The organism is Brevundimonas sp. Root1423 (assembly GCF_001426805.1).
Window position 1 is genome coordinate 52,753 of sequence record NZ_LMFL01000010.1, and the last position, 55,344, is coordinate 108,096.

53 protein-coding genes, 2 tRNA genes and 3 pseudogenes (1 of these 58 only partly in view) are annotated in these 55,344 nt (G+C 70.1%); 22 read left to right on the top strand and 36 right to left on the bottom strand.

Features of this window, described 5'->3' with window-relative positions:
• The 3 genes from ASD25_RS06625 to gpmA all read right to left on the bottom strand — a co-directional run.
• Positions 1-300, bottom strand: the 5' portion of a protein-coding gene (locus tag ASD25_RS06625; protein ID WP_055826988.1) for a pentapeptide repeat-containing protein. Its footprint begins 984 nt before the window's first position; the window shows 300 of its 1,284 coding nt (coding positions 1-300); its start codon is at positions 298-300; its stop codon lies beyond the left edge, outside the window.
• A 98-nt stretch (positions 301-398) separates the two neighbouring features.
• A complete protein-coding gene (locus ASD25_RS06630; RefSeq protein ID WP_055826984.1) occupies positions 399-1,037 on the bottom strand; it encodes a bifunctional diaminohydroxyphosphoribosylaminopyrimidine deaminase/5-amino-6-(5-phosphoribosylamino)uracil reductase RibD in 639 nt (212 codons plus the stop codon).
• Positions 1,034-1,750 (bottom strand): 2,3-diphosphoglycerate-dependent phosphoglycerate mutase, encoded by a 717-nt coding sequence (gpmA, locus tag ASD25_RS06635; RefSeq protein ID WP_055826981.1) that lies wholly within the window; start codon positions 1,748-1,750, stop codon positions 1,034-1,036. Before gpmA ends, ASD25_RS06630 begins: the two co-directional genes overlap by 4 nt.
• Positions 1,751-2,006: 256 nt before the next feature.
• On the opposite strand from gpmA, the gene ASD25_RS06640 reads away from it, so the two are divergent.
• Positions 2,007-3,506 carry a phosphomannomutase/phosphoglucomutase gene (locus ASD25_RS06640; protein WP_055826978.1) on the top strand — a complete coding sequence of 500 codons (1,500 nt, stop codon included), beginning with the start codon at positions 2,007-2,009 and terminating at the stop codon, positions 3,504-3,506.
• A 174-nt stretch (positions 3,507-3,680) separates the two neighbouring features.
• On the opposite strand, the gene ASD25_RS06645 is transcribed toward ASD25_RS06640, so the two are convergent.
• The 3 genes and pseudogenes from ASD25_RS06645 to ASD25_RS06650 form a co-directional block, all read right to left on the bottom strand.
• Positions 3,681-4,235: an ActR/PrrA/RegA family redox response regulator transcription factor gene (locus tag ASD25_RS06645; RefSeq protein ID WP_056615617.1), complete on the bottom strand. Its 555-nt coding sequence runs from the start codon at positions 4,233-4,235 to the stop codon at positions 3,681-3,683.
• 53 nt (positions 4,236-4,288) lie between these two features.
• Positions 4,289-4,614, bottom strand: a pseudogene (locus ASD25_RS29220) (response regulator transcription factor); the annotation flags it as partial.
• Between the two features lie 16 nt (positions 4,615-4,630).
• Positions 4,631-6,127: an ActS/PrrB/RegB family redox-sensitive histidine kinase gene (locus ASD25_RS06650; protein WP_235562638.1), complete on the bottom strand. Its 1,497-nt coding sequence runs from the start codon at positions 6,125-6,127 to the stop codon at positions 4,631-4,633.
• Between the two features lie 54 nt (positions 6,128-6,181).
• Here ASD25_RS06650 and ASD25_RS06655 point away from each other — a divergent pair, with 54 nt between their 5' ends.
• From ASD25_RS06655 to ASD25_RS06665, 3 genes are all read left to right on the top strand, one after another.
• Positions 6,182-6,802, top strand: a complete 621-nt coding sequence (locus tag ASD25_RS06655; protein ID WP_055829592.1) for an SCO family protein — start codon at positions 6,182-6,184, stop codon at positions 6,800-6,802.
• 300 nt (positions 6,803-7,102) lie between these two features.
• A complete protein-coding gene (locus tag ASD25_RS06660; protein WP_055826972.1) occupies positions 7,103-8,383 on the top strand; it encodes a polyhydroxyalkanoate depolymerase in 1,281 nt (426 codons plus the stop codon).
• Complete coding sequence (locus ASD25_RS06665) at positions 8,349-9,074, top strand: M48 family metallopeptidase (protein ID WP_055826969.1); 726 nt, start codon at positions 8,349-8,351, stop codon at positions 9,072-9,074. The genes ASD25_RS06660 and ASD25_RS06665 overlap by 35 nt, the downstream gene beginning before the upstream one ends.
• A gap of 153 nt (positions 9,075-9,227) precedes the next feature.
• On the opposite strand, the gene ASD25_RS06670 is transcribed toward ASD25_RS06665, so the two are convergent.
• Together ASD25_RS06670 and ASD25_RS06675 are read right to left on the bottom strand one after the other, a co-directional pair.
• Positions 9,228-11,315, bottom strand: a complete 2,088-nt coding sequence (locus ASD25_RS06670; RefSeq protein WP_055826967.1) for a transglycosylase domain-containing protein — start codon at positions 11,313-11,315, stop codon at positions 9,228-9,230.
• A gap of 44 nt (positions 11,316-11,359) precedes the next feature.
• A complete protein-coding gene (locus ASD25_RS06675; protein WP_235561687.1) occupies positions 11,360-12,406 on the bottom strand; it encodes an alpha/beta fold hydrolase in 1,047 nt (348 codons plus the stop codon).
• Between the two features lie 117 nt (positions 12,407-12,523).
• Between ASD25_RS06675 and ASD25_RS06680 the strand changes: the two genes are divergently transcribed.
• On the top strand, positions 12,524-13,645 hold the full coding sequence (locus ASD25_RS06680) for an aromatic ring-hydroxylating dioxygenase subunit alpha (RefSeq protein WP_055826964.1): 1,122 nt from the start codon (positions 12,524-12,526) through the stop codon (positions 13,643-13,645).
• Between the two features lie 51 nt (positions 13,646-13,696).
• Here ASD25_RS06680 and ASD25_RS06685 read toward each other — a convergent pair whose 3' ends face one another.
• Positions 13,697-14,356: a TetR/AcrR family transcriptional regulator gene (locus ASD25_RS06685; RefSeq protein WP_055826961.1), complete on the bottom strand. Its 660-nt coding sequence runs from the start codon at positions 14,354-14,356 to the stop codon at positions 13,697-13,699.
• A 216-nt stretch (positions 14,357-14,572) separates the two neighbouring features.
• Entirely contained in the window at positions 14,573-16,408 is a 1,836-nt protein-coding gene (locus ASD25_RS06690; protein ID WP_055826958.1) for a cation:proton antiporter, read from the bottom strand.
• Positions 16,409-16,833: 425 nt separating this feature from the next.
• Between ASD25_RS06690 and ASD25_RS06695 the strand changes: the two genes are divergently transcribed.
• Both ASD25_RS06695 and ASD25_RS31725 read left to right on the top strand, forming a co-directional pair.
• Positions 16,834-18,250, top strand: a 1,417-nt coding sequence (locus ASD25_RS06695; protein ID WP_369816555.1) for a M13 family metallopeptidase, incomplete at its 3' end; no start/stop codon positions are given.
• 1 nt (position 18,251) lies between these two features.
• Positions 18,252-18,757: pseudogene (locus ASD25_RS31725) on the top strand (M13-type metalloendopeptidase); the annotation flags it as partial.
• A 646-nt stretch (positions 18,758-19,403) separates the two neighbouring features.
• Here ASD25_RS31725 and hisS read toward each other — a convergent pair.
• The 6 genes and pseudogenes from hisS to ASD25_RS06720 form a co-directional block, all read right to left on the bottom strand.
• Positions 19,404-20,702, bottom strand: a 1,299-nt coding sequence (gene hisS / locus ASD25_RS06700; protein WP_235562639.1) for a histidine--tRNA ligase, incomplete at its 5' end; no start/stop codon positions are given.
• A 1-nt stretch (position 20,703) separates the two neighbouring features.
• Positions 20,704-20,990 (bottom strand): annotated as a pseudogene (locus ASD25_RS31730) (ATP phosphoribosyltransferase regulatory subunit); the annotation flags it as partial.
• A 51-nt stretch (positions 20,991-21,041) separates the two neighbouring features.
• Complete coding sequence (locus ASD25_RS06705) at positions 21,042-22,307, bottom strand: DUF418 domain-containing protein (protein WP_055826950.1); 1,266 nt, start codon at positions 22,305-22,307, stop codon at positions 21,042-21,044.
• Between the two features lie 67 nt (positions 22,308-22,374).
• Positions 22,375-22,944 carry a hypothetical protein gene (locus ASD25_RS06710; protein ID WP_055826947.1) on the bottom strand — a complete coding sequence of 190 codons (570 nt, stop codon included), beginning with the start codon at positions 22,942-22,944 and terminating at the stop codon, positions 22,375-22,377.
• A complete protein-coding gene (locus ASD25_RS06715) occupies positions 22,941-23,819 on the bottom strand; it encodes a 3-hydroxybutyryl-CoA dehydrogenase (RefSeq protein ID WP_055826943.1) in 879 nt (292 codons plus the stop codon). The genes ASD25_RS06710 and ASD25_RS06715 overlap by 4 nt, the downstream gene beginning before the upstream one ends.
• Positions 23,820-23,944: 125 nt before the next feature.
• Positions 23,945-24,250: a YggT family protein gene (locus ASD25_RS06720; protein ID WP_055826941.1), complete on the bottom strand. Its 306-nt coding sequence runs from the start codon at positions 24,248-24,250 to the stop codon at positions 23,945-23,947.
• Between the two features lie 153 nt (positions 24,251-24,403).
• Between ASD25_RS06720 and ASD25_RS06725 the strand changes: the two genes are divergently transcribed.
• Positions 24,404-24,479: transfer RNA gene (locus tag ASD25_RS06725), tRNA-Ala, on the top strand.
• A gap of 18 nt (positions 24,480-24,497) precedes the next feature.
• A complete protein-coding gene (locus tag ASD25_RS06730; protein ID WP_055826938.1) occupies positions 24,498-25,469 on the top strand; it encodes a rhodanese-related sulfurtransferase in 972 nt (323 codons plus the stop codon).
• Between the two features lies 1 nt (position 25,470).
• On the opposite strand, the gene ASD25_RS06735 is transcribed toward ASD25_RS06730, so the two are convergent.
• The 5 genes from ASD25_RS06735 to ASD25_RS06755 form a co-directional block, all read right to left on the bottom strand.
• Entirely contained in the window at positions 25,471-25,749 is a 279-nt protein-coding gene (locus ASD25_RS06735; RefSeq protein WP_055826935.1) for an HPr family phosphocarrier protein, read from the bottom strand.
• 5 nt (positions 25,750-25,754) lie between these two features.
• Complete coding sequence (locus ASD25_RS06740) at positions 25,755-26,159, bottom strand: PTS sugar transporter subunit IIA (RefSeq protein ID WP_055826931.1); 405 nt, start codon at positions 26,157-26,159, stop codon at positions 25,755-25,757.
• Positions 26,160-26,245: 86 nt separating this feature from the next.
• Complete coding sequence (locus tag ASD25_RS06745; protein ID WP_055826929.1) at positions 26,246-26,674, bottom strand: HPr kinase/phosphorylase; 429 nt, start codon at positions 26,672-26,674, stop codon at positions 26,246-26,248.
• Positions 26,671-28,305: a stimulus-sensing domain-containing protein gene (locus ASD25_RS06750; protein ID WP_055826926.1), complete on the bottom strand. Its 1,635-nt coding sequence runs from the start codon at positions 28,303-28,305 to the stop codon at positions 26,671-26,673. The genes ASD25_RS06745 and ASD25_RS06750 overlap by 4 nt, the downstream gene beginning before the upstream one ends.
• Positions 28,274-28,978, bottom strand: a complete 705-nt coding sequence (locus ASD25_RS06755) for a response regulator transcription factor (protein ID WP_055826923.1) — start codon at positions 28,976-28,978, stop codon at positions 28,274-28,276. Before ASD25_RS06755 ends, ASD25_RS06750 begins: the two co-directional genes overlap by 32 nt.
• A gap of 207 nt (positions 28,979-29,185) precedes the next feature.
• On the opposite strand from ASD25_RS06755, the gene ASD25_RS06760 reads away from it, so the two are divergent.
• Positions 29,186-30,904 carry a hypothetical protein gene (locus ASD25_RS06760; RefSeq protein WP_055826920.1) on the top strand — a complete coding sequence of 573 codons (1,719 nt, stop codon included), beginning with the start codon at positions 29,186-29,188 and terminating at the stop codon, positions 30,902-30,904.
• A gap of 3 nt (positions 30,905-30,907) precedes the next feature.
• Here the strand turns inward: ASD25_RS06760 and ASD25_RS06765 are convergent, their stop codons facing one another.
• The 4 genes from ASD25_RS06765 to ASD25_RS06780 all read right to left on the bottom strand — a co-directional run bounded on the left by ASD25_RS06765 (position 30,908) and on the right by ASD25_RS06780 (position 34,303).
• A complete protein-coding gene (locus ASD25_RS06765) occupies positions 30,908-31,237 on the bottom strand; it encodes a zf-TFIIB domain-containing protein (protein WP_055829590.1) in 330 nt (109 codons plus the stop codon).
• An 82-nt stretch (positions 31,238-31,319) separates the two neighbouring features.
• A complete protein-coding gene (locus tag ASD25_RS06770) occupies positions 31,320-33,182 on the bottom strand; it encodes a DUF885 family protein (protein WP_055826916.1) in 1,863 nt (620 codons plus the stop codon).
• A 66-nt stretch (positions 33,183-33,248) separates the two neighbouring features.
• Positions 33,249-33,866 (bottom strand): DUF6655 family protein, encoded by a 618-nt coding sequence (locus ASD25_RS06775; protein WP_055826913.1) that lies wholly within the window; start codon positions 33,864-33,866, stop codon positions 33,249-33,251.
• On the bottom strand, positions 33,863-34,303 hold the full coding sequence (locus ASD25_RS06780) for a VOC family protein (RefSeq protein WP_055826910.1): 441 nt from the start codon (positions 34,301-34,303) through the stop codon (positions 33,863-33,865). The genes ASD25_RS06775 and ASD25_RS06780 overlap by 4 nt, the downstream gene beginning before the upstream one ends.
• A 146-nt stretch (positions 34,304-34,449) precedes the next feature.
• Between ASD25_RS06780 and ASD25_RS06785 the strand changes: the two genes are divergently transcribed.
• From ASD25_RS06785 to ASD25_RS06800, 4 genes are all read left to right on the top strand, one after another.
• Positions 34,450-35,025: a YqaA family protein gene (locus ASD25_RS06785; RefSeq protein ID WP_055826907.1), complete on the top strand. Its 576-nt coding sequence runs from the start codon at positions 34,450-34,452 to the stop codon at positions 35,023-35,025.
• Between the two features lie 52 nt (positions 35,026-35,077).
• Positions 35,078-35,611, top strand: a complete 534-nt coding sequence (locus tag ASD25_RS06790; RefSeq protein ID WP_055826903.1) for a disulfide bond formation protein B — start codon at positions 35,078-35,080, stop codon at positions 35,609-35,611.
• Entirely contained in the window at positions 35,589-36,197 is a 609-nt protein-coding gene (locus ASD25_RS06795; RefSeq protein WP_055826901.1) for a demethoxyubiquinone hydroxylase family protein, read from the top strand. Before ASD25_RS06790 ends, ASD25_RS06795 begins: the two co-directional genes overlap by 23 nt.
• A 68-nt stretch (positions 36,198-36,265) precedes the next feature.
• Positions 36,266-36,571, top strand: a complete 306-nt coding sequence (locus tag ASD25_RS06800; protein WP_055826898.1) for a hypothetical protein — start codon at positions 36,266-36,268, stop codon at positions 36,569-36,571.
• On the opposite strand, the gene ASD25_RS06805 is transcribed toward ASD25_RS06800, so the two are convergent.
• The 3 genes from ASD25_RS06805 to ppa all read right to left on the bottom strand — a co-directional run bounded on the left by ASD25_RS06805 (position 36,568) and on the right by ppa (position 40,365).
• Complete coding sequence (locus ASD25_RS06805; RefSeq protein ID WP_055826895.1) at positions 36,568-37,542, bottom strand: esterase-like activity of phytase family protein; 975 nt, start codon at positions 37,540-37,542, stop codon at positions 36,568-36,570. The genes ASD25_RS06800 and ASD25_RS06805 overlap by 4 nt on opposite strands.
• Complete coding sequence (locus ASD25_RS06810) at positions 37,539-39,485, bottom strand: cobalt chelatase (protein WP_056615634.1); 1,947 nt, start codon at positions 39,483-39,485, stop codon at positions 37,539-37,541. Before ASD25_RS06810 ends, ASD25_RS06805 begins: the two co-directional genes overlap by 4 nt.
• 322 nt (positions 39,486-39,807) lie before the next feature.
• Positions 39,808-40,365, bottom strand: coding sequence for an inorganic diphosphatase (gene ppa, locus ASD25_RS06815; protein ID WP_055826892.1), 558 nt, complete (start codon positions 40,363-40,365; stop codon positions 39,808-39,810).
• A gap of 171 nt (positions 40,366-40,536) precedes the next feature.
• Here ppa and ASD25_RS06820 point away from each other — a divergent pair, with 171 nt between their 5' ends.
• Together ASD25_RS06820 and ASD25_RS30220 are read left to right on the top strand one after the other, a co-directional pair.
• The gene (locus ASD25_RS06820; protein WP_055826889.1) at positions 40,537-41,220 is read left to right on the top strand and encodes a DUF599 domain-containing protein; all 684 of its coding nucleotides are present in this window, start codon (positions 40,537-40,539) and stop codon (positions 41,218-41,220) included.
• 303 nt (positions 41,221-41,523) lie between these two features.
• Positions 41,524-41,685: a hypothetical protein gene (locus ASD25_RS30220; RefSeq protein WP_156376871.1), complete on the top strand. Its 162-nt coding sequence runs from the start codon at positions 41,524-41,526 to the stop codon at positions 41,683-41,685.
• 5 nt (positions 41,686-41,690) lie between these two features.
• Here the strand turns inward: ASD25_RS30220 and ASD25_RS06825 are convergent, their stop codons facing one another.
• Positions 41,691-42,551 (bottom strand): N-formylglutamate amidohydrolase, encoded by an 861-nt coding sequence (locus ASD25_RS06825; protein WP_055826883.1) that lies wholly within the window; start codon positions 42,549-42,551, stop codon positions 41,691-41,693.
• 126 nt (positions 42,552-42,677) lie between these two features.
• Between ASD25_RS06825 and cpdR the strand changes: the two genes are divergently transcribed.
• From cpdR to ASD25_RS06845, 4 genes are all read left to right on the top strand, one after another.
• Positions 42,678-43,037, top strand: a complete 360-nt coding sequence (cpdR, locus tag ASD25_RS06830) for a cell cycle two-component system response regulator CpdR (RefSeq protein ID WP_055826880.1) — start codon at positions 42,678-42,680, stop codon at positions 43,035-43,037.
• 123 nt (positions 43,038-43,160) lie between these two features.
• Positions 43,161-43,235: transfer RNA gene (locus ASD25_RS06835), tRNA-Val, on the top strand.
• A gap of 87 nt (positions 43,236-43,322) precedes the next feature.
• Positions 43,323-43,565: a hypothetical protein gene (locus ASD25_RS06840; protein WP_055826875.1), complete on the top strand. Its 243-nt coding sequence runs from the start codon at positions 43,323-43,325 to the stop codon at positions 43,563-43,565.
• 42 nt (positions 43,566-43,607) lie between these two features.
• On the top strand, positions 43,608-44,036 hold the full coding sequence (locus ASD25_RS06845; protein WP_055826872.1) for a hypothetical protein: 429 nt from the start codon (positions 43,608-43,610) through the stop codon (positions 44,034-44,036).
• On the opposite strand, the gene ASD25_RS06850 is transcribed toward ASD25_RS06845, so the two are convergent.
• Positions 44,033-44,734 (bottom strand): glutathione S-transferase N-terminal domain-containing protein, encoded by a 702-nt coding sequence (locus ASD25_RS06850; protein WP_055826869.1) that lies wholly within the window; start codon positions 44,732-44,734, stop codon positions 44,033-44,035. The genes ASD25_RS06845 and ASD25_RS06850 overlap by 4 nt on opposite strands.
• 127 nt (positions 44,735-44,861) lie before the next feature.
• On the opposite strand from ASD25_RS06850, the gene ASD25_RS06855 reads away from it, so the two are divergent.
• Positions 44,862-46,262 (top strand): methylmalonyl-CoA mutase family protein, encoded by a 1,401-nt coding sequence (locus ASD25_RS06855; RefSeq protein ID WP_055826866.1) that lies wholly within the window; start codon positions 44,862-44,864, stop codon positions 46,260-46,262.
• On the top strand, positions 46,259-48,400 hold the full coding sequence (scpA, locus tag ASD25_RS06860; RefSeq protein ID WP_055826863.1) for a methylmalonyl-CoA mutase: 2,142 nt from the start codon (positions 46,259-46,261) through the stop codon (positions 48,398-48,400). Before ASD25_RS06855 ends, scpA begins: the two co-directional genes overlap by 4 nt.
• A 3-nt stretch (positions 48,401-48,403) precedes the next feature.
• Here scpA and ASD25_RS06865 read toward each other — a convergent pair whose 3' ends face one another.
• The 6 genes from ASD25_RS06865 to ASD25_RS06890 all read right to left on the bottom strand — a co-directional run bounded on the left by ASD25_RS06865 (position 48,404) and on the right by ASD25_RS06890 (position 55,280).
• Positions 48,404-48,826, bottom strand: a complete 423-nt coding sequence (locus ASD25_RS06865; protein ID WP_055826860.1) for a DUF6491 family protein — start codon at positions 48,824-48,826, stop codon at positions 48,404-48,406.
• 30 nt (positions 48,827-48,856) lie between these two features.
• On the bottom strand, positions 48,857-50,671 hold the full coding sequence (gene mnmD, locus ASD25_RS06870; RefSeq protein WP_055826856.1) for a tRNA (5-methylaminomethyl-2-thiouridine)(34)-methyltransferase MnmD: 1,815 nt from the start codon (positions 50,669-50,671) through the stop codon (positions 48,857-48,859).
• 96 nt (positions 50,672-50,767) lie between these two features.
• Entirely contained in the window at positions 50,768-51,142 is a 375-nt protein-coding gene (locus ASD25_RS06875) for a hypothetical protein (RefSeq protein WP_055826853.1), read from the bottom strand.
• 515 nt (positions 51,143-51,657) lie between these two features.
• On the bottom strand, positions 51,658-51,939 hold the full coding sequence (locus ASD25_RS32800) for a hypothetical protein (protein ID WP_055826847.1): 282 nt from the start codon (positions 51,937-51,939) through the stop codon (positions 51,658-51,660).
• A 136-nt stretch (positions 51,940-52,075) separates the two neighbouring features.
• The gene (locus ASD25_RS06885; RefSeq protein WP_055826845.1) at positions 52,076-52,918 is read right to left on the bottom strand and encodes an HAD family hydrolase; all 843 of its coding nucleotides are present in this window, start codon (positions 52,916-52,918) and stop codon (positions 52,076-52,078) included.
• Between the two features lie 37 nt (positions 52,919-52,955).
• Positions 52,956-55,280, bottom strand: a complete 2,325-nt coding sequence (locus ASD25_RS06890) for a PAS domain-containing sensor histidine kinase (protein WP_055826842.1) — start codon at positions 55,278-55,280, stop codon at positions 52,956-52,958.
• Positions 55,281-55,344: the final 64 nt, after the last annotated feature.

Here is a 55,344-nt window from a genome sequence, read left to right on the forward strand (position 1 = left end):
GGCCCGACGCATGCTCGCGTCGATCAGGATGCAATCCTGCATGTCGGCGCCGAAGAAGGTGGCGTTGTCGAGCTTGGCCCCCGTCAGGTCGGTCCCGTGCAGCGAGGCGGCCGCGAAATCGGCGTCGGCCAGATTGCGTCCGGCGAGGCTGAGGCCGGACAGGTCCAGCCAGGCGAAGACGGCGCGGGCACCGCCGGGCTTGGCCTGCCACAGGCGGTCGTGCCGGGCGCAGATGGCGTCCAGTTCGGTCTGGTCGAGGCGCCTTCTGGCGCTGGAGGAGGCGGTGGGGGCGGGCGACATAAGTCCCGTTCTGGCACGTCGGCGCTTAAGGAAGGCTGAAATGGTTACCGGCGGACCCTCGGGCCCGCCTTACGCGAAACTCCAGGCCCCGGCGGCGATCAGGCCGTCAGCAGTCCCTGGGTCTGAAGCGCCTCGGCCAGTTCGCCCGGCCCGACCCAGATCCGGGTGTAGCCGGCCTCGCCGAGGCGCTGAAGTTCGGTGGTCAGATCGGCCTTGGCCGAGGCGGCGAAGCGGGCGTCGAAACCCGCGCCGTCCTCGCTGATCCGGACCATGGGCCGTCCGGTCTCGACCCGGTGCAGATAGCCCTCGTAGAGAACCGCCGCCTCCTGGGCCAGCAGCCCCGTCTCGACCTCGAGCCCCGCCTTCTTCAGCCGTTCGACGCCCCGGCCCGCGGCGAAGGGCGAAGGGTCGACGGCGGCCACGACGACGCGGCTGACGCCGGCGTCCATCAGGAAGTGGGAACAGGATTTGCGGCCCGACGAGCGGGCGCCGCACGGCTCCATGGTGACGTAGGCGGTGGCGCCACGCGCCTTGTCGGCGGCGGCGGGCGCGGCCTGCTCCTCGGCGTGAGGACGGCCGCCGGGCGCGGTGGCAGCCTCGGAGACCACCTCGCCGTCCCTGACGATGACGCAGCCGACGGCCGGGTTGGGCCAGGTCTGACCCATGCGCGCCTTGGCCAGCTCGATGGCCCGGCCCATGAAGCGGATGTCGTCCGAGGCCTGCCGGGCGGAGGTCATGCGGGGAGTCCCGGCAGGTCCGTCGCCCGTTCCGCGTCGAGATAGCGGGCGGCGACCGGCTTCAGGTCGGCGTCGAGGTCGATCTCGAGCGGATTGCCGGTCGGGATCTCGACGCCGACGATCCGGTCGTCCGGCACGGCGAACAGGTGTTTGACGATCGCCCGCAGCGAATTGCCGTGGGCGGCGATCAGCACGTCGTCGCCGGCCCTCAGGCGCGGGGCGATGGCGGCGTCCCAATAGGGCAGGACGCGGTCGAGCGTCGTCTTCAGGCTTTCCGTATCGGGAATGGTCTGGCCGGCGTAGCGGGGGTCGGCGCTGAAATCCCATTCGCCGCCCGGAGCCAGCGGCGGAGGCGGAATGTCGTAGCTGCGGCGCCAGATCTTCACCTGGGCGTCGCCGTGCAGGGCGGCGGTCTCGGCCTTGTCGAGGCCCGTCAGGCCGCCGTAGTGGCGCTCGTTCAGGCGCCAGTCCTCGACCACGGGAATGTCCTTGAGCCCGGCGGACTCCATCGCCAGGGCCCCGGTGCGTTTGGCGCGGGTCAACACCGAGGTGAAGATGACGGCGGGATGGAAGCCGGCGTCCCGGATCAGCTCTCCGCCGCGCCGGGCCTGGGCCTCGCCCTCGGCGGTCAGGTCGACGTCGACCCAGCCGGTGAAGCGGTTTTCGAGGTTCCACTGGCTCTGGCCATGGCGCAGCAGGATCAGGCGGGGCATTCACGTCTCCGAACAGTCCTTCGGGGGTAGGACCGGCGGCGGCGTGGGTCAAGCCGATGTGACAGCGCCATGACCGCAGGGGGCGTCCGGCAAAGACCGCCGATACGGGGCCTGCATGACCGGCATTTCGTAAACGGCCATCCGCGCCGCCAGCGCCCTTGCAGCCAAGGACCCGGGCCCGCGTTGTTGTGGCCCCGTTGTTGTGACGTGGGGGCCGACTGCTATACCGGGCGCCGCTTCCGGACAGGACCCGACCATGATCAAGCCCCGCCAGGACCTTCGCCCCAACACGGCCGAATACGAGACCGTGCCGCTGGTGAAGCCGACGGGCTTCCGCGAGTACGACGCCCGCTGGATCCTGGAGAAGGAGATCAACCTCCTGGGCATCCAGGCCCTGGGCCTCGGCCTGGCCACCTATGTCCACGAGATCGGCCAGACGCCGCGCATCGTGGTGGGCCACGACTACCGCTCCTATTCCCTTTCGGTGAAACAGGCGCTGATCCTGGGCCTGCTGGAAGGCGGGATGGAGGTGCTGGACATCGGCCTGGCCCTGTCGCCGACCGCCTATTTCGCCCAGTTCGAGCTCGACGCCCCCTGCGTCGCCATGGTCACGGCCAGCCACAACGAGAACGGCTGGACCGGGGTCAAGATGGGGGCCCAGCCGCCGCTGACTTTCGGCCCCGACGAGATCGGCCGGCTCAAGGACATCGTCCTGAACGGCGAGGGCGTGGGCCGGCCGGGCGGGTCGCTGACCCGGATCGAGGGCTTCCGCGAGGCCTATCTGGCCGACATCGTCTCCAAGGTGAAGCTGACGCGTCCGATCAAGGTCGTGGCCGCCTGCGGCAACGGCACGGCCGGAGCCTTCGCGCCCGAGGCCCTGCGCCGCATGGGCGCCGAGGTGATCGAGATGGACACCGAGCTGGACTACACCTTCCCCAGATACAATCCGAACCCCGAAGACCACGCCATGCTGATGCAGATGGCGGCCAGGGTGCGCGAGACGGGGGCGGACCTGGCCCTCGGCTTCGACGGCGACGGCGACCGCTGCGGCGTGGTCGACGACACGGGCGAGGAGATCTACGCCGACAAGATCGGCCTGATGCTGGGCCGCGACCTGTCGGCCCTGCACCCCGACGCCACCTTCGTCGTCGATGTGAAATCGACCGGCCTGTACAAGACCGACGAGGTGCTGAAGGCCAATGGGGCGACCACCGTCTACTGGAAGACCGGCCACAGCTACATCAAGCGCAAGACGGCCGAACTGGGCGCCCTGGCCGGGTTCGAGAAGTCGGGGCATTTCTTCTTCAACGCGCCGCTGGGCCACGGCTATGACGACGGCATCGTCGCGGCGGGCGCGGTTCTGGCCATGCTGGACCGCAATCCGGGCAAGAAGCTCAGCGAGCTGAAGGCCGCCCTTCCCGACGCCTGGACGTCGCTGACGATGAGCCCGCATTGCGACGACGAGCTGAAGTACGAGGTGCTGGAGCGGATCGTGGCCGAGTATCAGGCCCTGGCCGATGCTGGCGGGTCTATCCTGGGCCGCAGGATCGTCGAGGCCATCACCGTCAACGGCGTGCGGGTGCACCTCGAGGACGGCTCATGGGTGCTGGTCCGCGCCTCGTCGAACAAGCCCGAGCTGGTGGTGGTGGTCGAGAGCATGCGCTCGGCCGACGACATGCGGGCCCTGTTCCACGAAGAGGTGAAGCCGAGGCTGGCCAAATACGCCGAGGTCGGGGCGTACAACCAAGAGATCTGAGCCACCTCTCCTCCCCATGAAATGGGGAGGTGGATCGTCGGCGAAGCCGGCGAGACGGAGGGGGTGGCTCGGTGATGAAGGATTGGCAGACGACTGGTTAACACCGGCGTCGCCCCCTCCGTCACGGCGCGAAGGCGCGCCGCGCCACCTCCCCGCTGCGTGGGGAGGAGAGCCTTACCGCGGCGCCCGCTTGGCCAGGATGCGTTGCAGCGTGCGGCGGTGCATGCCCAGACGCCGCGCCGTCTCCGAGACGTTGTGGTCGCACAGTTCGTAGACCCGCTGGATATGCTCCCAGCGCACACGGTCAGCGCTCATGGGGTTGTCGGGCGGCTCCGGGGCCTCGCCGGTGGAGAGCAGGGCCTTGACCACGTCGTCGGCGTCGGCGGGTTTCTGCAGATAGTCGACSGCSCCGGCCTTGACCGCCGCCACGGCGGTGGCGATGGCGCCGTAGCCGGTCAGCATGACGATGCGGGCGTCCTCGCGCCGGTCGCGGATGGCCTCGACGATCTTGAGGCCGTTGCCGTCCTCGAGCCGCATGTCCAGCACGGCGAAGGCGGGGACCGAGGTCTTCAGCGCCTCATTGGCCTCGGCCAGCGACGCGGCGAGGGTGACCTCGAAGCCGCGGCTCTCCAGCGCGCGGCCCAGACGGGTGCGCAGGGCGTTGTCGTCGTCGAGAACCAGCAGGGTCTTGTCGGCGAGGGCGGCGATACGGTCTTCGGCTTCGGACATCTTGCGTCTCCTGCAGGGATGGCGGGGACAATGAAGCGGGCGCTTTGGCAGGNAGCATGACGATGCGGGCGTCCTCGCGCCGGTCGCGGATGGCCTCGACGATCTTGAGGCCGTTGCCGTCCTCGAGCCGCATGTCCAGCACGGCGAAGGCCGGGACCGAGGTCTTCAGGGCTTCATTGGCCTCGGCCAGCGAGGCGGCGAGGGTGACGACGAAGCCGCGGCTTTCCAGCGCGCGGCCCAGCCGGGTGCGCAGGGCGTTGTCGTCGTCCAGCACCAGCAGGGTCTTGTCGGCGAGGGCGGCGATCCGGTCTTCGGCGTCGGGCATCTGGGGTCTCCGGTGGCTCAGGTCATTAACAGTACGGTTGCGGTCAAGGTTCATCTGCGGGGGTGCGACATCACGACGGGATCTCGAGCGCCGGACGCGGCCAGCGGACAGCCACGCGGGCGCCCCTGGGCTGGCCCTTGCCGCCGTCGCCCGCCCCGACGAACACCTTGCCCCCGGTGCGCTCCAGCAGGGTGCGGGCGATGAAGAAGCCCAGGCCCATGCCGCCCTGGCTGGGAGCGATGGCCTCGGGCTCGGGAGCGGCCGCGCCCTTCCTCGCCTTGCGGCCCGGGGTGGCGGCGGCGACCGAGGCGGCGATCTGGGCCGCCAGGGCCCGGCGCGCCTTGCCCTGGGGCCGGCTGGTCACATAGGGCTCGCCCAGACGCGGCAGGATGTCGGCGGGGAAGCCGGGGCCGTCGTCGACCACCTCGATCTCGATGAAGCCGGCGTCGACGATGGCGCGGACCCGGACCCGTGAGCCCGCGAAGTCGGCGGCGTTCTCGACCAGGGTCGACAGGCCGTGGATCACCTCGGGCAGGCGGCGCACGCGCGGCGCGGGCTCGCCCGAGGCGGTGCGGACATCGACCTGGAAATCCAGATCGAAGCCGCGGTGGGGCTCGATCACCTCTTCCAGCAGGGCCTTCAGGCCCACCTCGGCGAAGGCGGAGTCGCCGTCTTCGGGCTGCTGGGACAGGCGTTTCAGGATGTCGCGGCAGCGTTCGGCCTGTTGCAGGATCAGGGCGGCGTCCTCGGCGGCGGAGCCGCCCTTGGCCGAGGCGCGCAACAGTTCGCGGGCCACGACCTGGATGGTGGCCAGCGGCGTGCCCAGCTCATGCGCCGCCGCGGCGGCCAACCCGCCCAGCGCCGCGAGACGTTGCTCGCGCTGCAGCACGTCCTGGGTGGTGGCGAGGGCCAGCTCCAGCTTCTCGGCGTCGGCGGCGACGCGCCACGCATAGGCCGAGGTGAAGATGACGCCGGTGAACAGGGCCAGGCCGATGCCGAAGCGATAGAGGGGCGGCAGGTTCAACTCGGTGCCCGCCTGCCACGGCAGGGGCATGGAGAAGAAGAACAGGGTGGTGGTCGCGACCAGCACCAGCAGGCCCATGAAGGCCGCCTGACGCCCGGGCAGGGAGGCGGCGGCGACGGTCACCGGCGCGACCAGCAGCAGGCAGAAGGGGTTCTGCAGCCCCCCGGTCAGGGCCAGAAGGACGGACAGCTGCAGGATGTCGAAACCCAGGTGCGCCGCGGTCATCCGCCCGTCGGGCAGGGAGCCGTCGGTGCGCTTGAGCCGGGCTGTGGCGTTCAGATTCATCGCCACGCTGGCGGCGATCACGGCCAGACAGCCCCACAGCGGCAGGTCGAAATGGAAATACAGGGTGGCGATGGCGACGGTCGCGGTCTGGCCGGCGATGGCCATCCAGCGCAGGATGACCAGGGTGCGCAGGGACAGGCCGCGGCTGCGGCGCGGCAGGTTGCGCCAGCCCGGGAAACGGTCCGGCTCGTCCGTCGCGAACCGCGACGGGGCCCGCGGCGCGGACTGCGGCAAGGGAGGGTCTTGGGAGAGGCTCACGCGTCTTCTATAGACCGGTCGCGCGCGGGCGTGCGCGTTTTCGAGAGGGCCATGATGCCACGCCGTTCCATCCTTCTGTTCGCCGGCGCCTGCATCGCCATCGCCGTCGCCCTGGCCGTGACGACGATCGTGGTGGTCAACCGGCGCGACGGGGCGGTCCCGTCCATGGAGACCTCGACCGGCCAGCCGTCGGTCGGCGGGCCGTTCCAGCTGGTCGACCAGGACGGGCGGACGGTCGACCAGACGATGCTGGACGGGAAATGGTCGCTGGTCTTCTTCGGCTTTACCTATTGCCCCGATTTCTGCCCGACGACCCTGACGGCGCTGGAGGCGACGAAGCGGCAGCTGGGCGACAGGGCGAAGGACGTGCAGATCGTCTTCATCACCGTCGATCCCGAACGCGACACCCCGCAGGCCCTGAAGGACTATCTGTCCTCCGACGGCTTCCCGCAGGGGGTCATCGGCCTGACGGGCACGCCGGACCAGGTGAAGGCGGCCGCGGACGTCTATCGCGCCTATTATCAGAAGGTCGGAGAGGGCGAGGGCTACACCATGAACCACTCGCTGACCGTCTATCTGATGGGGCCGGACGGAAGGTTCCGCAGCGCCCTCGCCCACGACCTGGGACCGCAGCGCTCCGCGCAGGTGATCGAACGGGCCATGGCGCGCGGGTAGGACACGTCTCCCTCCCCTTCATGGGGATGTCGGCGCGAAGCGACGACAGGNCCGCAGCGCTCCGCGCAGGTGATCGAACGGGCCATGGCGCGCGGGTAGGACACGTCTCCCTCCCCTTCATGGGGATGTCGGCGCGAAGCGACGACAGGGTGGGGTGTGGCTGGAGTTCCCCACCCGGCCGCTCCGCGGCCACCCTCCCCATGAAGGGGAGGGAGAACTGTATTCGCCTATAATCTTTTTGCAGTGCGGTGCGTTCTATGGTGCTCTGCCACGTACGGCGGGGGCCGCTTCAAGGATTCCATGCTCTATTCGCTTCACGAGCTCGCCTATCACTCGGCGACGCCGTTCCGGTTCGGGGCCCAGATGGCCCGCCAGTTCTGGAGTTCTCCGTTCAATCCGGCCGCGGACACCGCGCTGGGCCGCACGGCCTTCGCCTCGGCCGAGCTGTTCGAGAGCGTGACGCGCCGCTACGGCAAGCCCGCCTGGGGTCTGGAGACCATCACGGTCGCGGGCAAGGACGTGCGGACCACCGAACAGGTCGTCTGGTCCTCGCCGTGGTGCAGACTGGTGCGGTTCGCGCGGCACATCGGCGATGTGAAGCGGGCCGGCAAGCCGGCCACGGCGCCGGCGGTGCTGATCGTGGCGCCGCTGTCGGGCCACTACGCCACCCTGTTGCGCGGCACGGTCGAGGGCTTCCTGCAGGACCACGACGTCTATGTCACCGACTGGGTCAACGCCCGTCAGGTGCCGATGCTGGAGGGGCGGTTCGACTTCTTCGACTATATCGACCACGTCCGGACCATGCTGGGCGTGATCGGCCCGCGCGCCCACGTCGTCGGCGTCTGCCAGCCGGGCCCGCCGGTGCTGGCCGCCTGCGCCCTGATGGCCGAGGACGAGGACCCCAATCGTCCGGCCTCCATGACCTTCATGGGCTCGCCGATCGATGCGCGCCTGTCGCCGACGGTGACCAACGAACTGGCCGAGGAAAAGCCCTTCGCCTGGTTCAAATCGAACATGATCCACACGACGCCCTGGCCCTATCCGGGGTTCGGACGGCGGGTCTATCCGGGCTTTGTCCAGCTCTACAGCTTCATGTCGATGAACGAGGACCGCCACCGCGACGCCCACCACGAGTATTTCCAGCACCTCGTCAACGGCGACGGGGACGGGGTCGAGAAGCACGAGGAATTCTACAACGAATACCTGTCGGTGCTGGACCTGACCGAGGAGTTCTATCTCCAGACCATCGACATCGTCTTCCAGCAGCATCTGCTGCCGCGCGGCCTGCTGGAGCATCGCGGGCGCAAGGTCGATCTGACGAAGATCACGGACATCGGCCTGATGACGGTCGAGGGCGCCCGGGACGACATCTCGGGCGTGGGCCAGACCCAGGCGGCGCATACGATCTGCACCCGCCTGCCGGACGACATGCGCAAGCTGTACGTCCATCCCGAGGTCGGCCACTACGGCGTGTTCAACGGCCGCCGGTTCCGCGACGACATCTATCCGGCGGTGCGCGACTTCATCGCCAGACACGAGGCCATCAGTGCAGTACCGGAACGGCCAGCGGCTGCCGCCTGAGAGCCCTGAGCGGCTCGGCGTCGCCGCGCGGCTGTCGGTCAATCCGCGCGCCCGGCGCCTGTCGATCCGCATCGACGCGCGCGCGGGCGAGGCGGTGCTGATCGCCCCGTCCGAACGCAAGCTGGCCGACGTCGTCGCCTTCGCCCGCACCAAGGCGTCGTGGATGCGCGAGCGTCTGGCCGAGCGGGTTCACGGGACGCCGCTGGAGCCGGGGGCGGTCATCGACCTGTTCGGCCAGCCGGTCCGGCTGGTCGCCACGGGCGGCGCCGGCGCGGCGCGGCTCACCGAGGACGGGGACGGCCCGCTGATCGCCTCGGGCGGCGAGGGCGAGGCCTTCGCCCGGCGGGTCGAGAATCTGTTCAAACGGGTGGCGCGGGACACGCTGCAGACCCGCACCGACGTGCATCTGCGGACCCTCGGCCAGCGCCCGGTCAGGATGTCGATCGCCGATCCGAAATCGCGCTGGGGCTCGTGCAGCCCGCACAACCGCAGCATCCGCTACAGCTGGCGGGTGGTCATGGCCCCGCCAGCGGTGATCGACTATCTGGCCGCCCATGAGGTGGCGCATCTGGTCCACGCCGACCACAGCCCGGCCTACTGGTCGGTGGTGCAGCGGCTGGTCGGGGACCACCGGCCGTTCAGGAAGTGGCTGCGCGACAACGGACCGGCGCTGCACGCGGTGGGGCGCTGACGTCTCCTCCCCATGAGCGGAGCGAGTGGGGAGGAGACCCATACGCCAGAGGAACAGCAGTCGGCCCCTGTCCAGCATGTGTCGCTTGTCACCCGTGTCGCGGGCCGCGATGTCCCGGTTATCCAGCCCGGATTGTCCCGGTCGGAAAACCACTCAGAAGAACAGCGGGTCGGCCTTTTTCTCCGGCTGGGTCGGTTCGGGCTCCCGCTGGGGCTGGGGCGCGGTGGGGCGGACGACGGGCGGGCCCGGTTCCGGACGACGCGGCTCGAGCGTCGGCTGGTCCTCGGGCGGGACGGCTTCGTCGGCCGGAGGACTGTCGCCGAACAGGTCGCCGATCTCGCCCAGAAGATTTTCGACGGGACTGGCGGGGGGCTGCCAGCCCTCGGGCATGGCCGGGCCGTTGGGGATGGCCGGGGCGTTGAGGCGCGGCAGAGCCGCCTCCATGAAGCCCCGCCAGATCGCCGCCGGGGACGAGCCGCCCGTGACCCCGCGCATGGCGGTGTTGTCGTCCTTGCCGACCCAGACGGCGGTGACGAAGCCGCCGGTGTAGCCGACGAACCAGGCGTCCTTGTAGTCCGAGGTGGTGCCCGTCTTGCCCGCCACGTCGCGGCCCGCGATCGCCGCCGAGCGGCCCGTGCCCGAGGTCATCACGCCGCGCAGCATCTGGTTCTGGTAATAGAGGAAGGGGTTGGAGATGGCCTGCACCGCGCCGTCGGCCCGGGCCGAGCGCTGGTAGATCACGCGCCCCTGCGGCGTGCGGATGCGGCTGATGCCATAGGCGCGGACGCGCTTGCCGCCGTTGGCGAAGGCGTCGAAGGCCTGGGCCATTTCGAGCGGCGAGACCTCGACGGCGCCCAGGGCCATGGCGGGCTCGAGCCCGATGCGGCTGGTGATGCCGAGGCGGCGGGCGGTGCGGGCGACGTTGTCGCGGCCGATCTGGTCGGCGAGACCGGCGGCGACGGTGTTGGTCGACTGGGCCACGGCGTTGGCCAGGCTCATCTCGCCGGCATAGGCCCCCGAATAGTTGCGCGGCGACCAGTTGCCGATGCGGATCGGGGCGTCATTGACCCGCGTCTCCGGCGTGTAGCCGCTTTCCAGCGCGGTCAGATAGACGAAGGGCTTGAAGGCCGAGCCGGCCTGACGGCGGGCGTCGACGGCGCGGTTGAACTGGCTGTCGGCGTAGGAGGCGCCGCCGATCATGGCCCGGACCCGGCCCTCGCCGTCCAGCGCGACCAGGGCCGCCTGCTGCACGCCCTTGGACCGGTCGCGGCGCAGGATGCGGTTCACGGACCGCTCGGCCTGGGTCTGCAGCGTCAGATCCATGGTGGTCTCGACGACCATGTCCTCGGTCGGTTCGCCGACCAGCTCACGGATCTGCTTGTCCAGCCAGTCAATGAAATACTGGGCATGCTGGCTCGACAGGGTGCGCGACACGCGCACGGGCGAGGCGGCGGCCTCGGCGCGTTGTTCCGGGGTGATGACCCCGGCGTCGACCATTTCGTTCAGGACCACGGTGGCGCGGGTTCCGGCCCGCTCGCTCTCGGACACCGGCGAATACCGCGACGGGGCCTTCAGCAGGCCGGCCAGCAGGGCGGCTTCGCCGACGGTCAGCTGTCTGGCGCTCTTGTCGAAATAGCGCTGCGACGCGGCCTCGATGCCATAGGCGCCGGCGCCGAAATAGACGCGATTCAGATAGAGGGCGAGGATCTCGTCCTTGGAGAATTTCATCTCCAGCCAGACGGCCAGCATCAGCTCCTGGACCTTGCGCTTCATGTTCTGGTCAGGAGACAGGAACAGGTTCTTGGCCAGCTGCTGGGTCAGGGTCGACCCGCCCTGGACCACCCGCCCGGCGCGCATGTTCGCCGCCATGGCGCGGGTCATGCCGACGGGATCGAAGCCGGGGTGGTGATAGAAGCGCCGGTCCTCGATAGCGATGAAGGCGGCCGGGACATAGTCCGGCAGGGCGTCGAGATCGGCCGGCGGGGCCTGCTGGGTCCCGCGCGTGGCGATCAGGGCGCCGTTGCGGTCCAGATAGGTGATCGAGGGCTGGCGATCGACATTGTACAGGGTCGAGGTGTCGGGCAGGTCGCGAGCGAAGACCGCGAAGAAGACCACCATGAATATGGCGCCCCAGACGGCGAGGACCGCGGCCCAATAGACCAGCCTCTGCACCGGGGTGCGCGGGGGCCGGGGACCGGCGGCGTTGCCGCCGCGTCCGAAGCTGAAGCCGGAACCCGCCATGAAAACCTCATCTGACCTTGATCGGTCCTAGCCGATCAGGCCGTCTACGGAAACGCCCCCGTACCGATCACACGACCGTGAGGGACGTTTCCGCCGAAACCATGACGCTTCGGGCCCCAATCTAAAAACGCGTTCACCTCGGCGGCGAACCGGGCGGGCTGGTCCAGCATGATGAAGTGGGCGCTGTCGTCGATCCGCTTCAGCTCGGCCGCGGGCAGGGTCGCGAACGAGGCGCGGTAAATGCCGTCCACCATCTCCTCGGTCATGCGCGGGTCGTTGAACTTGACGTACAACACCGTGACAGGGGCCGTGATGCGCGGCAGTTCCGGGCGCAGGTCGGTGACGATCAACTCCCGGAAGGCCGCCGCCGAGACGGCCCGGTCGCTGGTCGCCGCGGCTTCCAGCGGACCGGCGCGCAGCGACTCGGTGTTGATCATGCTGGTGACAGAGGCGGCGGCTTGCTGGCGGTAACCCTCCTCGGGTCCGTTGGCCATGGCGGCGTAGATCTGGTCCGCCGTCGGGGTGACGCTTTCGGCGGTCGCGCCCGGCGCGCCGAACATGGCCCCCATGAAGGGCACCATGTCGACCACCATCAGCTTGCCGACGCTGTCGGGATGGCGGGCGGCCAGCATCATGCCGATGGTCCCGCCCATGGAGTGGCCGATCACCGCCGGCTTGTTCAGCCGCTGCTCGGCGATGTAGCGGGCCAGGTCCTCGGCCACCGGGGCCGAGACGGGGCCCGTGGCGTTGTCCTCGGCCGGTGCGCCGGCGAAGCCCTGGACGTGGATGCGGTGGACGCGATAGCGGCCCTTCAGTTCGTCTGTCAGGCCGTCCCAGACCTCGGGCGAGGACGACAGTCCGGGGATCAGGATGACGTCGCCGACCGGATGCTCGGGCCCGTCGACGCGGACGTGGAAACGACCGGACTCGAAGTCGGCGTGGGCGTGACCATGGGCGTGGGCGGGGGCCGCCGCGGGGGCCTGGCCTTGCGGAAGATGCTGATGCTCCTGCGCAAGAGCGGGCGCGGCGGCAAGGGCGAGCGCGCCGGCGAGGGAGGCGGAAAGCGCCGCGACGGCGGTCATGGTCTTCATGGTCGGATTCCCCGGATGGGCGGGCGATGCGCCCGTCTCTGTCCCTAGTCGCCGCAGAGGGCGCGATCGGATGCGGCCGGTCAAGACTTCGCGCATCCGGCCCGCTAAACTCACCTCATGAGCCCAGCCGACAGCGCCCCCGTTTCCGCCAATTCGCCCGAGGCCAAGGCCCCGCCGACCGCGTTCGGCAAGGGCTTCGTGCTGGACGCCTGGTATTTCGCCGCCCTGTCGCGCGACGTGGCCGCCGCCTCGCTGAAACGTCACGAACTGCTGGGCGAGCCGGTCCTGATCGGCCGGACGCGGGCGGGTCAGGTCTATGCGATGCGCGACATCTGCCCCCACCGCGCCGCGCCGCTGTCAGCCGGACGGCTGGTCGAGAAGCCGGGCGAGGGCGAGACGATCGAGTGCTGCTATCACGGCTGGCGGTTCCGGCCGGACGGGGTCTGCGCCGCCATTCCGTCGCTGGTCGAGGACCAGGCCTATGAAACCGACCGCATCCGGGTGCGCAGCTATCCGGTGCGCGAAAGCCAGGGGATGGTGTTCGTCTGGATCGCGTCGGACCCGCGCAATCCGGCCGAGCCGGACCATGAGCCCCCGATCTTCCCCGGCGTCGTCGGCGGCGAGGCGAAACTCGTCGAATCGATGGATTTCGACGCCCATATCGACCACGCGGTCGTCGGCCTGATGGATCCCGCCCACGGCCCCTATGTGCATCAGCAGTGGTGGTGGCGGTCCGAGCATTCGATGCACGAGAAGGCCAAGGCCTTCGAACCGCGCGACCAGGGCTTCGCCATGGTGCGGCACGCGCCGTCGTCGAACAGCCGGGCGTACAAGATCCTCGGCGGCGCCCCCGCGACCGAGATCACCTTCCGCCTGCCCGGCTATCGCTGGGAGCATATCCAGGTGGGGCCGAAGCAGGTGCTGGCCCTGACCTGCCTGACGCCCCGGACCCAGACCCGGACGACGATCACCCAGATCTTCTGGTCGGACCACTGGGTGTTCGCGCTCGCCAAGCCCTTCCTGCGCATGGGGGTGGTCGCCTTCCTGAAACAGGACGGCGGCATGGTGAACCTGCAGAACGAGGGCCTGCGCCATGACCCGGCGCTGATCTGGATCGACGACGCCGACAAACAGGCGAAATGGTACCAGCAGCTGAAGCGCGAGTGGATCAAGAGCCGCGCCGAGGGCCGACCGTTCGCCAACCCGGTCAAGCCGACGGTGTTGAGGTGGAAAAGCTGAAGGCCGCGACGGGGGTCGCGGCCTTCGAAACGCTCTGCGTTGCGGTACAGCCTACTGACGGCTGAGCGCGCCGGCGAGGATGACGTCGGTCTGTTTGCCGATCTGGTCCGTCAGCTGCTGGATGGTCCAGCCGTCGTAGGCGGCGCGACGGTAGTTCGAAAGCCAGGCGCCGTAGATCATCTCGCCCAGCAGACGCACGTCGGCGTCCTGGCGCAGTTCGCGGTCGCCGACCCCGGCCTGCAGGGTGTCGGTGACGACCGAGATCAGCGGCTTGATGGCGGCGCGGATGCGCATTTCGGCGGCGACCGGCTGGAACCACGAGCGCGCGATGACGGCCTGAACCAGCGGAAGCTGCTCCAGCGAGGCGTGGTAGCCGGCGGTCAGGGCGGCCAGAACGCGGGCCCGCACGGTGGTCTCGGCGGCCGCGGCCGACTTCAGCGTCTCGGCCAGCTTGATCATGTCGGTGGACAGGACCGCCTCGAACAGCTCGGCCTTGTCCTGGAAGTTGGCGAAGACCGCGCCGGTGGACATGCCGGCGCCCTTGGCGATGTCGCGGATGGTGGCGGGCTCATAGCCGCGCTCGGCGAACAGCTGGCGCGCCGCGTCCAGCACCTTCTGACGGGTGCGAACCTTGGCGGCCTGACGGCGGTTCAGCCGGGGGGCTTCACCATCGACGTCGGCTGCGGGGGAGGGGGAGGCGACATCTCGCATGAACGATTACTCACGAAGCGGCGGCTGACATCCGCCGGTAAAACTGAACGCCGAAGCGATGGGTCATTCGGGGGCGCACGCGGCGCGCGCAAAACACGCCTGAACGGCGAGGGGGGCACTCATCACGCAACGATGACCAAATTGGGGTAACCCGATTAACGGGACGGTTAGCCGGGAGGTTAACGCCGCGTGGGCGGGAAATCCGTCGCGTGCGTCTCAGCGCCGCAGCGTGGAGCGCAGGGCGCGGGCCCGGCGCGGCTGTTCGCCCGCCGGCATGGCCGCCTGGAACACCTTGCGGAACTGGTCGCGGCGCTCATGGATCGAGGCCAGCACCAGACCCATGGGGACGCCCAGGTCGATCAGGGTGTTCTCGGCCAGCTGAAGGCTGGCCTCGGTCGTTTCGGGCACGGCGTCGGTGACGCCCAGCCGGTACAGGCGCACGGCGTGCTTGTCGTCCCGGGCCCGGGCGATCAGGACCAGGTCGGGCCGCAGGGCGCGCACCGCCCTGACCACCTCGTCGACCTTGGCCGGCGCATCCATGGTCACGACCACCGCCCGCGCCGTATCGATGCCGCACCGGGCCAGCATCTCCGCCCGGGCGGCGTCGCCGTAGAAGACGTTGGAGCCCTCGGCGCGGCCCTTGCCGACGGTCGAGGCGTCAGCGTCGATGGCCAGGAAACGCTGGTCGTGGGTCAGCAGGATCTCGCCCACCAGCCGGCCGACCCGGCCGAAGCCGACGATCAGGACCTGACCCTCCTCGGCCAGGGGCTCCATCGCCCCGGCCGGCAGATCGGGATGCCGGACCTCGGCGCGCTGCGTCAGCCGGGAGGCGATCAGGGCCATCAGCGGAATGCTGAAGATGCTGATCGTCGCCGCCAGCAGCACCTGCTGGGTAAAGGCCGGGGCGGCGATGCCCTCGACCAGGCCGGCGCCGAGGATGACGAAGGCGAACTCGCCGGCGGGGCCCAGCACCAGGGCCGTCTCGATGGCGGTGCGGTTGCCCAGCTTCCACGCCCGCGCGGCGCCGTAGATCAGGCCCGCCTTCAGGAGGGTCATCAGCGCGGCGAGGCCGAACACCGCGACCGGGTCGGCGGCCACGGCGTCGAGGTCCAGCCCGATGCCCACGCCGACGAAGAAGACGCCCAGCAGCAGGCCCTTGAAGGGTTCGATCGACACCTCCACCTCGCGCCGGAATTCGGTCTCGGCCAGCAACAGGCCCGCGATCAGGGCGCCGAGGCTCATCGACAGGCCGGCGGCCTGGGCGGCCACGCCCGCGCCGACGACGACCAGCAGGCTGGCGGCGATGAACATCTCCTGCCCCTGCCCTCTGGCCTTGGCCCTGGCGACCGAGCGGAACATGGGCCGCAGCACCAGCCGGCCCAGCAGCACCAGCAAGGCCAGGCCGACTGCTGCGGGGATCAGGGTGAACAGGGCCGGCCCCAGAACCGAGGGATCGAACTCGCCGGAAGACGTCGCGCCGCCCTGGGCCATGGCGGCCAGGACGGTGACGGTGATCAGGATCGGCGCGACCGCGAGGTCCTGCGCCAGAAGGATGGCGAAGGTGGATCGGCCGGCGGTCGTGGAGATGCGGCCGCGCTCGGCCATCACCGGCATGACCACGGCGGTCGAGGACAGGGCCAGCCCCATCCCCAGCACCGCCGCCGAGACCAGCGGCTGGCCCATCAGCATGAAGACCGCGCCGAGGCCGACGGTGCAGATCGCGACCTGGGTCAGACCGAGGCCGAACACCAGCCGGCGCATGGACTTGAGCCGTTCCCACGACAGCTCGAGTCCGATCATGAACATCAGGAAGGCGACGCCGAGTTCGGACAGGGAGCGGATCTGCCCCGCATCCGAGATCGTCAGCCAGGCCAGCCAGGGGACGGTCTCGGCCAGCCGGGCCAGACCGTGCGGCCCCAGCAGCACCCCCGCCGCGAGAAACCCCAGGACGGGACTGATCCTGAGCCGGTTGAACAGCGGAACGATGACGCCCGCGGCCGCGAGAAAGACCACGAGATCGCGATATTCGCCGCCGCCGCCGTGAATCGTCATTCAGCCCCCGATGACGTTCAGCCTACAGGCTGAAACGCCGCCCTGTCCGGGTTTCCGTCGCACATGACAAAAAATTCAGGCGACAGGCGGGGCCCGCGGCGTAGGGTCCCCGCCGACGCTGTCCACAGAGATGCGAAGTCGAGGAAATCCCCATGAAGAAACTGCTGATCGGCGCCGCGCTCGGCGCCCTGCTGCTGCCCGCTTCGACGGCGGCCGCCCAGGATCACGAACACGGCTGCATCGACGAGAGCTGCACCGTCTTCGAACTGTTCCAGACCCCGCCCGAAGGCGCGACGGTTCTGGGCTATCAGGGCACGGAAGCGCCGAAATACGGGACCTGGGGCTTTGACCTCGCCGGCCGCGACACCTCGGTTTCGCCGGGCGACAACTTCATGCGCTACGCCAACGGCGCCGCGCTGGACCGCATGCAGATCCCCTCGGACCGCACCAGCTACGGCTCGTTCGCCCTGCTGCGCGAACTCTCGGACAACCGCGTCAAGGCGATGATCGAAGGCCTGACGGCCCGCACCGACCTGACCGCCGGATCGGACGAGCAGAAGATCGCCGACGCCTATCGCTCCTACATGGACGAGGCCCGGATCGAGGCGCTGGACGCCGAGCCGCTGAAGCCCTACCTGGCCGCCATCCGCGCCGCCGACACCCATGACCTGGCCGCCGTCTACATGGGCGAGACCCAGGGCCGCATCGGCGGTTCGATCTTCGGCACCGGCATCACCACCGACCAGAAGGCGCCGACCCGCTATGTGGTCTCGACCGGGCAGTCGGGCCTGGGCCTGCCCAACCGCGACTACTATCTGGAGCAGCGCTGGGCCGAGAAGAAGGTCCTGTACCAGGCCTATGTCGCCCGAATGCTGGGCATGATCGGCTGGGAGAACGCCGAACAGGCCGCCGCCGACATCGTCGCCTTCGAAACCCGCATCGCCGAAGCGCACTGGACCCCGATCCAGAACCGCAACCGCGACGAGACCTACAACGAATACACCATCGCCCAGCTGGCGTCGGAGGCCCCCGGCTTCCCTTGGCAGGCCTATTACTCGGCCGTCGGCGTGGGCGAGGTTCCGCGCCTGATCGTCCGTCAGGACACGGCCATGCCGAAGATCGCCGCCATCTACGCCGAGACGCCGATCGCCACGATCCAGGCCTGGCAGGCCTTCCACACGACGGACGACGCCGCGCCGCGCCTGTCGCGCCGGTTCGCCGACGCCCAGTGGGAGTTCCGCTCGCGCGACCTTAACGGCCAGCCGATGCAGCGTCCGCGCGACAAGCGCGGCATCACCTTCGCCGAGGGCATGCTGGGCGAGGCCGTCGGCCGGCAGTATGTGGCCGAATACTTCCCGGCCGAATCCAAGGCCAAGATGGAAGAACTGGTCGCCAACCTGCGCATCGCCCTGGGCAACCGCATCCGCAACTACAGCTGGATGAGCGCCGAAACGCGCGCGGCGGCCGAGGAGAAGCTGAACAAGTTCACCGTCAAGATCGGCTATCCGAACAAATGGCGTGACTATTCGGCGCTGGAAGTCCGGCCCGATGACCTGTTCGGCAACGCCGAGCGCGCCGGCCTCTTCCAGTGGAACTACCAGCTGAACCGCCTGAACGACCCGGTCGACAAGACCGAGTGGGGCATGACCCCGCAGACGGTGAACGCCTATTACAACTCGACCAACAACGAGATCGTCTTCCCGGCCGCCATCCTGCAGCCGCCGTTCTTCGATCCGGACGCGGACCCGGCCGTCAACTACGGCGGCATCGGCGGGGTCATCGGTCACGAGATCGGCCACGGCTTCGACGACCAGGGCTCCAAGTCCGACGGCGACGGCGTTCNGGGTCATCGGTCACGAGATCGGCCACGGCTTCGACGACCAGGGCTCCAAGTCCGACGGCGACGGCGTTCTGCGCAGCTGGTGGACCGCTGAGGACCGGGCCAATTTCGACGGCCTGACCAAGCGGCTGGGCGAACAGTACGATCAGTTCGAGCCGATCCCGGGCTTCAAGGTCCAGGGCGGCCTGACCATGGGCGAGAACATCGGCGACGCGGCCGGCAACGCGGTGGGCCTGGAAGCCTATCACCTGTCGCTGAACGGCCAGCCGGCGCCCGTGCTGGACGGAATCACCGGCGACCAGCGCTTCTTCTACGGCTGGGCCCAGGTCTGGCAGTCGAAGATGCGCGACGACGCCCTGCGCAACCAGATCGCCACCGATCCGCACAGCCCGGCCGAGTTCCGCGTCATCGGCCCGGTGCGCAACATCGACGCCTGGTACGAGGCCTTCGATGTCCAGCCGGGCTCGAAATACTACCTCGCCCCGGAAGACCGGGTGCGTATCTGGTAGAAGTCACGTTCTCCCTCCCCTTCATGGGGAGGGACGATCGCGAAGCGATCCGGGTGGGGAACTGCAGCCTCGGGCGCCGACGGCAGATGGGTCGCACTTCCCCACCCGGGCTCGGCTGCGCCTCGCCTTCCCTCCCCACTTCGGGGGAGGGAGAGCCGCGCCCAGGCGGCGGGCCATAGCGCTGATCTCCAGACGCAAAAAAGCCCGCCGCGGGGGATACATCGCGGCGGGCTTCTTTTCGCTCTTTGACGAGCGGACGTTTCCTCCCCGAAACGCCTCCGAGCCGCTGCTGCGCCGAAACGCTGCGCTTCTCGAGTGCGTCAGAATGACGACATTTCAAGCTTCAAGTCAATGAATACCCTGTGGAACCAACGGGAATTCCTGGGTTATCGCCGTTAACTCACGAACCTGTGTGTGCGCCTTCGNACTGATCTCCAGACGCAAAAAAGCCCGCCGCGGGGGATACATCGCGGCGGGCTTCTTTTCGCTCTTTGACGAGCGGACGTTTCCTCCCCGAAACGCCTCCGGGCCGCTGCTGCGCCGAAACGCTGCGCTTCCCGAGTGCGTCAGAAAAACGACATTTCGCCGTTCAAGTCAATGAAAGCCTTGCGGAACCATCGGGAATTTATGGGTTATCGGCGATAACTCACGAACCTGTGCGCGCGCCCTCGACGATGGCCCGGACGGTCGCGACCAGCTCGCCGCGCGCGACCACCCTTTGGCCCGGACGCTCCGATTTCCACGCCTCGTTGTCGGTCACGCCGGCGGCGAGAATTCGGCCGGCGTCGAGGTCCTTGACCGTGACCTGGCCGGCCGCGATCTCGTCGCCGCCGAGGATGACGGCGGCGGGGGCGCCGCGCCGGTCGGCGTATTTCATCTGCGCCTTCATGCCCGCCCGGCCGAGGTAGAGTTCGGCGGCGATCCCGGCGTTGCGCAGCTCCGACACCGCGTCGAGATAGTGCTGCATGTCGGCGTCCGAAAAGACGATGACCACGACCGGACCGCGCACCGAATCCGCCGCCCCCCTGCCCGCCGCCTTCAGGGCCGAGGCCAGGCGCGAGACGCCGAACGAGAAGCCGGTGGCCGGCAGGCGCTCGCCGGTGAAGCGGGCGACCAGATCGTCATAGCGCCCGCCGCCGCCGATCGAGCCGAAGCGCACGGCCCGGCCCTTGTCGTCGGTAGTGTCCAGCAGCAGCTCGGCCTCGAACACGGCGCCGGTGTAGTATTCCAGCCCGCGCACGATGGTGGGGTCGAAGCGCACGGCGTCCTCGCTGACCTTCATCGCGGTCAGGGCGCGGTCGATCGCCGCCAGCTCTTCCAGCGCCGCCTCGCCGGTGGCGCCCAGGCCTCCCGCGCGGGCCACGGCCTCGAGCGTCGCGGTCCGGGACAGGGCCGAGTCCCCCGCCGAGGCGAGGAAGGCCTCGATGGTCGCGGCCACGCCGATCGGCAGGTTGGCCCCCTTCGTATAGTCGCCGGACTCGTCCAGCCGGCCCTCGCCGAGAAGGGCCGACACCCCGTCCCAGCCCAGCCGGTCGAATTTGTCGATGGCGCGAAGCGCGGTCAGGCGCTGGCCGGGATCGATGACGCCGCCCGCCTCGAACAGGCCGTCGAACAGCTTGCGGTTCGAGACCCGGACCACGGCCTTGTCCGCGTCCAGACCGGCGGCGCGCAGGCCCTCGCAGGCCATGGCGATGATCTCGGCGTCGGCCTCGGGCCGGTCCGAACCGACGGTGTCGGCGTCGCACTGGACGAATTCGCGGAAGCGGCCGGGGCCTGGCTTCTCGTTGCGCCACACCGGGCCGAAGGCGTAGCGGCGGAACGGCTTGGGCAGGGTCTCCCAGCCCTGGGCCGCGAACCGGGCCAGCGGCGCGGTCAGGTCGTAGCGCAGGGCCATCCACTGATCGTCGTCGTCCTGCAGGGCGAAGACGCCCTCGTTCGGACGGTCNAACCGGGCCAGCGGCGCGGTCAGGTCGTAGCGCAGGGCCATCCACTGATCGTCGTCGTCCTGCAGGGCGAAGACGCCCTCGTTCGGACGGTCGGCGTCAGGCAGGAATTTGCCCAGGGCGTCGGCGTATTCGAAGGCGCCGGTCTCCAGCGGCTCGAAGCCCCAGCGCTCATAGACCGCGGACACGCGCGCCACGAGGCGGCGCTCGGCGACAAGGTCCGCCCCTCGGCGGTCGGCGAACCCCCGCGGATTGCGGGCTTCGGGGCGGGACGGCGCGTCGGTGCTCATGCCGCGCCGCTTAAGCCATCGCCCGTCGCCGGGCAACGACGCCGATCAGCCTCAGGCGAGCGGGGCCTTCCGCAGAGGCACCATCCGCCTGTAGGTCAGGCAGCGCCACAGCCACTCCAGCGGGCCCATGGTGAAGACCGACAGCCACAGCGGCGACCAGATCAACTGGGCGATCCACACCGCCGCGACCACGCCCCACAAGGCTCCCGGCCCCATGGTCCCGAACCAGTGCGGACCCCAGGGCATGTAGAACAGGGTCGACATGATCAGGGTCTGGGTCAGGTAGTTGGTGAAGGCCATCCGTCCGACCGGGGCCAGCAACTGCGTCAGCGGCTTCAGGCCGAACCGGGTCATCAGGATCAGCAGGCTGGCGTAGCCGAGGGTGATCAGGGGCGCGAAACTGCCCCCCACGCCGGCGAGGCCGCCGGTCGGATCCTCTCCGGGCGCCGCATTGGCCTCGATCCATTGGTGCCAGCCGAAGAAGGCGAGGTTGGCCGCGCCGAGGATCAGCACCACCAGATAGATCCAGGTCGGGGCCCGGCCGGTCAGGAAGCCGGCCTTGAACAGACCCAGGCCCAGCAGCATCAGGCCCACGGTGATCGGGACCAGCGTCAGGCTTGCGGCCTGCAGGATCGCCCAGGCCTTGAGGTTCTCGATCTGCGCCGCGGGCCAGCCCGACTGGTAGGCGTGGATGGTGGCGGTCAGGGCCTCGGGCGTGACCGCGAACGGATTCCCGCCGCCGCCTGCCTGGCCGCCCCCGCCCCCGCCGAACGCCGCCTCGGCCAGCATGGCGGCCGCCGACAGCAGGCCGAACAGCAGGTTGAGCCCCCCTCCGACCCAGATCAGGCGGCTGGCCTTCCACGACCGCATGACCATCACGATCAGTCCGCAGTAGGCGTAGTGCAGCAGGATGTCGCCGAACCAGAAGGCGGCGCCGTGGACCAGGCCGAAAACCGCCAGCCAGAACAGCCGGCGGCGCAGCAACTGGCCTCGGGGGCCGTCGAACCGCTCGCCGCCGATCAGGAAGATCGAGACGCCGAACAGCATCGAGAACATCGAGCGGAACTTGTCCTGGAAGAAGACGTCGGTGACCCAGGCGCCCAGGATGTTGGAGGAATTGTGCGGCCAGGGCTCGGGCAGGCCCGTCGTCATCTCCAGCGCCACCGGCCAGACGAACGACATGGCGTTGACGGCGAGAATGCCGAGAATCGCCCAGCCCCTGAGCATGTCGAGCGTGAAGATGCGGTCCGCAGGCCTGACCGGCCCGAGCGTCGCGTCCGCCGCGGGCGGCGGCGCCTGAAGTTCGACTGCGGCCATGACGTGTCCCCCGGATTGGCCCGACAAGCTTGGCCGAACCGCCGGCTGCGTCAAACGGAAATCGGCCTCAGCCCGGGTCGCGGTCCCGCATGACGCCCAGCCGGTCGCGCACCTCGGGCTGGGGCATGAAGGCGATGAAGGCGGCGCACAGGCCGGCCCACAGCGCATAGCTGACGCCCAGCAAGACCGCGATCGGCAGGCCGCCGACCCCGTAGATCAGAAGGGTCGTCTCGGTCGCGCCCGCGGCCTGGGCGATGCCGCCGGCCTCGAACAGGCCCACGACCGACACGATCAGGGCCAGCATGGCCTGAAGACCCGCCGCCAGCAGGCCGCCGTAGAACATGAAGCGCCAGACCACGCCCAGCCGGGTCGCCGGACGGCCGGTCATGTCCCGCTCGCGCGCCAGCAGCCAAAGTCCGCCCGGCACGGCGGCCATGCCGATGACCAGCACCAGCAGCCGCCAGTCCATCTCTAGGCTGGGCAGCCAGTTCCGCGGCGGCCAGATGAGCAGGGTGACGACCAGCGGCGGCCACAGGGCGCCGGCCAGCGCCGCCAGCACGATGCGCTGCGGGTCGCGCCGCCAGGAGACGCGCTGCTGGCCCGGGAAGTCTTCCGGCTTTTCCAGCGTGGGGATCATCGGGTCGGCGCCGGTTCCGGGCCGGAATAGTCGTAGAAGCCGCGCCCGGACTTGCGCCCCAGCCAGCCGGCCTCGACGTATTTCACCAGAAGCGGACAGGGCCGGTATTTGCTGTCGGCCAGACCGTCGTAGAGCACGTTCATGATCGCCAGGACGACGTCCAGCCCCATGAAGTCCGCCAACTCCAGCGGCCCCATCGGATGGTTGGCGCCCAGTTTCAGCGCCTTGTCGATCGAGGCGACGTCGCCGACGCCCTCGTAGAGGACATAGACCGCCTCGTTGATCATCGGCACCAGGATGCGGTTGACGATGAAGGCGGGGAAATCCTCGGAATTGGTCGTCGTCTTGCCCAGTGACTCGGCGAAGGCGACCGCGGCGTCATAGGTGCTGGCCGCGGTGGCGATGCCGCGGATGATCTCGACCAGCTTCATCACCGGGGCCGGCTTCATGAAATGCAGGCCGATGAAGCGCTCGGGCCGGTCGGTGGCCGAGGCCAGGCGGGTGATGGAGATCGACGAGGTGTTGGACGCCAGCAGGGTGTCCTTGCCCAGATGCGGCGTCAGGTCGGCGAGGATGGATTTCTTGACCGCCTCGTCCTCGATCGCGGCCTCGATCACCAGATCGGCCTTGGCGGCGGCGGCGAGCGAGGGCGCGGCGGAGATGCGGGACAGGGCGGCGTCGGCGGCGGCCTGGTCGATCAGGCCGCGCGCGACCTGGCGCGCCAGGCTGGCGGCGATCGCCCCCTGGGCTTGGGGCACGCGGTCGCGGGCGGCGTCGTACAGCAGCACCTGATAGCCGCCCGCGGCCACGGCCTGGGCGATGCCTGCGCCCATCTGGCCTGCGCCGACGATGGCGACGGATCGGATCGTGGTCATGAAGTCCGGTTGGCTGGCGGGCGCTGGGCCCGGTCGGAGCGGCACCTTAGGACCCTCGCCGGACGGCGCAAGGCCGGAAGCGCCGGACCGTGGCGAAGGGGCGAAGGCGTGTCACGGCGGTCGCGCTATCCCAGCATCTGGATCAGCACGGGCGCGGTCAGACGCATGAACAGGATGCGCACGAAATTGATCAGCAGCAGGACCACGATCGGCGAGATGTCGATGCCGCCCAGAGGCGGGATGATCCGCCGGAACGGCTCCAGCAGGGGCGCGGTGATCCGGTCGAGGAAGTCCGCCAGCTGGCTCACGAACCGGTTGCGGCGGTTGATGACGTCGAAGGCGAACAGCCAGCTGAAGATGGCCGACAGGATGATCGCCCAGGTCATGAGCGACAGGATCGTAGTGACCAGCCAGACGATGGCGTAACCCATGAAAGGGGCTCCCGAAACAAGATCAGTCCCGCTTCTAGCGTGACCGCGCCCCGCGTCCAACGATTCCGGCGTCGCAGGCGTCGTGGAGCCTCAACCCCGTTGACACTCCCGCCCCGCCCCTCGTATGTCGCCGGCTCGCCTGCACCCGGAAACGGGGCCGTAGCTCAGTTGGTAGAGCGCGTCGTTCGCAATGACGAGGTCAGGGGTTCGACTCCCCTCGGCTCCACCAGGCACCCGCACTGTCGACATGACCCAGTCCGCCCGTTCAGCTCCTGTGCGCTCCCCCGGGCCGGTGACGGTGGCCGCCCTCTACCGGTTCGCGGCCATCATGGACTGCGAAGCCGTTCGGGACCGGCTCGAGGCGCTTTGCCGCCCCGATTTGCGCGGCACCCTGCTGGTCGCCCATGAAGGCCTGAACGGCACCATCGCGGGTCCTGAAGCGGCGATCGAGCGCGTGCTGGCGGGCATTCGCGCCCTGCCCGGCTTCGCCGACCTCGACGTCAAATACGCCACGGCGGCGGCCATGCCCTTCCACCGCATGAAGGTGCGGATCAAGCCCGAGATCGTGACCATGGGCCAGCCAGGCCTCGATCCCGCCGACGCCGGGACCTATGTCGCACCCGGGGACTGGAACGCCCTGATCCGCGATCCCGGCGTGATCGTCATCGACACCCGCAACGACTATGAGGCCGCCGTCGGCGCCTTCGAGGGGGCGGTCCAGCCCAATACGCGCGGCTTCCGCGACTTCCCGGACTGGTTCCGCACCGAGGGGCGGGCGCTGCTGGACCGGCCCGATCCGCCGAAGGTCGCCATGTACTGCACCGGCGGCATCCGCTGCGAGAAGGCGACCGCCTTCCTCAAGGCCGAGGGCGTCCGGGACGTCTTCCATCTGGAGGGCGGCGTCCTGCGCTATCTGGAGATGACGCCCGAGGCCGAAAGCCTGTGGCGTGGCGAATGCTTCGTCTTCGATGAGCGCGTCGCGGTCGGCCACGGCCTGACGCCGGGCAGCCACACCCTGTGCCGGGGCTGCCGCATGCCGGTCAGCGCGGAAGGCCGGACCTCGCCGCGTTATGTGGAAGGGGTCAGCTGCGAGCGCTGCGCCGATACGCGCACCGGGGCCGACCGGGCGCGATATCTCGAGCGGGCGAAGCAGGTGGAGATCGCGGAGCGGCGCGGCGTCGACCACATCGGGGCGGTCCAGGCCTCGCCCGAGGACTGACCTACTGGTCCTCGTCGAACTTCCGTTCGACGAGGTCGGCGAGAGCGGCCACGGCGGCCTCGGCCTCCGCGCCCTCGCCGACGATCTCGATGCCGCAGCCGTTGCCGGCCCCCAGCATCAGCAGGCCCATGATCGACAGGGCGTTCACCGTCACCCCGTCGCGGGTGACATGGATCTCGGCGTCGAAGCTGGACGCCAGTTTGACGAATTTGGCCGAGGCGCGGGCGTGGAGGCCGCGCGTGTTGCAGATGTTGGCCGTGGCGGTGAACGTGCCCGACATCGCCGTCACTTCTCGCCCTGGAGCACCCAGCTGGCCACCGAGATATATTTGCGGCCGGCGTCCTGGGCGTGGGCCACGCAGGCTTCCAGCGGTTCGCGGCCGCGCACGCTGGCCAGTTTGATCAGCATCGGCAGGTTCAGACCGGCGATGACCTCGGCGCGGGTCTCCTCCATCACCGAAATGGCCAGGTTGGACGGCGTGCCGCCGAACATGTCGGTCAGCAGGATGACGCCGTCCCCGTCGTTGACGGCGTTGGCCGCATCGACGATGTCGCGCCGGCGGCGCTCCATGTCGTCCTCGGGACCGATGCAGATGGCCGCGACCCCGCGCTGGGGGCCCACGACGTGCTCCATCGCCGCAAGGAATTCCGAGGCCAGTCCCCCGTGGGTGACAATCACCAGCCCGATCATGAAGGCATTACCAAAGCTCGCGCCCCGCGTCCGACGGCCCTTGAGCACGCCGCAAGCCGGGCGGAATAGCCCAACTCCGCCTCGGGTTAAAGCGGCCTGGTCAGGAGTGTGACCTTTTCGACCGCCGACGACTCGAAACCGCACAGCCGGACGAGCGGCAGCCGCACGCCCCCGATGACGCTCCCGGCCGCCTCGGGCAGGCGTTCGATCGGCTCCGCGGACAGCTCCACGGCCAGCACGAGCCGCACCAGGCCGAGGGCGCTGGCCGGAACGACGCCCACGCCCCGCGCCTCGATGCGGCCCTCGATCGCCGTCGGGCAGGTCGCATAGAGGGCCCCGCCCGAGGCGACGACGTGGGCGTAGTCATCGGCCACCAGCCGCCAGCCCCGCCCGATCAGGCGCAGGGCGAGGTCGCTCTTGCCCGCGCCGGACGGACCGGTGATCAGGACGCCGCGCCAGCCGTGGGCCGGGGCCCAGCGCGCCACGACCGTGCCGTGCAGGGGCTGGCCGCTCATCCGCGCCGGCCGGCCGCCAGCGGCAGGGCGACCTCGAAGCGCGCGCCCGTGATCGCCCCGCCCGCGTCCGCGCGATTTTCGGCCCGGATGCGGCCGCCGTGGGCCTCGACGATCTGGCGGGCGATCGACAGGCCGAGGCCGGAATTGGCTCCGAAGGCCGTGCCCTTGGGCCGGGAGGTGTAGAATCGCTGGAAGACGGTCTCGAGGTTATCGGGCGGAATCCCGGGGCCGTCGTCGTCGATATGCACGCGGGCGGGGCGGTCGGGGTCGGCCGGATCGCGGGACAGCGTCACCCGCACCACGCCGTCCGGCGGGCTGAACGACCGCGCGTTGTCGATCAGGTTCCGGAACACCTGCCCCAGCGGTCCGTCGCGGCCCACGACCAGGGTGTGATCGCCGGTCGAGGCTTCAAAGGCGATGCGCGGCTCGCCGGCCTTCCGGCCCGCCTCATAGACGCCCACGATCTCGCTCAGCAGGGTGGTGAGATCCAGCGTCCGGGGCCGGTCCCGGGCCAGTTCGGCGTCCAGCCGCGAGGCGTTGGAGATGTCGGTGATCAGCCGGTCCAGCCGCCGCACATCCTGTTGCAGCAGGCCCGTCAGCTTCTCGCGCTGGGCCTCCGTTCTGACCAGCGGCAGGGTCTCCAGCGCCGAACGAATCGACGTCAGGGGGTTCTTGATCTCGTGCGAGACGTCGGCGGCGAAGCGTTCGATGGCGTCCATGCGGTCGGACAGGGTCTCGGTCATGGTCTCCAGCGAGCGGGCGAGGTCGCCGATCTCGTCCTTGCGGCCCTCCAGATCGGGCAGGGAGATGGCGCGGGCGCGCTGCAGCCGGACCTCGTCCGCCGCCGCCGACAGGCGCATGACCGGACGGGCCACGAACAGGTGCAGCAGCAGAGACCCCAGCAGATTCACCGCCAGGGCCACGAGGGCGAAGGGCATCAGGGCGCGGCGCTGGGCGTCCAGGGTCTCGTCGACGTCGCCGGCCTCCAGCGTCAGCACCCCCAGCACCTGCTGCACATGGCGTACGGGGATGGAGACCGACACCACCCGGTCGCCGCTCTCGGAGCGGCGCACGGTGGACTGGACCTGACCGTCCAGCGCCGCCTCGACCTCGGCGGCGAGGGCCGCCCGGGCCCGCTCCACATCGGCCCCGCTGCGGGCCTCGAGCGCGGGATCGACCGCCGGCGCCGGCGTGCCGGCGGGGCGGGCGGGCGGCAGGGGCTGTCCGGGAATGACCTCGGTCACCGCATAGCTGTCGGCGACCAGCAGGCCGTCGATATCGAACAGCCGCGCGCGCTGGCCCGCGGGGATGAAGTTGTCCCGCAGCAGCAGGGGCGCCTTCTCGACGTTGAACTGCGGCGTCGGCACGCCGACCGTGTATTCCTTGTCCGCCAGCACATTGGCCAGCAGCTCGGCCTGGGCGACCAGGGTTTCCTGCCGCGCCTCGATCAGGCCGCGTTTCCACTCGTTCAGCAACAGGGCGCCGACGAACAGGATCAGCAGGCTGAGCAGATTCAGGGCCAGGATCAGGCCGCCGAGCCGCGACCCCCCGAAGCGTTTCAGCGGGCGGCGCGGTTCGTCGTCTCCCGACGGGAGCGGATCAGCTTTCGCGATAGCGGTATCCGACGCCATACAGGGTCTCGATGGCGTCGAACTCGGGGTCGACCACCCGGAATTTCTTCCGCATGCGTTTGACGTGGCTGTCGATGGTGCGGTCGTCGACATAGACCTGATCGTCGTAGGCGGCGTCCATCAGGTTGTCGCGGCTCTTCACGAAGCCCGGGCGCTGGGCCAGGGCCTGGAGCAGCAGGAACTCGGTGACGGTCAGCTTGACCGGCTTGCCCTCCCAGGTGCTCTCGTGGCGGGCCGGGTCCATCGACAGCTTGCCGCGCTTGATGGCCTTGGCCGAATTCTCGCCCGAGGGCTCGGGCTCGCCGCCGTCCGCGCCGGTCCGGCGCAGCAGGGCCTTGACCCGCTCGATCAGCAGACGCTGGCTGAACGGCTTGTGGATGTAGTCGTCGGCGCCGAGGTTGAAGCCCAGGATTTCGTCGATCTCCTCGTCGCGCGAGGTCAGCATGATGACCGGGATCTGCGAGGTCTGGCGCAGGCGGCGCAAGACTTCCATCCCGTCCATGCGGGGCATCTTGACGTCCAGGATGGCCAGATCCGGGGGATTGGCCTCCAGCGCCTCCAGCCCGGCGGCCCCATCGTGGTACGCCGTGATCTTGTGACCGTGGCTTTCCAGCGCCAGCGAGACGGAGGCGACGATGTTCTCGTCGTCGTCGACCAGGGTGATGTTGGCCAAAGGCGGTCTCCTTGCAGACTCTTCGTTCGCAGTCTCAACGCACGGCAAGCGTTACCGTTCTAATCCATCATTGTTCGGCGCCGGTCGACCAAAAACCCGACAACAGCGGCCGCGGGCCAGAAGATGGGGCGCGCGATCATGATCCACAACGAAACCCTGCCTTAAAGCCTTGGCGCCATCATGGAGGCGAACAGTAAGAGCGTTTTGATGGCCGGCTCCGTCCACTACGAAGTTTATATCCGAAAGACGGCTCCCGCGCCCTGGACGCTCCAGATGGCCACGGAAGACCGCACGATCGCGGTGCAGACGGCGGAAGACATGCTGGCCGACAGCCGCGCGGCGGCGGTGCGGGTGACCCGGGAAACCCTTGATCCCGACACCATGGAGTTCGCCAGCCTGACCCTGCTGACCCGTGGCGCGCCCGAGGTGAGGCACAAGCGGGTGGTGCCCGATGGCCAGAGCGGTCCGCGCTGCAATGGACCGCAGGACTTCTATACGTCCCAGTCCCGCGAGTTGATCGGCCGGGTGCTCGAGGACTGGCTCGGGCGTCAGGGCGTGACGGCGTTCGAACTGCTGCACCGTCCCGACCTGGCCGAGAAGCTGGAGGCTTCGGGGGTGGAGCTGCAGCACGCCATCCAGAAGGTCGCCGTGCCCGAGAGCCAGGCCGTGGGCCAGCCGGTGCACGATCTGGTGCGCCACTATCAGAAGCTGGCCGACGGGGCGATCGAACGGGTCATCGCCGCGGGCCGGCGCGGACAGTTCCCCAGTCTGGAGGATTGCTCGATCGCCGACCTGGCGCACCGGCTGGCGGGCCAGGCTGACCGGGCCTTCATCATGGGCGGAGTGGTGTCGGGCGCGGTGATCGGGGTCCGCGGCGGCCGCGCGCGGCTGGATCGCCTGATGGATCTGGCCGAGCGCGCGCCCATGGAGGGTCCGCCCCGCGCCATGGTGCTGGTGCCGATCGAACAGATCCTGTGCGAAATGCTGGCGGCGCGCACCAATCTGACGGACATCCTCGGGCCCGCGCTCGATCAGGGCGCCTCGCTGGCGGCCGTGGTGCGGATGGTCGCTCCCAACGAGATCGCCGCCCTGATCCGCCAGGACGTCCGGATGGCCCTGCAGGTTCCGAACGTCGAGGGGCCCGCCGCCCGCCTCGGCGCGCGGCTGGAGGCCGGGGAATTCCCGCTGCTGGCGGCCGCCCTCGCCCGGATGGTGCTGCGCGAGCTGATGAGCCCGCGTCGCCTGCGCCCCAACGACGCCGCGGGCGAGATCGACATCCTGCGCACCCTCGCCATGGCCTTGACCGTCACGGCCGGCCGCCTGCTCACCCTTGAAGAGGTTCAGAACGCGTTCAACGAGCGCTCCAAGGCGATCGTCACCGCCGATTTCGTGGCCGCCTATGTCAAGCCGTGCACCACGGTGCTGTGCGAGGCCGAGGCCCTGACCCGGCTGTGCGAGAACGTGACCGGCACCGCCAACAAGCGCTCGGCGGCCCGCTGGCTGTCGGCCTGCGTCGGCTCCCTGCGGTTCGAAACCGAGATGCGCGCCGCCGCGGTCGGCCAGACCGCGGCGCAGAAGCTGGGCGTCCTCGCCGGCCTGCAACGGGCGGTGCACGGCTGCGGCCTGACCGAGCGCGACGACACCCAGATTTCGGCGGCCATAGGCGCCGTCGGCGGCGCGGTCGAGAGCGAGGCGAAGATCGTGATGATGCTGGCGCGGTCGCCCGCGCCCCTGCCTCAGAAGCTGTCGGTTCTGCTGCGGCTGGCGGCCGGCGAGACCGCGCCTCTCGGGCCCGCGGCGGACCGGGCCAAGGCCGAGGCCGTCAGGCTGTTCCGCGCCCCGGAATCGCGCGCGACCCTGTCGTCCACGCCCGAGGTCCTCGCCCCGCTGAAGGGCCTGATGAGGGCCGCCGGCCTGGCCGCCTAGACCTCAGTCGAAGATGTCGAAAATGCTGTCCCGCTTCTTTTTCCTGTAGCGGTGGTCGTCATCGTCGCGGCTGCGATACCGTTCGTCGCGGTACGCCGGTTGCGCGCCCCAGGGCTGGGGCGCGGGCTGTTGCGGCGGATAGGATGGCTGCTGCGGCGGCGCGGCCTGGGGCGCTGACGCGCGGCCCTCTTCCGTCGCCGAGGCCATCAGCTTCTCCAGCTCGCCCCGGTCCAGCCAGACGCCCCGGCAACTGGGGCACATGTCGAACTGCACGCCGCCCCGTTCCAGCGTCTGCATGGCGGCGTTGTCGTTCGGGCACATCAAGAGCGGCATCGGCGTCTCCATTCACGGTTCAGACGGTAGAGTTGGGGCGGGGCCATGGTTCCGCCAACGCGACCAAGGGCCGCGCCGCGTCTCAGGCGGCGGGCGCCCCGCCCCCGGCCGCGATCCAGGCGTCGATCTGGTCCTCCAGCACCTCCAGCGGCACCGAGCCCGAGCCCAGGACGACGGCGTGGAAATCCCGGATGTCGAAGCGTGATCCGAGCGCCGCCTGCGCCCGCCGGCGCAGCTCCATGATCTTCAGCTCGCCGATCTTGTAGCTGGTCGCCTGACCCGGATTGGTCAGATAGCGCTCGACCTCCTTGACGATGTCGCGCTCGCTCAGCAGCGAGTTCCGCTGGAAATATTCAATGGCCTGTTCGCGGCTCCAGCGCTTCGCATGCAGGCCGGTGTCCGTGACCAGCCGCACCGACCGCCACAGCTCCAGCGACAGCCGGCCGAAGTCGGAATACGGATCCGGGTAGAAGCCCAGCTCCTTGCCGAGGCGCTCCGCGTAGAGCCCCCAGCCTTCGGCGTAGGCGCCGTAACCCCCGAACCGGCGGAAGCGCGGCAGGCTCTCCATCTCCTGGGCGTAGGCGATCTGGAAGTGATGGCCCGGCGCGCCCTCGTGATAGCTGATGGCCTCGATCTGGGGCTTCAGCACCTGGGTCATGTCCGACAGGTTGACGTAGTAGATGCCGGGCCGCGACCCGTCGGGAGCCGGCGAATTGTAGAAGGCGACCGAGGCCGTCGCCTCGCGCCACGGCTCGACCGACCGCACCTCCAGCGCCGCCTCGGGCAGGTCGTGGAACCAGCGCGGCGCGGCCTCCATCACTTGGGCGATGAAGGCCCGCGAGTCGGTCAGATACTGCTCCTTGCCCTCGGGCGTGTTCGGATACTGGAAGCGCGGATCCGTCTTGAGGAAGGCGAACATCTCCTGCAGCGAGCCGGTGAAGCCGACCTGGGTCATGATGGTCTGCATCTCGCCCTGCAGCCGCGCCACCTCGGCCAGACCGATCTCGTGAATCTGGTCCGCCGTCAGGTCGGTGGTCGTCGAGAGCTGCAGACGGGCGTTGTAGAAGGCCTCCCCGTCCGGCAGCCGCCAGACGCCGCCGTCCCGGTCCGGCATGGCCGCGGCCTGGACCTGCACCTCGGCCAGGGCCGACAGCACCCCGTCATAGCCACGCTTCCACTCGCCGGTCAGGGCTTCGCGCCCCTCGGCCAGCAGCCGGTCCTTCGTCGCCTGGTCGGCGTCCAGCGCGCCGACCTTCTTCTGGAAATCGGCCCAGACCGGATTGTCGGCGCCGCCGTCGAAGGGCGCGCCGGCGATGATGTTGCGGGTGTTGGCGATCGACGGCTCGAACACGAAATTCGGCGAGATGATCCCCTTCGACGCCCGGTCGCGCAGCTCGGCGGAAATCTCGTCCATGACCCGCCCGGCGTCGCGCAGCCGGGCCACATAGGCTTCGGCGTCGGACACGTCGCCGACGCGGTGGTTGTTGATCATGAAGACCGGCAGACCCGTGGTGGGATTGCCGTTGGCCGCGAACTGATAATTCCAGTCGCGCCAGCGGTTCGACAGCCGCGCCTGCTCGACCCCGTATTCGAACAGCCGCCACGACACCCGGCTTTCGGGGCTCAGGGTCCGCGGATTGAATTCGTCGTTCAGCCGCACCAGCTGGCTCTCGGCCAGGGCCAGCTGGCGATCGGACGCGGCGTCGGTGGCGTCGTCCAGCCTGTCGTAGCCGGTCTTGAGCCCCAGCGAGGTCATGGTCTGCGGGCTCAGCGCGACCCGCTCCTGGAAGGCCTGTTCGAAGAAGGCCGCCAGCCGGGCGTCCTCGCTCTGCGCCGGGACCGGGACCGCATGCCCGGCGTGGCCGGCGTGGGGGTCCTGCGCCAGGGCGGGCGTCCCCGCCAGCAGGGCGAAGGCGGCGGCGGACGAGACGAGCAGACGGCGCATGGGAACCCCCGGAACACTGAGCCCGCGACCATCTCCGGTCACCGCGCGGGGCGCAAGCCTTGGTCTCTAGAACTGCCGCCAGCTGTCGCCGGGGTCGCGTTCGCCGGGTTCGACGCTCTGCTGGCCCCAGGCGGCGATCATCAGCAGTTTGTGGCTGCGGATGCGGTACTCGCCCGTCATCGGTACGACCGCCCCCAGCGGCGCGCCCGTCCGGGGTTCGTAGAGGAAGCCCGAGAACTCGGCGACGCCGACGCGATCGCGCTGGCTGTAGAGCGACAGTTCGGGCACCGAGACGACGTTGAAGCTGTCGTTGATCGGCACGCGCATCTCGGGCAGGCCGAAGACGCGGCGCATCTGTTCCAGCGACAGCGCCCCGGCGCGCAGTTCGAACACCGCGTCGGCCTCGACCCTGGACGGGGCAAGCGCGTAGCCCGCCTCGGACAGGGCGCCGCGGATGGCGCTGACCGCATAGGCGGCGTTCTCGGCCTGGAAGAAGGCGGCGTCGACGAAGACCCGCGATCCCGCCGGGATCGGCAGGGTCAGGCCCTCGACCGCGCGGTCGGCGGCGCGCGCGACCAGCAGCTGTTCCGTCGCCGTGCGCGACGGATAGGTCTCGGAGGTGGAGGCGCAGGCCGCCAGCGTCCCGGCCGCGGCGATGACGGCGATCAGGGTCCGCACGGTCACCAGCTGCCGGTGTTCGGCATGGAGGCCCAGGGCTCGGCGGGGGCCAGGGGCGCGCCTTCCTGCAGCAGTTCGATGGAGATGCCGTCGGGCGAGCGGACGAAGGCCATATTGCCGTCGCGCGGCGGCCGGTTGATCACCACGCCCCCGTCCATCAGCGTCCGGCAGGCGGCGTAGATGTCATCCACCCGATAGGCCAGATGGCCGAAATTGCGCCCGCCGTCATACGGCTGGGGGTCCCAGTTGAAGGTCAGTTCGACCTCGGGCGACCGCTCGGCCTCCGCGCGCGTCCGGTCGGCGGGGGCCGCGAGGAAGACCAGGGTGTAGCGCCCGGCCTCGTTCTCCATCCGGCGCGTCTCCACCAGACCCAGCAGGTCGCGGTAGAATCGCAGCGAGGCGTCAAGGTCCGTGACCCGGACCATGGTGTGCAGATAGCGCATGGGAAGGTCCATCCTGGGGAGGGGCGGGAAGCCGGCCTCTATAGCGACCCTTCGCCGCGATCGCGAATAACGGCCTGTTTCGGCAGGTGCGCCGGTCCACGCCGCCTGCTAGAGGCGACCGGTCCGGCCGCCGCCGAAGGAATTCCATGCTCCGCAAGCTCTACGACTGGGTCTTCGCCCTGGCCCGCAGCAAACACGCCACGCCGGCCATGGCCGCGGTTTCGTTCGCCGAGAGTTCCTTCTTCCCCATTCCGCCCGACGTGATGCTGGCGCCGATGATCCTGGCCCGGCCGGATCGGGCCTATTTCTATGCGACCGTCTGCACCGTGGCGTCGGTGCTGGGCGCCGTGCTGGGCTATGCGATCGGCTATTTCCTCACCGATGTCGGGATGATGATCCTGACGTGGCTGGGCAAGGCCGACACCTTCGAGGCGTCCAAGGCCCTGTTCCAGAAACACGGGGCCTGGGTGATCCTGATCAAGGGCCTTACGCCCATCCCGTTCAAGCTGATCACCATCGCCTCGGGCATCTTCCAGTTCAACTTTCCCCTGTTCGTGGCGCTGTGCGTCGTGACCCGGGGCGCGCGCTTCTATGCCGAGGCCTTCATCCTCAAGCGCTGGGGCCCGGCCATGCTGGCGATGGTCGAGAAGCGGCTGGCGATGTGGAGCATCATCGGCCTGGTGGTGCTCGTCGGCGCCATCGTGGCGGTCAAGCTTCTCTGATCGAGCGAGCCTCATCGACGCGGCGTTCCGGCGCGGCTATGAACGTCGTCCGATGAGACGCCTTTATCGACTCCTGACGCGGTGGTGGACCGCCTTCGCCCTCGCCGCCTCGCTGGCGCTGCTGGGCGCGGCGCATGCGTTCGAGCGGTTCGCCGGCCTGGCGCCGTGCAACCTGTGTCTCAAGCAGCGCGAGGTCTACTGGGGCGCCGTCGTCATCGCCCTGACCGCCACCCTCTGGCACGTCATCAGCCGCGGCAGCCGCGGCACGCCCCGCATCGCCGCCTTCCTGCTGGCCGTCGTCTTCGCCACCGGGACGATCACCGCCGTCTTCCACATGGGCGGTGAGATGAAGTGGTGGGAACTGCCCGCGACCTGCGCCGGCGGGGGAGACGTCAATCTCGAAAGCCTGGCCGCGCTCGCCCTCGGCGCCGGACCGATCGAGGCGCCGGTCTTCTGCGACACGGTGACATGGCGGTTCCTCGGCCTGTCGATGGCAGGATGGAACGCCCTGATCTCGGCGGCCCTCGCCATCTTCAGCCTGCTCGCCGCAAAGAGGCCCAAGGATGCCAGAGCGCCTCGAACCTGAACCTCCCGTAGCGGATTCCACGACCGGTCGGCGCATTCCTCTGGCCCGGCCGGGACGGGGCGCGAGCCGCCGTCGCCGGGCCGAAATCCTGCGCGTCGATCACGCGGGCGAATACGCCGCCGTCCACATCTATCGGGCCCAGAAGGCCGTGTTCGAGGGCCGCGCGGGCAAGGCGGCGCTGGTCGCCGATACGGGCGGGATGCAGGCCCAGGAGGCGGTGCATCTGGCGCGCTTCGACGCCCTGCTGAACGCCGAACGGGTGCGGCCCACGGCGATGACCCCGGTCTGGCGCCTGGCCGCCCTGGCCCTGGGGACCGGCACGGCCCTGATGGGCGAAAAGGCCGCCCACGCCTGCACCGAGGCGGTCGAGAGCGTCATCGAGGAACACTACGCCGACCAGATCGCCGAGCTGCGCGAGAGCGATCCCGCGTTGGCGGCGGAGCTGTCTGTTTTCCGGGACGAGGAGCTGGCGCACCACGATCACGCCGTGGACCACGGGGCCCGCGAGGCGCCTGGCTATGGTCTGCTGAGCGCGGTCATAAAGGCCGGTTGCCGTGTGGCGATCAGGATCAGCGAAAAGGTCTGACCGCACGTACGGGTTGCGATCCGCCGCCCCGTTGGCATTATAGGCCCGAAGTTTCACAGGAGAGCCGTGTGCCGTTCCCCGTCGCCTTGCTGGCCTCGCTCGTCTTGTCGCAGCAGACACCTCCAGCCCGGACCCCCGCGGTCGCGCCGGCGCCCGTCGCGGCGACCGCAGCCGAAGCCGCTCCGGCGCCCTCGGGCGCAAGCGTCGTCGCGGAGCAGGCCCAACCGACGCAGGTCTGCCGGACCGAGCCGGTGACCGGATCGCGCTTCGGCCGTCGGATTTGCCGCAGCGTGGTCCAGAGCGGCGAGGATCGCGCCGACAGCCGCGAAATGTTGCGCCAGATGCAGGGCGCCCGGACTCCGCCGGTCGGCTAGGGCGTAACGGCGGGCTCGACGTCGAAGGCCAGCAGCAGGGTCCGCTGCCGCGGATTGTCGTTATCGTCCGACAGGATGTAGAGGCGCGTCCCTGACACGCCCGCCGTCGCCGCCACGCCCTCGAAATTATCGGTCGTTGACGGCAGGCCGAGGGTCGCCAGCACGGGGCCCGGCCGGCCTGACGCGTCCATGCGGCGCAGGCGCGCGCGCATGTCGAACGGCGCGCGGTACAGGCGCTCGACGACGAACCAGCCGCCGCCCGCCGGGTCGCGGTCCATGCCGGTGATGCGCCAGTCGGCGATTGCAGGCGGCGTCGCCGGCGGCGCGACGACCTCGACGCATCGCAGGGGCGCGCAATCCCAGACTCCACCGCCCTCCGCGGCGGCGCGCAGGCCGTCCGGTCCGGCCGCCAGCGCTTCCAGGCCGTCGTTTCCGGGCGGGACGGGCGGAACCGCCCGCGGAGAGGGACGGTCTCGCAGGCCGTCGAGCGGGCCATAGGACCACAGGCGCGGCCTCTGTTCGAAACCGACGAGCAGATCGCCGTCCGCCGTGATCGCCAGGCTTTCGGCGTCGCCGTCGGCCTTGCTCGGGAAGCCGCGCCCGTCTTCGGCGGTCAGGCCTCGCAGACGCAGACCGGACAGGCCCGCCAGCCGACCCCGCCGATCGAACCCCAGCCGCCCACGCACCAGATCCCCCGCATCCGTGACGGCGATGAAGTCTCCGTCCACCAGCTTCAGGTCTGACAGGCCGTGCAACCGGTCGCCCCTGGGCGCGACGATCTGAAGTCCACCGGCGAACCGCACGCCCGGAGCCAGCCGGACGCCGCCGGGCGCGCCCAGCCCGATGGGGCGGATTTCGGCGGCAATCGGGGTCCAGCCGCCGGCGGTGCCTCGCCAGGGTTCGGAAACCGCACCCGCGCCCGCGCAGGCGCCCAGCAGCCATGTCAGGACGACGGCGGCGAGCCGCCTCACGCGGCCTTCCGGCGGCGGCCCGCCGAGACGGCCTTGGGCTCGGCGTCGAACAGGGCGGCCAGGTTTTCGACCATGGCCCCGGCCAGCTGTTCGACATCGACGATGGTCACGGCGCGGCGATACCAGCGGGTCACGTCGTGGCCGATGCCGATGGCCATCAGCTCGACCGGCGAACGGGTCTCGATCTCGGCGATGATCTGGCGCAGGTGCTTGTCCAGATACAGGGCGGCATTGGCCGACTGGGTGGAATCGTCGACCGGCGACCCGTCCGAGATGACCATCAGGATGCGGCGCGACTCGGTGCGGGCCAGCAGCCGTTCGTGGGCCCAGGTCAGGGCCTCGCCGTCGATGTTTTCCTTCAGCAGCCCCTCGCGCATCATCAGGCCGAGGCTCTTCTTGGCCCGCCGCCACGGCGCGTCGGCGGACTTGTAGATGATGTGGCGCAGGTCGTTCAGACGGCCCGGATTGGCGGGCTTGCCGGCCGTGATCCACGCCTCGCGCGACTGGCCGCCCTTCCACGCCCGGGTGGTGAAGCCGAGGATCTCGACCTTGACCCCGCAGCGCTCCAGCGTCCGCGCCAGGATGTCGGCGCACACCGCCGCGACCATGATCGGCCGCCCGCGCATCGAGCCGGAATTGTCCAGCAGCAGGGTCACCACCGTGTCGCGGAAGGGGCTCTCGCTCTCGGCCTTGAAGCTCAGCGGGCTGGTCGGGTCAGTGATGATCCGGGTCAGGCGGGCGGTGTCCAGCACCCCCTCCTCGAGATCGAAGCTCAGSGGGCTGGTCGGGTCRGTGATGATCCGGGTCAGGCGGGCGGTGTCCAGCACCCCCTCCTCGAGATCGAAATGCCAGCTGCGGTTCTGCTGCGCCATSARCCGGCGCTGCAGCTTGTTGGCSAGSCGCGACACCACCGACGACAGGGCCGTCAGCTGCTGGTCCAGCAGGGCSCGCAGCCGMTCCAGCTCGTTGGGGTCGCACAGGTCGGCGGCGTCGACCACTTCATCGAAGGCGGTCGTGAACACCCGATAGGCGTCGATGGCGCGGCCGTCGTCGGCGGTCTGCTGGCGGTTGGGCAGGGAGCCTTCGTTGACGTCGGGGCCGTTGTCCGAGGCCTCGCCGTCGGGATCACCGGGCGCGCCGTCCGGGCGGCTGTCGCGGTCCTCGCCCTCGGCCCTGTCGTCGGCCGAGCCGTCCATCGACTGGCCCTCGCCGCCGCCGGCGTCCTCCTCCTCGTCCTGGTCGTCGGCGGCGTCGGGGTCCTGCGGGGGCTCCTCGTCGCCCTGATTGTCCGAGGCGTCGTCGCCGCGCCCGTCGCCGGGATCAAGGTCCAGCGCCCGCAACACGTCCTTCAGCCGCTCGGCGAACATCGCCTGGTTGCCGGCTGCCGCCGCCAGGGCGTTCAGCTTCGCCCCGGCCCTGTCCTCGATGCTCGTGCGCACGAGATCCAGCATGGCGCCGGCGCCGTCGGGCGCGCGCTGGCCGGTCAGGCGCTCGCGCACCAGCAGGGCCACGGCCTCGGCCACCGGGACCCGCTCGGCCTCGGTGACGCGCAGGGCCCCCATCTTCTCCAGACGGGTCAGCAGGGCCGCGCTCATATTGGCCCGGACCCCGGCGAGGGCGGTCGAGCCGACGGCCTCGACGCGAGCCTGTTCCACGGCCTCGAACACCTCGGCGGCGCGCGTGTCCACGGGCCGCAGCCGGGCGTGCAGGCCTTCGTCGTGATTGGCCAGGCGCAGCGCCAGCCGGTCGGCCTGGCCTCGCAGGGCGGCGTTGCCGGTCGCGCCGGGATCGCGCGGCGGATGCGGCAGGGTCAGGACGCCGTTGGCCAGTTTCGGCCCGTCCGAACCGAACGTGACCTCAAGCTCGGACTGCTCGGCCAGCGCCCGCGCCGCATGGGCGAGCGCGCGCTTGAAGATGTCGGCGGGGGTTTCGGCGGCGGCCATGGGCGACACATAGCGCAGCGAGCGGAGAGGGGAAGCGTTCTCCCTCCCCTTTATGGGGAGGGTGGCCGCGAAGCGGCCGGGTGGGGTGCGTCTGACATCCCCCCCCCCCCNCGCATGGGCGAGCGCGCGCTTGAAGATGTCGGCGGGGGTTTCGGCGGCGGCCATGGGCGACACATAGCGCAGCGAGCGGAGAGGGGAAGCGTTCTCCCTCCCTTTATGCGGAGGGATGTCGGTGCGAAGCGACGACAGGGTGGGTGTGTCAGCCGTTCCCCACCCGGTCGCTTCGCGACCACCCTCCCCATAAAGGGGAGAGAGACGACGATTACGCCGCGTTGGCCGCTTTCGACTTCAGCTTGGCCTGGTGCGCGCGCATGCCCGCGGCGATCAGTTCGGCGGCCTCGCCGGCGTCGCCCCAGCCCTTCACCGTCACCGACTTGTTCTTCTCCAGGTCCTTGTAGCGGGTGAAGAAATGCTCGATCTGCTCGACCAGRATGGCCGGGAGCTGCCGGTAGCTGGCGATGTCGGTGTAGTAGGGGTTCAGCTTGTCGACSGGCACGGCSAGGATCTTCTCGTCGCCGCCGGCCTCGTCTTCCATCTTCAGCACGCCGATCGGGCGCGAGCGGATGATGCAGCCCGGCACCACCGGCGTCGGGTTCAGCACGATCACGTCGCAGGGATCGCCGTCGTCCGACAGGGTGTGCGGGATGAAGCCGTAGTTGCCCGGATAGTACATCGCCGTGTGCAGGAAGCGGTCGACGAACAGGGCGCCCGACGCCTTGTCCATCTCGTACTTCACCGGCAGGCCGCCCTGCGGGATCTCGATGATGACATTGACGTCCCAGGGCGGGTTGGGGCCGACGGGGATGGCGTCGATATTCATGGCGCGCTCGATTATGGTGCAGTGCGATACGAAGTGGCGGGCGTGATAGGCGTGCACGGCGCCCGAAGCAAGGCGGAGCATGCTTTGGCCCTGGCGCCGGCGCCGCGGTCACTCGCGGCTTGAGCGCCGGGGCCGCGCGCGCCACCATGGGGGGATGACGAGGACCCTCCGATGACCCTGTTCGACTGGCTGGCCCTCGGCCTCTTCATCCTCTGCTGGCTCGGCTACGGCCCCCTGCTCGGCCTGCTGGCGCGGCGCAGCGGCACGCTGAACGACGACATGATGGTCGTCCGCCGGGTGTGGATGACGGCCATGACCCATCGCGAGATTCGCCTCGTCGACAGCCAGTTGCTGGGCCACACCATCAATTCCGGAGGCTTTTTCGCCTCGACCAACCTGCTGCTGATCGCGGCGGTGGCCAGCGTCCTGTTCGGCGGCGAGCAGGCGCTTCAGGGGTTCGCCTCGGTCGGCGCCGAAGACGTGCCGACCCGGTTGCTCGAGGCCAAGCTGGCCCTGGTGTTGGTCTGCCTGGCCCGTGGCCTGCTGGATTTCATCTGGTCGATCCGCCAGCTGAACTACTCGCTGGCCCTGATCGGCGCGGCGCCCGAGGTGCACACAGAGGCGGACCGGGTGGCGCTCGGCGATGCGGCGGCCAACCTGCTGAACCCCGCGCTCAGCGCCTTCAGCCAGGGCGTGCGCGGCTATTATTTCGCCCTGGCGGCGGCGGCCTGGCTGTTCGGACCGCTGTGGCTGGCCGTCGGCGTCGCCGCCGCCTTCTGTCTGCTGGTCTGGCGCCAGGCCGGGTCCCCCGCCGCCCGCGCGATCCGCAGCGCGCGGCGATTGCTCGAGCCGTGACGCTGAACGCCCAAGGTTGTTCGCAGATGCGCTTGCGTCTGGACAGTTTTTCCCCGGAAACCGGTTACAGGTCGATCACATGGAACGACCGTACCGTTACACGGCGTGAACGCAGGTGCGAAATACCGTCTTGACGGTTTGTGCACTGCACACTAGCTTGGTTTTCGACGCCTCCGGGCGTCATGCCCTTCCTGGGCGTTTCCTCCCTAAAGACTTTAATGCCGCGCCTTCGGGCGCGGCTTTTTTTGTCGCGCGGCGGGCGACGGTGCTAGGTTTCCTGTCGATATCGCACAGGGGACGATCATGACCATTCGATCCAGACTCGCCATCGCCGCCGGCGCCGCTGTCCTGCTGGTGGCCGGCGCCGCCGCCGCCGGCACGATCGCCGGCTGCTGCTGCAAGGATGACTGCTGCGACGAGATGGCGGCGCCGCAAGCGCCGACGCCCGCCCCGCCCGTCGGCTAGAGGCGTCAAACGTCGTCGGCCAGCAAGCCCGCGATCACCCGGGCGACGCCCTTCTGTGTCCGGGACCAGCCCGCGGACGGGGTCCGGGACGCCTCGTCGAAATACAGGGCGCGGTTCAGTTCGATCTGGATGGCGTGAAACCCCTCGGCGGGCCGCCCCCAGGCCTGGGTCGTCCAGCCGCCCGCATAGGGCTGATTCAGCGCCACCCGCCAGCCCAGCCCCTCAAAGGCCCGCCGCAGCCGCCGCGTCAGGTCCGCCGAACAGGACGATCCGTGCCGGTCGCCCAGCACCACGTCGGGCCCCCGCGCGCCGCCGGCGGCCTGCGTCGCCCGCGCGGGCATCGAATGCCAGTCCACCAGCACCGCCTCGCCGCGCCGCGCCCGGGCCGCCTGCATCTGCTCGCCGAGCGCCGCGTGATAGGGGGCGTGCACCCGGGCGATCCGTTCGCGCGCCTCGTCCAGCGTCAGCCGGCGCGCGTACAGCGGAAGTCCGTCGCCGCTCAGCCGGGGGATGACGCCATAGCCCGCCGCCGTTCGCGGAGACCCCGCGCCGGCGCCGGCCCCCTCGATCAGCGCCGGGTCCAGATCGGCGGGATCGCGGTTGAGATCGACATAGGCCCGGCCCAGCCGCCCCAGCACCAGCGCCGCGCCGCCCTCCGCGCCCGGCGCGATCAGCCGGTCGACGAGGGCGTCCTCGGCGCTGCGCAGGCTGGCCTCGGGCAGAGCCGGATCGGCGCCCATGTCGGCCGGGTACAGCCCGCCGGAATGGGGCGAGGCGAAGACGAACCGACCGGGCGCGGCGGGCCGCACCAGGGCGAAACCGGCCCCGTCGTCCGCGTGATCCCCGCTGCCGTCTGCTGAATTCATGCCGCAGCCATAGCCTGTTTCAGCGCGTCATCCACAGGGGACGGCGGTGGCATGCCGCTGATTTTCATGGCGGGTTTACCAGTGCGGGCCTAGCTTGGCGTAAAGACGATCCGGGGCGAAAATCACATGGCGCGCATTCTTCTGGCCGAGGACGACCACTCCCTGCGCGGGTTCCTGACCCGCGCCCTGGAGCGGGCCGGCCATTCCGTGGTCGACTGCGAGAACGGCGACGACGCCATCGACGCCCTCGACCAGGGCCCGTGGGACCTGCTGCTGACCGACATCGTCATGCCCGGCGCCGACGGCATCGAGGTGGCGCGCGTCGCCGCCGCCCGCCAGCCCGGCATCCGCATCATGTTCATCACCGGTTTCGCGGCCGTGGCGCTCAGCGCCGCCCAGGCCAGCCCGCAGGCCAAGGTCCTGTCCAAGCCCGTCCACCTTCGCGACCTCGTGGGCGAAGTCGAACGCATGGTGGCGGCGGCCTGAAATCCGCCGCGGGCGGTCACGATGATGAGATCGAATCGCCCTGGTTTCGCCCTTGCGGTCAGCGCCCTCAAGGGGTTATAGACCGCTCCTTCCCGTTCCGGACCTGTCCGGAACCGTCTTGGCGGATGCGTAGCTCAGCGGGAGAGCACCTCGTTGACATCGAGGGGGTCACAGGTTCAATCCCTGTCGCGTCCACCATTCCTTCCCTGACAATCCCGCCCGACCGGCGCCGGCCGGTTCTCCGCCCGCGATTGAACCTTCGGCCGTTTCGGGGATTGCCCTGTCATGGCCCTCAATCTCGACACCCTCCTCGAAGGTTCTCCGGCTTACGGCGTTCTCGACGCCAAGGACGGGGTCGTGCTGTTCCGACGATCCGGACATGAGGCGGCGTTCGACGCCATGGCCGCCGAGGTGCTCGACGCCTCCGGCGAGGCGTTCGAGGCGATCCCTCTGACCGACGACCGCCAGCGCTGCGACCGGCTGTTCATCGCGCCCCTGACGGAAACCCGGTCCTTCGACCCTCGCTAGGGTTCGTTGACATAGGCGCGACCGCGGGTTCAAGCCGTGACCATGAACAGCCGCCCGAAACTTCGCCGCCTGCTCGACCTGCCCGGCGTCGCCGATCTGGAGATGAAGGCGCTGATGAAACCGCGCCATGCCGATCCGGACGCGCGCGCGGAATTCCCCGACATCGATGCGACGGCCCAGGCCGCCTTCGGCCTGACCGTCGAGGCGGCGGAAGCCATCGCCCTGCCCGCCGACTGGGACGACATCCAGCATCTTGAAGGTTTCGACCTGCTCGACGCCTTCGCCGCCGAGGGCTGGGATGTCGCGGACGACCGGCGCAAGCCGCTGCGCATGCTGGGCCATTTCGCCCTGCCCCTGGCCCTGGCCATGCGCGGCGTCGCCGGCGAACTGCCGTTCCAGCCCGAGGACACGACGCCCGAACCCTGGGGCGCCGGCATGGCCGCCGAGGCCAAACGCTTCCGCAAACGCTAGGGTCGGGCCGGAATCTCCAGCCCGCGCCGCACCGCCGGCCGCGCCAGCCCGCGCTCCAGCCAGGCCGGGACGGTCTTCAGGCTGTCAAATCCGACCAGGTCGCGCGCCTCGTAGAAGCCGATCAGATTGCGCACCCAGCCCAGGGTGGCGACATCGGCGATCGAATAGTCGTCCATGATCCAGTCGCGCCCCTCGAGCCGCGTCTCGAGCACGCCCAGCAGCCGCTTCGACTCCGCGACGTAGCGCTGCAGCGGACGCTTGTCCTCGTACGCCCGGCCCGCGAATTTGTGGAAGAAGCCGAGCTGCCCGAACATCGGGCCGATCGCCCCCATCTGGAACATGACCCACTGGATGGTCTGGTACCGGGTCGCCGGATCGGCCGACAGCAGCTTGCCGGTCTTCTCGGCCAGATAGATCAGGATGGCTCCGGATTCGAACAGGGCCAGCGGCGTCCCGCCCGGACCGTCGGGATCGATGATGGCCGGAATCTTCCCGTTCGGGTTCAGCGACAGATATTCCGGCGTCCAGCTCTCGTTCTTGCCGATGTCGATGAAATGCGCCTCATACGGCAGGCCGATCTCTTCCAGCATGATCGAGACCTTCACCCCGTTGGGGGTGTTCAGCGAATAGAGCTGCAACCGGTCGGGATGGGCGGCGGGCCAGCGCTGCGTGATCGGGAAGGCGGACAGGTCGGCCATGGGGCGCTCCGGGGGCAGGGGGACGCTCCGCATGTTGGAAGCCGCCGGCGGAACCGCAACATGACGGGTGACGGACGGGCCTGGCCGGGGTCTGGACCGGCGCGCGTCCGCGATGCATTGGAGGCGGATGTCCGACCTGTTTCCGACCCCCTCTCCCGCAGACTGGCGCGTCCTGGCCGAAAAGGCGCTGAAGGACCGGCCGCTGGAAAGCCTGGTGCATCTGGACGCCGACGGTCTGGCGGTGCGGCCCCTGTATGCGGGCGTGAGCGGGATCACGGCGATTTCGGCGCCCCGGCCCTCGGACGCGGATGGGCGGGCCTGGGACGTGCGGACCCTGATCGAGGGCGACGGTGCGGCGGAAGTCAATGCGGCGGCCCTTGCCGACCTCGAAGGCGGCGCGGCCTCCATCCTGCTCAAGGGCGCAATCCTGTCGGACTCCGAGCCCCTGTCGCGGGCGCTGGACGGCGTGGCGCTGGAGTTGGCCGCGGTCGGACTGGACGCCGGCCTCGACGGCCCCGAGGCGGCCAACGCCCTGGCCGTTGCGGCCAAGGGCTCGCCGCGCGCGAAACTGATGTTCCACATGGACCCGCTGTCGGCCTTCGCCGAAACGGGCGCCGCCCCCCGCACGATCGAGGAGCATCTGACGCTGGCGGCCAATACGGCGGCGCGTCACGCCGGCGCCTATCCCGAGGCCAGCTTCTTCCTCGCCGGCGGCCGGGTCGTGCATGAGGCCGGCGGCTCGATCGCCCAGGAACTGGGCTTCGCCGCCGCCAACGCCGTCGCCCTGATCCGCGCGGCCGTCGCCGCCGGAATGACCGAGGAACGGGCGCTGAAAGGGACGGTGCTCGCCGTCTCGGTCGACCAGGAGTATTTCGACGGCCTCGCCAAGGTCCGCGCCCTGCGTCTGATCTGGCGCTCCATCGGCAAGGCGTTCGGCGCCGAAACGCCCGCGATCATCGAGGCCCGCTCGTCGCGCCGCATGCTGTCGGCCCGCGACCCCTGGCCCAATCTGCTGCGGCTGACGGCGGCCGGCTTCGCCGGGGCGATCGGCGGGGCGGACGCCGTGGTGCTGGACGGCCTGTCGCGCGCCAACGGCCGCTCCGACGCCTTCGCCCGCCGTCAGGCGCGCAACACCCAGGCCGTGCTGATGGAGGAGGCCCATCTGGGCCGGGTCGACGATCCGGCGGCGGGTTCGTGGTTCCTCGACGCCCGCACCCGCGACCTGGCCGAGGCCGGCTGGGCCGAATTCCAGCGCATCGAGGGCGAGGGCGGCCTGATCGTCGCCCTGCGCACCGGCGACATTCAGGACCGCGTCGCCGCCGCACGGGCCGAGCGCGAGGCGGCGCTGGCGAGCGGCGCAGCGCATCTGGTCGGCGTGACCAAATTCGTCGATCCCGAGCCCCGCCCCGCGCCGTTCGAGGCCGAGCCGCGGCCGGCCCGCTTGACCGGCGGCGACGCCTGCGATCCGCTGATCCCGATCCGGTTCGCCGCCCCGTTCGAGACTGAAACCTGGGAGGCCGGCCGATGAGCGCGCCCGACTTCACCAAAATCCCGCTCGACCTCGACCCCACCGGCGCCGGCCCGACCCGCGATGCGTGGAACACGCCCGAAGGCCTGACCGTCGAAACCGCCTACGGCCCCGACGCCGTCGAGGGCCTCGACTTCATCCACGGCCTGCCGGGCATCGCCCCCTATGTGCGCGGTCCGTATCCGACCATGTACGCCGGCAACCCCTGGACCATCCGCCAGTACGCCGGCTTCTCGACCGCCGAGGCCTCCAACGCCTTCTACCGTCGCAACCTCGCGGCCGGTCAGAAGGGGCTGTCGATCGCCTTCGATCTGGCCACACACAGGGGCTACGATTCCGACCACCCGCGGGTGAAGGGCGATGTCGGCATGGCCGGGGTGGCCATCGACAGCATCTACGACATGCGGACCCTGTTCGACGGCATCCCGCTCGACAAGATGAGCGTGTCGATGACCATGAACGGCGCCGTCCTGCCGATCCTGGCCCTCTATGTCGTCGCCGCCGAGGAGCAGGGCGTGCCGCACGCGGCCCTGACCGGGACCATCCAGAACGACATCCTCAAGGAGTTCATGGTCCGCAACACCTACATCTATCCGCCCGGGCCCTCGATGCGGATCGTGTCGGACATCTTCGCCTGGACCGCGGCCGAGACCCCGAAATTCAACTCCATCTCGATCAGCGGCTATCACATGCAGGAGGCCGGGGCCTCGGCCGATCTGGAGCTGGCCTATACCCTCGCCGACGGGGTCGAATATCTGAAGGCCGGGGTCGCGGCGGGCATGGACGTGGACCGGTTCGCGCCGCGCCTGAGCTTCTTCTGGGCCATCGGCATGAACTATTTCATGGAGGTGGCCAAGCTGCGCGCCGGCCGCCTGCTGTGGGCCGAAGCGGTCTCGCAATTCGGCGCGAAGGATCCTAAGTCGCTGTCCCTGCGCGCCCACTGCCAGACCTCGGGCTGGTCGCTGGCGGCGCAGGACGTGTTCAACAACGTGCCCCGCACCATGGTCGAGGCCATGGCCGCGGCCGGCGGCCAGACCCAGAGCCTGCACACCAATGCGCTGGACGAGGCGCTGGCCCTGCCGACCGACTTCTCGGCCCGGATCGCGCGCAACACCCAGCTGCTGCTGCAGATGGAGACCGGCCTGACGACGGTCATCGACCCGTGGGGCGGCAGCTTCTACGTCGAACGCCTGACCCACGAACTGGCGAACAGGGCCCGCGTCCTGATGGCCGAGGTCGAGGCCTTGGGCGGCATGGCGAAAGCCATCGAGGCCGGCGTGCCCAAGATGCGGATCGAGGAGGCCTCGGCCCGCACCCAGGCCCGCATCGACACCGGCCAGCAGACCGTCGTCGGCGTGAACCGCTATCTGTCCGACGCGGTCGACGACATCCCCATGCTGAAGGTCGACAACGCCGCCGTCCTCACGGCCCAGATCGACAAGCTGAAACGCCTTCGCGCCGAACGCGACGAGGCCAGGACCCGGGCCGCGCTGGACGCCCTGACCGAGGGCGCGCGCGGGACCGCCAACCTGCTGGAGCTGTCGGTCCAGGCCGCCCGCGCCTGCGCCACCGTCGGCGAAATCTCCGACGCGCTGGAGGCCGCCTTCGGCCGCCACGTCGCCACCGTGAAGACCGTCTCCGGCGTCTACGCCAGGGAAGCCGGCGCCGATCCGAAGATCAGCCGCGCCCGCGACATGGTCGCCGCCTTTGTCGAGAACGACGGCGGCCCGCCGCGCATCCTGATCGCCAAGCTCGGCCAGGACGGCCACGACCGCGGCCAGAAGGTCATCGCCACCGCCTATGGCGACCTGGGGCTCGAGGCTGTCGCCGGCTCGCTGTTCCAGACTCCGTCCGAAGCGGCGAAGGAGGCGGTGGCGCGCAACGTCCACGCCGTCGGCGCCTCGTCATTGGCCGCCGGCCACCTGACGCTCGTGCCCGAACTGAAGGCCGAACTGGAGAAGCTGGGCCGTCCCGACATCATGATCGTGGTCGGCGGGGTCATCCCGCCGTCGGACGTCCAGACCCTGATCGACATGGGCGCGGCCGCCGTCTATCCGCCCGGCTCGGTCATCGCCGACACGGCCATCGACCTGATCGAAAAGCTGAACCAGCGGCTGGGCTACGCCCAGAAACCCTGAACCCTAGGGCCGGTGGCGCGGCGGCAGGGCGGCCACCTCCGCCGCGGTCAACTGGCGGCTGATGCGGACGCGGCAGACGGTCGAAGGCGAGGTCGAACCGGCCACGACCACCCTGGCCCAGTCGTCAGTGCACAGCCGCGACCCGGCCATGCCGCCGTCGGGGATCAGCGCCACCTGCTGGGCGAAGTCCAGATCCTGGCAGCCGCCCGCAGCGTTCAGCTCATAGACCGCGTCGCGGCCCACACGCAGAAAGACCTGGTCCGGCCGGCCCTTGGTGTAGTTGTTGACCTGGCCGACGCTGAAGCACTGGCGGGCCCGGGGCGGATCGCCGGCGTCTGCCATGCCCGCCCGCCCCACGCCGGGATCGACGGGCGCGCAGGCTGCGAGGGCGACGGCGACGGCGCTGGCGGTGAAGGCGGCACGCATGGCGATCTCCGGTTGTGAAGGGTCAGCCCGTCAACCTTCTGCCTTGTCGACCAGGTGCGCAAGGCTCCCGGTCTTCCGCCATCGCGCCGGGTCGACCCGCGCCGCCAGATCGGCCGGCAGGGGCGACGGCGCGCCGAGGGCGAGGGCCGCGACATGCTCGGCCAGCAGGGGCGCGGCGCAGAAGCCGCGCGAACCAAGGCCGCCGAGAACGAACAGGCCCGGGCGACCGGAAACCGGCCCCGCCAGCGGCAGGCGGTCGGGCGTCGTCGCGCGGACGGCGGCGCGCGCCTGTCCCGGCCCCGCCGCCTCTACCCGCGCCGCCAGCCCCGGCAGCCGGGCGGCCAGCACGGCCAGATTGCGTTCGCTGTCGGCGCGGCGGATCTCCTTTCCGACCTCGCCCCGGTCATGGGTGGCCCCGAACAGCAGGCCCTCGCCGGTCGGGACCGCATAACCGCCCCAGGCGACCGGCGGCGCGACCACGCCCTCGACCCAGTCGGCCTGGCCGCGCACCGGCGACAGCGGCGCTTCGGGCCAGAGGCCGGCGACGCCCCAGCCGGCGGCGACCACGACGATGTCGGCTTCGGCGATGATTTCGCCGTCGCCGGCGATCAGCCGCCAGCCTCCATCATGGGGCTCCACTCCCGCCACCTCGGCCGTGGCCCGGTCGGCTTGCGTCAACCATTGCGCCAGCACCGGCGCGGGCTGTAGCGCCAGCGCCTCGCCCATCAGCAGGCCGCCGTCGACGGGCTCTCCGAGGCGAGCCGAGCACGCCGCCGCGTCGAGCACCGCCATGCCGCCCTCCGGCCAGACCGGCTGTTCCGCGACCTTGCCGAAACGCCCCGCATCCCGGGCTTGCTGTTCCAGCTGCAGGACGCCCCGGTCCAGAACGGCGCCCGGCGCGGCGGCGTAAAGGGCGCGCGCCCGATCCAGCGCCTGGGCGAACAGGGCCGCGATGCCGGCGTCGCCGGCGTCCAGCCGCGGGGTGACGAGGGCCGCCGGAAAGCCCGACGCCCCCGCGCCGGGCCGGTCCGCTTCATACACCACGGGCCGGACGCCCAGCGCGGCGAAGGCCCGCGCCATCGACGCGCCGGCGATCCCGGCGCCGACGACGGCCACGGACGGGCCGGCCGCCGCCTCGTTCGCCGCCCCGGGCAGCCAGGCCTCCAGCCGTTCGCGCTTGCGCCCGTGTCCGGGCCGTTTGGCGACCGCGAAGCCGCGCCCGGCCAGGCCGCGCCGCACCGAGCCCGCCACGGTGAAGGTCGCGGCGCGCGCGCCCGGCGCCGATCGGGCCGCGATCCCGTCCATCACCGCATCGGACCACATGCCGGGATTGGTCGAGGGCGCGAACCCGTCCAGGAACCAGGCGTCGGCCCGGCCCGCCCATTGCTCCAGCGCCCACGCCACGTCGCCGATCGCCAGATCCACGACGGCGTTGAACCCCGGCAGGTCGAGCCGGTGAAAGCCCGGCGTCGGCGCGGGCCAGGCCGCCAGCAGGGCCTCCGACGCCCCGGCCAGTTCGGGCCAGGCCGACAGGGCCCGGGCCGCCTCTTCCCGCCCCAGCGGAAAGCCCTCGACCGAAAACACATGCAGCCGCCCGTCCGGCGGCCCCTCTCGGCGCCACAGGTCCAGCAGGGCGGCGATGTTCAGCCCCGTCCCGAACCCCAGTTCCGCCACCGTGAACCGCCGGCGCCCGCTCCACGCCTCCGGCAGGCCGCAGCCGGTCAGAAAGACCGCCCGCGTCTCGGCCAGTCCGTCCTGTTGCGAGAAATAGACGTCGTCGAACCGGCCGGACCGGAGGGCGCCGTCTTCGGTCCAGATCAGGCGGGGCGAGCGGTCGTCGGCCATGGCGACGGCCTATACGGGTGCGCCCGCCGCGCAAGAAAAAAGGGCCGCCCCGGCCCGGAAATCCGGACGGGGACGGCCCTCTTCGTCGTCCCGGCCTTACTGGGCGGGCTGGTTGTTCTGCGGCGGGTTCAGCCGGCGTTCGGTCTCGGTGACCGTGGTGCCGGCGCCGGCCGGGGGCTGGGCGGCCGGGGCCATGGCGCCGTCCGACACGGTCGAACCCGAAGCCGGAGCCATGGTCTGGCCACCCGTGCTCGCGCCCGAACGCGAACCCGAACCCGAACCCGAACCACCGGCGTTCGCGGCGGAGGCGGCCTCGGCGGCCGAGCCTTCGGCGGTCATGGCGGTGTCCGCGGCTGCACCCGAGGCTTCGGCGGCTTCGGTCGACGCCTCGGTCGTATCTTCGGCGGGCTTGTTGCAGGCGGACAGGGTGAAGGCCGCGGCGGCGGCGACGATCAGGGCGGCGGTGCGCATGAGAGAATCCTTGTGGCTGCCGGCGGCGGGTCCCGACCATCAGGACGCCGACCGCCAAGCTTGTTGCACAGGTGAAATCCCGTCGGGCGACCGATGTTCCCGCTACGGTTCCCGCGCAAGAAAAAAGGGCCGCCCGTGAGGGCGACCCTTTCGTTCAACGAGGCCCGGAGGCCGTGTCGATGTCGCTCTTAGTGAGCGGCTTTTTCTTCAGCAGCCGGGGCAGCCGGGGCCATGGCGGCGTCGGCGGCCGGAGCAGCAGCGGCGTCCGTNCTTGTCTTCGGCGGCGGGTTGGCAAGCAGCCAGGGCCAGAGCGGCGGCCGAAGCGGCGATCAGAGCGGTGATGCGCATGGTTTTCTTCCTTCAGAAGGTCACGCGAGGTCATGAATCCTCGCAATGCCGGAGATAACGGGATCGTGAGCGGAAGCGCAAGCGAAATTCTCACGCATTCGTGAACCCGTGTGACGCAACCGATCGAAGAGCAGCGCGCGCTGGCCCGAAATTCGCGCTGACGCGGCCTATCGGGGCGGCGGGCTGGTGGCCGGCGAGGTTGTGGACGGTTCGGTCGGCAGGGTGGGCGGCGTCTGTCCCGGCGGGGTCGTTCCATCCGACGGCGGGGGCGAGGCCGGAACCGTGGCGCTTCCGTCGAGCGGCTCCGGCGTCTCCGCCGCCGGAGCCTCGGCGGCCGTGTCGGCGGCGACATCGGCGGCGGCGTCGGCCCTCGGGGCGTTGTCCTGGCCCGAACAGGCGGACAGGGCGAAGGCGCTCGCGGCGGCGAGGGCGGCGATCCTGGGTGTCATCTGCGATCCTCCCGGCGATCGCCGGCGATGAGCCGCCGTTTCACGATCGTCCCCGCCATAACCGGCGGACCGTCCGGAGCGTTCCCGGCTTCGTGACAGGCGGTGAACCCGCGTGACCGGTTCGTGATCTGCCGGCTCAGCCGTCGGCCGGCATCCGGCCCGCATTGACCGCGATCCGCCCGATCAGCCCCTTGACGATCAGGTCCACGGGCGAGCCCTCGCGATAGTCGGCGGCGGCGACGAAATTGACCCGGTCCTCGGAGATCAGACGGTGGATCTTGGTGGTGTCGCGCGGCGTGGTCTCGGGATCATAGACCGCGATCGAGAAGCCGCCCTTGGTGTGCATCATCTTCATGGTCGGCACGTCGGTGTCGCCGTCGCCGAGGAAGATCATACGCTCGAACGGGATCGGCCGCTCGTCGTCCGGGATGAAGCGGTTGATGCGCTCGTCGTCCCAGTGGTTGAACACGCCCTTGTTGATGCGGAAAAGGTACTGGGTCTTGGTGGTGTAGTTGACGCCGACCGCCGGCCAGATGGCCACGTCGTTGTCGTCATAGACGTATTTCGAGGCGTAGACGTGCTTGAACGCCTTGGCGATCGGGCAGCCCTCGATCATCTCCGTCAGGCCGGCCGAGATGATGTAGTGCTCGATCTCGAGGCCGAACTGGTCGCCGAAGGCGTCCATCCGCTCGAACCAGCTCATGTCCCGCAGCCCCTCGAACAGGGCCACGTCCTGGCCGTGGTCGCGCAGCGCCTGTTTCGTCACCGGCTGGCCGTTGTCGCGCGCGGCCTGCAGCATCATCTGCATATACATCAGGATGCCGTCGCCATCGGCCTTCTGGGTCTGGGGGAAGACGCTGTCCCAGAACTGTTTCGGCGTCATCCCGATCGACGGAATGAAGCTGACCTCCTGCATGTTGCCGCGCGCCAGCGTGCCGTCGAAGTCGTAGATCAGGGCGGTCTTGAGACGTTTGGCCATGGGCGAAATCCTGCGTTCTCCGCCGCTCTAAACCAATCTAGCCGAGCCGCAACTCCGGCGGCGCGGCTACGCCCGCTGCTTCCAGCGGCAGATGCAGGATGAAGGCCGCGCCCTTGCCCGGCTCGCTCTCGACCTCGGCCCAGCCGCCGTGCAGCTCGACCAGGGCCTTGACCAGGGCCAGTCCGACCCCGGGCCCGCCCCGCTCGCGCCGCACGAAGCGATCGAAGACATGGGCCTGCAGGTGGTAGGGAATGCCCCGGCCGCTGTCCTCGACGCGGATGCGGACCTCGGACGCGGTGGCCTCGGCCGTCAGGGTCACGGCCCCGCCCTCGGACACCGAACGGGCGGCGTTGTCCAGCAGATGCTCGAGCGCCTGACCGACGCGCTGGGCGTCGGCGCGGATCGGCCGCAGGCCCGCCGGGCAGGTCACGCTCAGGGTCGCGCCGCGGCCCTCGATCCGGGGCCGCGACTTCTCCGCCGCGTCGTCCAGCAGGTCGCTGACCCGGACGTCGCCCAGCGTCAGCTCCATCTCGCCCGCGTCGATCTGGGCCATGTCCAGAACGTCGTCGATCGATCCGGCCAGCTGGCTGGCGGCGACGCGGATGGCCCCCGCGTGCTGACGGCTGCGCTCGGGCAGATCGGCCTGCATCTCCAGCAGTTCCGAATAGCCGACGATGGTCGTCAGCGGCGTGCGCAGTTCATAGGAGACGCTGCCGACGAACTCGCGCTTCAGCGCCGTCGACTCCTCCAGCGCCTGGGCCTTGGCCGCCAGCGCCTGTTCCAGCCCGCGACGGGCGGTGACGTCCGAGAAGGCCACCAGCGTGGCGCCGTCCGGCAGCGGCCGGGTCAGCCAGGACGCGATACGGCCATCCGTGGTGCGTCCCTCGCCCGCGATCGGCACCCGGCTTTCGGGATCGGGGTCGGCGACCCGCGCCTTCAACCCCAGCCACAGGGCCGGATCGGGCATGGTCGACTGGCACAGGGCGGCCACGGCGTCGAAGTCGGCGGCCGCGTCGATCGCATCACCGCTGACGCCCCAGAAGGTGTCGAACGCCTCGTTGTGCAGCCGGATGCGCCCGTCCGAGCCGAACACGGCGACGGCGTCGTTCAGCTTGTCCAGCGTCGCCGTCTGGACCTGGATCTGGGCATTGAACCGGCTGCGCAGCTTCAGTTCGTCGGTGATGTCGGAGAACAGCAGCAGCACGCCGCCCAAAGGATGCGGCTGGCGCACGACCCGCAGGGTGCGTCCGTCGGGCAGGGACCAGCTGTCGTCCGGCGCGGCTTCCGACGCGCCATAGAAGTCCAGCTCGTTGGCCTTCCAGCCGGCGTAGTCGATGACCTCGGGCAGCAGCCGGCGCTGGCGCAGCTTGTCCAGCAGCTCGGCGTGGGTCGGCCGTTCGTCCAGCCAGGCCGGGTCGATGTTGAACAGGGTCTGGAAGGCGGTGTTGTGGAAGGCCAGCCGCTTGGACGGACCGAAGATGGCGACGGCGTCCGCGAGGTGGTTCAGCGTCTCGTCATGCGCCTCGACGTGGCGGCGCAGGGTGTCGCGCGTCTCTTCCGCCTCGGTCATGTCCAGCGCGAAGGCCAGCACGGCTCCGGCCCCGCCCTGAACCGGCTCGGCCACGATGCGCCAGGCCCGGCGCCGCCCGCCGCCCGTGGTCCAGCGGAAGCCGTCCTGATGCTGGCGGGTGCGCCCCGCCTCGGCGACGATGGCGTCGGCCCCACGGTCGAAGCTCAGTCCCTTTTCGCGCGCGGTCTCGACGCTGTCGGCCTTCATCTCGGTCAGCCAGGCCTTGTTGGCCCAGGCCAGCCGCCCGGCCGCGTCGGTGATCCAAGTCGGGGCCGGATAGGAATCGGCCAGCAGGCCCAGCCCGCTCTCGGTCGCCGTGCCCACCAGTCCCAGTCGTGAGACTTTCAGCCAGGCCGCGCCGGCCGAGGACCGGCCCTCGACCGCCCAGGCCCCGGTCGCGCCTTCCAGCACCGCGTCGAACGCCTCGCCCTGGTCGATCAGGGCGTCGAGCCGCGGGCCCACGCCCTCGCGCACGGCGTCCAGCACGACCAGGGCGGGATCGCCCGGCTCCTCGCCGTCGGCCGCCAGATCGCGGACCACCGCCTCCCAGGCCGCCGCCGCACCCAGCCGCCGCGTCCGCCCGTCGGGGGCCAGCGCCAGCCGCACATCCTCGAAGGCCGCCAGGGCGCCGTCGCAATCCGCCAGATCGGCGCGCGCGCGGGCGAGCTCGGACTCGGCCCGGCGGTGGCGGATCGCCAGCCGGCCGCGCAGCCGCGCCGCCCAGGCGCTGAGCGCCAGGGCCAGCCCCGCGGCGCCCGCGGTCGCGACATAGGCGATGTCGGCCTCGGCCATCGTATTCGTTCAGCTCCCGCCCTGATTCGGTAACCATACCTCAAGAGGGACGAGGGACTAGGGA

Bases quoted from the DNA above. Each gene is read 5' to 3' on its own strand.
- ASD25_RS06630 (WP_055826984.1), bottom strand. From the start codon at position 1,037: ATGACCTCCGCCCGGCAGGCCTCGGACGACATCCGCTTCATGGGCCGG.
- gpmA (WP_055826981.1), bottom strand. From the start codon at position 1,750: ATGCCCCGCCTGATCCTGCTGCGCCATGGCCAGAGCCAGTGGAACCTC.
- ASD25_RS06640 (WP_055826978.1), top strand. From the start codon at position 2,007: ATGATCAAGCCCCGCCAGGACCTTCGCCCCAACACGGCCGAATACGAG.
- ASD25_RS06655 (WP_055829592.1), top strand. From the start codon at position 6,182: ATGCCACGCCGTTCCATCCTTCTGTTCGCCGGCGCCTGCATCGCCATC.
- ASD25_RS06660 (WP_055826972.1), top strand. From the start codon at position 7,103: ATGCTCTATTCGCTTCACGAGCTCGCCTATCACTCGGCGACGCCGTTC.
- ASD25_RS06670 (WP_055826967.1), bottom strand. From the start codon at position 11,315: ATGGCGGGTTCCGGCTTCAGCTTCGGACGCGGCGGCAACGCCGCCGGT.
- ASD25_RS06675 (WP_235561687.1), bottom strand. From the start codon at position 12,406: ATGAAGACCATGACCGCCGTCGCGGCGCTTTCCGCCTCCCTCGCCGGC.
- ASD25_RS06680 (WP_055826964.1), top strand. From the start codon at position 12,524: ATGAGCCCAGCCGACAGCGCCCCCGTTTCCGCCAATTCGCCCGAGGCC.
- ASD25_RS06685 (WP_055826961.1), bottom strand. From the start codon at position 14,356: ATGCGAGATGTCGCCTCCCCCTCCCCCGCAGCCGACGTCGATGGTGAA.
- ASD25_RS06690 (WP_055826958.1), bottom strand. From the start codon at position 16,408: ATGACGATTCACGGCGGCGGCGGCGAATATCGCGATCTCGTGGTCTTT.
- ASD25_RS06705 (WP_055826950.1), bottom strand. From the start codon at position 22,307: ATGGCCGCAGTCGAACTTCAGGCGCCGCCGCCCGCGGCGGACGCGACG.
- ASD25_RS06710 (WP_055826947.1), bottom strand. From the start codon at position 22,944: ATGATCCCCACGCTGGAAAAGCCGGAAGACTTCCCGGGCCAGCAGCGC.
- ASD25_RS06715 (WP_055826943.1), bottom strand. From the start codon at position 23,819: ATGACCACGATCCGATCCGTCGCCATCGTCGGCGCAGGCCAGATGGGC.
- ASD25_RS06720 (WP_055826941.1), bottom strand. From the start codon at position 24,250: ATGGGTTACGCCATCGTCTGGCTGGTCACTACGATCCTGTCGCTCATG.
- ASD25_RS06730 (WP_055826938.1), top strand. From the start codon at position 24,498: ATGACCCAGTCCGCCCGTTCAGCTCCTGTGCGCTCCCCCGGGCCGGTG.
- ASD25_RS06735 (WP_055826935.1), bottom strand. From the start codon at position 25,749: ATGTCGGGCACGTTCACCGCCACGGCCAACATCTGCAACACGCGCGGC.
- ASD25_RS06740 (WP_055826931.1), bottom strand. From the start codon at position 26,159: ATGATCGGGCTGGTGATTGTCACCCACGGGGGACTGGCCTCGGAATTC.
- ASD25_RS06745 (WP_055826929.1), bottom strand. From the start codon at position 26,674: ATGAGCGGCCAGCCCCTGCACGGCACGGTCGTGGCGCGCTGGGCCCCG.
- ASD25_RS06750 (WP_055826926.1), bottom strand. From the start codon at position 28,305: ATGGCGTCGGATACCGCTATCGCGAAAGCTGATCCGCTCCCGTCGGGA.
- ASD25_RS06760 (WP_055826920.1), top strand. From the start codon at position 29,186: ATGGCCGGCTCCGTCCACTACGAAGTTTATATCCGAAAGACGGCTCCC.
- ASD25_RS06765 (WP_055829590.1), bottom strand. From the start codon at position 31,237: ATGCCGCTCTTGATGTGCCCGAACGACAACGCCGCCATGCAGACGCTG.
- ASD25_RS06770 (WP_055826916.1), bottom strand. From the start codon at position 33,182: ATGCGCCGTCTGCTCGTCTCGTCCGCCGCCGCCTTCGCCCTGCTGGCG.
- ASD25_RS06780 (WP_055826910.1), bottom strand. From the start codon at position 34,303: ATGCGCTATCTGCACACCATGGTCCGGGTCACGGACCTTGACGCCTCG.
- ASD25_RS06785 (WP_055826907.1), top strand. From the start codon at position 34,450: ATGCTCCGCAAGCTCTACGACTGGGTCTTCGCCCTGGCCCGCAGCAAA.
- ASD25_RS06790 (WP_055826903.1), top strand. From the start codon at position 35,078: ATGAGACGCCTTTATCGACTCCTGACGCGGTGGTGGACCGCCTTCGCC.
- ASD25_RS06795 (WP_055826901.1), top strand. From the start codon at position 35,589: ATGCCAGAGCGCCTCGAACCTGAACCTCCCGTAGCGGATTCCACGACC.
- ASD25_RS06820 (WP_055826889.1), top strand. From the start codon at position 40,537: ATGACCCTGTTCGACTGGCTGGCCCTCGGCCTCTTCATCCTCTGCTGG.
- ASD25_RS30220 (WP_156376871.1), top strand. From the start codon at position 41,524: ATGACCATTCGATCCAGACTCGCCATCGCCGCCGGCGCCGCTGTCCTG.
- ASD25_RS06825 (WP_055826883.1), bottom strand. From the start codon at position 42,551: ATGAATTCAGCAGACGGCAGCGGGGATCACGCGGACGACGGGGCCGGT.
- cpdR (WP_055826880.1), top strand. From the start codon at position 42,678: ATGGCGCGCATTCTTCTGGCCGAGGACGACCACTCCCTGCGCGGGTTC.
- ASD25_RS06840 (WP_055826875.1), top strand. From the start codon at position 43,323: ATGGCCCTCAATCTCGACACCCTCCTCGAAGGTTCTCCGGCTTACGGC.
- ASD25_RS06845 (WP_055826872.1), top strand. From the start codon at position 43,608: ATGAACAGCCGCCCGAAACTTCGCCGCCTGCTCGACCTGCCCGGCGTC.
- ASD25_RS06850 (WP_055826869.1), bottom strand. From the start codon at position 44,734: ATGGCCGACCTGTCCGCCTTCCCGATCACGCAGCGCTGGCCCGCCGCC.
- ASD25_RS06855 (WP_055826866.1), top strand. From the start codon at position 44,862: ATGTCCGACCTGTTTCCGACCCCCTCTCCCGCAGACTGGCGCGTCCTG.
- scpA (WP_055826863.1), top strand. From the start codon at position 46,259: ATGAGCGCGCCCGACTTCACCAAAATCCCGCTCGACCTCGACCCCACC.
- ASD25_RS06865 (WP_055826860.1), bottom strand. From the start codon at position 48,826: ATGCGTGCCGCCTTCACCGCCAGCGCCGTCGCCGTCGCCCTCGCAGCC.
- mnmD (WP_055826856.1), bottom strand. From the start codon at position 50,671: ATGGCCGACGACCGCTCGCCCCGCCTGATCTGGACCGAAGACGGCGCC.
- ASD25_RS06875 (WP_055826853.1), bottom strand. From the start codon at position 51,142: ATGCGCACCGCCGCCCTGATCGTCGCCGCCGCCGCGGCCTTCACCCTG.
- ASD25_RS32800 (WP_055826847.1), bottom strand. From the start codon at position 51,939: ATGACACCCAGGATCGCCGCCCTCGCCGCCGCGAGCGCCTTCGCCCTG.
- ASD25_RS06885 (WP_055826845.1), bottom strand. From the start codon at position 52,918: ATGGCCAAACGTCTCAAGACCGCCCTGATCTACGACTTCGACGGCACG.
- ASD25_RS06890 (WP_055826842.1), bottom strand. From the start codon at position 55,280: ATGGCCGAGGCCGACATCGCCTATGTCGCGACCGCGGGCGCCGCGGGG.